This window comes from Vibrio sp. PID23_8 (genome assembly GCF_003584965.1).
Taxonomy (GTDB): Bacteria; Pseudomonadota; Gammaproteobacteria; order Enterobacterales; family Vibrionaceae; genus Vibrio.
On sequence record NZ_LIXE01000017.1, the window covers coordinates 1 to 49,633 of the forward strand.

Annotated in this window: 50 protein-coding genes, 1 pseudogene and 1 riboswitch; of the genes and pseudogenes, 33 read left to right on the forward strand and 18 right to left on the reverse strand. The window is 45.7% G+C overall.

Annotated elements, in window-relative coordinates:
• Positions 1-683 precede the first annotated feature (683 nt).
• From AK966_RS18035 to hemC, 4 genes are read right to left on the reverse strand one after another with little or no spacing between them, the layout of a single operon-like run.
• On the reverse strand, positions 684-1,865 hold the full coding sequence (locus AK966_RS18035; RefSeq protein WP_099081222.1) for a heme biosynthesis protein HemY: 1,182 nt from the start codon (positions 1,863-1,865) through the stop codon (positions 684-686).
• Positions 1,865-3,076, reverse strand: coding sequence for a uroporphyrinogen-III C-methyltransferase (locus AK966_RS18040; protein ID WP_119464651.1), 1,212 nt, complete (start codon positions 3,074-3,076; stop codon positions 1,865-1,867). The genes AK966_RS18035 and AK966_RS18040 overlap by 1 nt, the downstream gene beginning before the upstream one ends.
• A 17-nt stretch (positions 3,077-3,093) precedes the next feature.
• Positions 3,094-3,822 (reverse strand): uroporphyrinogen-III synthase, encoded by a 729-nt coding sequence (locus AK966_RS18045; protein WP_099081220.1) that lies wholly within the window; start codon positions 3,820-3,822, stop codon positions 3,094-3,096.
• A gap of 2 nt (positions 3,823-3,824) precedes the next feature.
• On the reverse strand, positions 3,825-4,763 hold the full coding sequence (hemC, locus tag AK966_RS18050; RefSeq protein WP_099081219.1) for a hydroxymethylbilane synthase: 939 nt from the start codon (positions 4,761-4,763) through the stop codon (positions 3,825-3,827).
• Positions 4,764-5,110: 347 nt separating this feature from the next.
• Between hemC and AK966_RS18055 the strand changes: the two genes are divergently transcribed.
• Positions 5,111-7,639 carry a class I adenylate cyclase gene (locus AK966_RS18055; RefSeq protein WP_119464652.1) on the forward strand — a complete coding sequence of 843 codons (2,529 nt, stop codon included), beginning with the start codon at positions 5,111-5,113 and terminating at the stop codon, positions 7,637-7,639.
• 61 nt (positions 7,640-7,700) lie between these two features.
• On the opposite strand, the gene cyaY is transcribed toward AK966_RS18055, so the two are convergent.
• On the reverse strand, positions 7,701-8,015 hold the full coding sequence (gene cyaY / locus AK966_RS18060; protein ID WP_099080927.1) for an iron donor protein CyaY: 315 nt from the start codon (positions 8,013-8,015) through the stop codon (positions 7,701-7,703).
• A 74-nt stretch (positions 8,016-8,089) separates the two neighbouring features.
• Here cyaY and lptM point away from each other — a divergent pair, with 74 nt between their 5' ends.
• From lptM to yigB, 6 genes are read left to right on the forward strand one after another with little or no spacing between them, the layout of a single operon-like run.
• Positions 8,090-8,206, forward strand: coding sequence for an LPS translocon maturation chaperone LptM (gene lptM, locus AK966_RS20465; protein ID WP_045416898.1), 117 nt, complete (start codon positions 8,090-8,092; stop codon positions 8,204-8,206).
• 29 nt (positions 8,207-8,235) lie between these two features.
• Entirely contained in the window at positions 8,236-9,489 is a 1,254-nt protein-coding gene (gene lysA / locus AK966_RS18070) for a diaminopimelate decarboxylase (RefSeq protein ID WP_099080928.1), read from the forward strand.
• Positions 9,490-9,499: 10 nt separating this feature from the next.
• A complete protein-coding gene (gene dapF / locus AK966_RS18075) occupies positions 9,500-10,330 on the forward strand; it encodes a diaminopimelate epimerase (protein ID WP_099080929.1) in 831 nt (276 codons plus the stop codon).
• Entirely contained in the window at positions 10,324-11,055 is a 732-nt protein-coding gene (locus AK966_RS18080) for a DUF484 family protein (protein ID WP_099080930.1), read from the forward strand. The genes dapF and AK966_RS18080 overlap by 7 nt, the downstream gene beginning before the upstream one ends.
• Positions 11,021-11,962 (forward strand): tyrosine recombinase XerC, encoded by a 942-nt coding sequence (xerC, locus tag AK966_RS18085; RefSeq protein ID WP_099080931.1) that lies wholly within the window; start codon positions 11,021-11,023, stop codon positions 11,960-11,962. The genes AK966_RS18080 and xerC overlap by 35 nt, the downstream gene beginning before the upstream one ends.
• On the forward strand, positions 11,962-12,681 hold the full coding sequence (yigB, locus tag AK966_RS18090; RefSeq protein ID WP_119464653.1) for a 5-amino-6-(5-phospho-D-ribitylamino)uracil phosphatase YigB: 720 nt from the start codon (positions 11,962-11,964) through the stop codon (positions 12,679-12,681). The genes xerC and yigB overlap by 1 nt, the downstream gene beginning before the upstream one ends.
• A gap of 71 nt (positions 12,682-12,752) precedes the next feature.
• On the opposite strand, the gene AK966_RS18095 is transcribed toward yigB, so the two are convergent.
• Complete coding sequence (locus AK966_RS18095) at positions 12,753-13,349, reverse strand: tRNA-uridine aminocarboxypropyltransferase (RefSeq protein ID WP_119464654.1); 597 nt, start codon at positions 13,347-13,349, stop codon at positions 12,753-12,755.
• Positions 13,349-14,899 carry a COG3650 family protein gene (locus AK966_RS18100; RefSeq protein WP_119464655.1) on the reverse strand — a complete coding sequence of 517 codons (1,551 nt, stop codon included), beginning with the start codon at positions 14,897-14,899 and terminating at the stop codon, positions 13,349-13,351. Before AK966_RS18100 ends, AK966_RS18095 begins: the two co-directional genes overlap by 1 nt.
• 39 nt (positions 14,900-14,938) lie before the next feature.
• Between AK966_RS18100 and AK966_RS18105 the strand changes: the two genes are divergently transcribed.
• Positions 14,939-15,409: an EVE domain-containing protein gene (locus AK966_RS18105; protein ID WP_119464656.1), complete on the forward strand. Its 471-nt coding sequence runs from the start codon at positions 14,939-14,941 to the stop codon at positions 15,407-15,409.
• A 68-nt stretch (positions 15,410-15,477) separates the two neighbouring features.
• Here AK966_RS18105 and AK966_RS18110 read toward each other — a convergent pair whose 3' ends face one another.
• Positions 15,478-16,302, reverse strand: coding sequence for a Cof-type HAD-IIB family hydrolase (locus AK966_RS18110; RefSeq protein WP_119464657.1), 825 nt, complete (start codon positions 16,300-16,302; stop codon positions 15,478-15,480).
• Between the two features lie 161 nt (positions 16,303-16,463).
• A complete protein-coding gene (locus tag AK966_RS18115) occupies positions 16,464-17,462 on the reverse strand; it encodes an alpha/beta fold hydrolase (protein ID WP_119464658.1) in 999 nt (332 codons plus the stop codon).
• A 65-nt stretch (positions 17,463-17,527) separates the two neighbouring features.
• Here AK966_RS18115 and rhtB point away from each other — a divergent pair, with 65 nt between their 5' ends.
• From rhtB to arsJ, 6 genes and pseudogenes are all read left to right on the forward strand, one after another.
• The gene (gene rhtB, locus AK966_RS18120) at positions 17,528-18,142 is read left to right on the forward strand and encodes a homoserine/homoserine lactone efflux protein (RefSeq protein ID WP_099080938.1); all 615 of its coding nucleotides are present in this window, start codon (positions 17,528-17,530) and stop codon (positions 18,140-18,142) included.
• Positions 18,143-18,164: 22 nt separating this feature from the next.
• Positions 18,165-18,974, forward strand: a pseudogene (locus AK966_RS18125) (EAL and HDOD domain-containing protein).
• A gap of 103 nt (positions 18,975-19,077) precedes the next feature.
• Positions 19,078-19,413, forward strand: a complete 336-nt coding sequence (locus AK966_RS18130) for a metalloregulator ArsR/SmtB family transcription factor (protein ID WP_099080939.1) — start codon at positions 19,078-19,080, stop codon at positions 19,411-19,413.
• Positions 19,414-19,456: 43 nt separating this feature from the next.
• Positions 19,457-20,458, forward strand: coding sequence for an ArsJ-associated glyceraldehyde-3-phosphate dehydrogenase (locus AK966_RS18135; RefSeq protein WP_099080940.1), 1,002 nt, complete (start codon positions 19,457-19,459; stop codon positions 20,456-20,458).
• An 11-nt stretch (positions 20,459-20,469) separates the two neighbouring features.
• A complete protein-coding gene (locus AK966_RS18140) occupies positions 20,470-20,964 on the forward strand; it encodes a cyclin-dependent kinase inhibitor 3 family protein (protein WP_099080941.1) in 495 nt (164 codons plus the stop codon).
• A gap of 257 nt (positions 20,965-21,221) precedes the next feature.
• The gene (arsJ, locus tag AK966_RS18145) at positions 21,222-22,439 is read left to right on the forward strand and encodes an organoarsenical effux MFS transporter ArsJ (RefSeq protein WP_119464659.1); all 1,218 of its coding nucleotides are present in this window, start codon (positions 21,222-21,224) and stop codon (positions 22,437-22,439) included.
• 89 nt (positions 22,440-22,528) lie between these two features.
• Here arsJ and AK966_RS18150 read toward each other — a convergent pair whose 3' ends face one another.
• Entirely contained in the window at positions 22,529-22,867 is a 339-nt protein-coding gene (locus AK966_RS18150; RefSeq protein ID WP_409120267.1) for a cystatin domain-containing protein, read from the reverse strand.
• A 288-nt stretch (positions 22,868-23,155) separates the two neighbouring features.
• On the opposite strand from AK966_RS18150, the gene AK966_RS18155 reads away from it, so the two are divergent.
• A complete protein-coding gene (locus tag AK966_RS18155) occupies positions 23,156-24,169 on the forward strand; it encodes an acyltransferase (protein WP_099080944.1) in 1,014 nt (337 codons plus the stop codon).
• 1 nt (position 24,170) lies between these two features.
• Here the strand turns inward: AK966_RS18155 and AK966_RS18160 are convergent, their stop codons facing one another.
• Positions 24,171-24,500, reverse strand: a complete 330-nt coding sequence (locus AK966_RS18160) for a DUF2500 domain-containing protein (RefSeq protein ID WP_099080945.1) — start codon at positions 24,498-24,500, stop codon at positions 24,171-24,173.
• Between the two features lie 239 nt (positions 24,501-24,739).
• On the opposite strand from AK966_RS18160, the gene AK966_RS18165 reads away from it, so the two are divergent.
• From AK966_RS18165 to AK966_RS18185, 4 genes are all read left to right on the forward strand, one after another.
• Complete coding sequence (locus AK966_RS18165; protein ID WP_099080946.1) at positions 24,740-25,105, forward strand: DUF4145 domain-containing protein; 366 nt, start codon at positions 24,740-24,742, stop codon at positions 25,103-25,105.
• A 981-nt stretch (positions 25,106-26,086) separates the two neighbouring features.
• A complete protein-coding gene (locus tag AK966_RS18175) occupies positions 26,087-26,707 on the forward strand; it encodes a lysoplasmalogenase (RefSeq protein WP_119464660.1) in 621 nt (206 codons plus the stop codon).
• Positions 26,708-26,792: 85 nt separating this feature from the next.
• Entirely contained in the window at positions 26,793-27,014 is a 222-nt protein-coding gene (locus AK966_RS18180; RefSeq protein ID WP_172438190.1) for a YecH family metal-binding protein, read from the forward strand.
• Positions 27,015-27,116: 102 nt separating this feature from the next.
• Positions 27,117-27,701, forward strand: coding sequence for a YhgN family NAAT transporter (locus AK966_RS18185; protein WP_005430358.1), 585 nt, complete (start codon positions 27,117-27,119; stop codon positions 27,699-27,701).
• A gap of 64 nt (positions 27,702-27,765) precedes the next feature.
• Here the strand turns inward: AK966_RS18185 and AK966_RS18190 are convergent, their stop codons facing one another.
• Together AK966_RS18190 and rsmD are read right to left on the reverse strand one after the other, a co-directional pair.
• On the reverse strand, positions 27,766-28,032 hold the full coding sequence (locus AK966_RS18190) for a DUF1145 domain-containing protein (protein WP_099080949.1): 267 nt from the start codon (positions 28,030-28,032) through the stop codon (positions 27,766-27,768).
• A gap of 25 nt (positions 28,033-28,057) precedes the next feature.
• Positions 28,058-28,657 (reverse strand): 16S rRNA (guanine(966)-N(2))-methyltransferase RsmD, encoded by a 600-nt coding sequence (rsmD, locus tag AK966_RS18195; protein WP_099080950.1) that lies wholly within the window; start codon positions 28,655-28,657, stop codon positions 28,058-28,060.
• Between the two features lie 223 nt (positions 28,658-28,880).
• Between rsmD and ftsY the strand changes: the two genes are divergently transcribed.
• The 6 genes from ftsY to glpG all read left to right on the forward strand — a co-directional run bounded on the left by ftsY (position 28,881) and on the right by glpG (position 34,347).
• On the forward strand, positions 28,881-30,083 hold the full coding sequence (ftsY, locus tag AK966_RS18200) for a signal recognition particle-docking protein FtsY (protein WP_099080951.1): 1,203 nt from the start codon (positions 28,881-28,883) through the stop codon (positions 30,081-30,083).
• Between the two features lie 23 nt (positions 30,084-30,106).
• A complete protein-coding gene (gene ftsE, locus AK966_RS18205) occupies positions 30,107-30,781 on the forward strand; it encodes a cell division ATP-binding protein FtsE (RefSeq protein WP_005535654.1) in 675 nt (224 codons plus the stop codon).
• On the forward strand, positions 30,771-31,739 hold the full coding sequence (gene ftsX, locus AK966_RS18210) for a permease-like cell division protein FtsX (protein WP_099080952.1): 969 nt from the start codon (positions 30,771-30,773) through the stop codon (positions 31,737-31,739). Before ftsE ends, ftsX begins: the two co-directional genes overlap by 11 nt.
• Before the next feature lie 176 nt (positions 31,740-31,915).
• The gene (rpoH, locus tag AK966_RS18215) at positions 31,916-32,773 is read left to right on the forward strand and encodes an RNA polymerase sigma factor RpoH (protein ID WP_099080953.1); all 858 of its coding nucleotides are present in this window, start codon (positions 31,916-31,918) and stop codon (positions 32,771-32,773) included.
• Positions 32,774-33,187: 414 nt separating this feature from the next.
• Complete coding sequence (glpE, locus tag AK966_RS18220) at positions 33,188-33,508, forward strand: thiosulfate sulfurtransferase GlpE (protein ID WP_099080954.1); 321 nt, start codon at positions 33,188-33,190, stop codon at positions 33,506-33,508.
• Positions 33,508-34,347, forward strand: a complete 840-nt coding sequence (gene glpG / locus AK966_RS18225) for a rhomboid family intramembrane serine protease GlpG (RefSeq protein WP_099080955.1) — start codon at positions 33,508-33,510, stop codon at positions 34,345-34,347. The genes glpE and glpG overlap by 1 nt, the downstream gene beginning before the upstream one ends.
• 65 nt (positions 34,348-34,412) lie before the next feature.
• Here the strand turns inward: glpG and AK966_RS18230 are convergent, their stop codons facing one another.
• Positions 34,413-34,823: a flagellar basal body-associated protein FliL gene (locus tag AK966_RS18230; protein ID WP_119464661.1), complete on the reverse strand. Its 411-nt coding sequence runs from the start codon at positions 34,821-34,823 to the stop codon at positions 34,413-34,415.
• A 152-nt stretch (positions 34,824-34,975) separates the two neighbouring features.
• On the opposite strand from AK966_RS18230, the gene AK966_RS18235 reads away from it, so the two are divergent.
• Together AK966_RS18235 and ubiA are read left to right on the forward strand one after the other, a co-directional pair.
• Positions 34,976-35,515, forward strand: a complete 540-nt coding sequence (locus tag AK966_RS18235; protein WP_172438191.1) for a chorismate lyase — start codon at positions 34,976-34,978, stop codon at positions 35,513-35,515.
• Complete coding sequence (gene ubiA / locus AK966_RS18240) at positions 35,516-36,370, forward strand: 4-hydroxybenzoate octaprenyltransferase (protein WP_099080958.1); 855 nt, start codon at positions 35,516-35,518, stop codon at positions 36,368-36,370.
• Between the two features lie 82 nt (positions 36,371-36,452).
• On the opposite strand, the gene plsB is transcribed toward ubiA, so the two are convergent.
• Positions 36,453-38,879, reverse strand: a complete 2,427-nt coding sequence (gene plsB, locus AK966_RS18245) for a glycerol-3-phosphate 1-O-acyltransferase PlsB (RefSeq protein ID WP_119464662.1) — start codon at positions 38,877-38,879, stop codon at positions 36,453-36,455.
• Between the two features lie 368 nt (positions 38,880-39,247).
• On the opposite strand from plsB, the gene lexA reads away from it, so the two are divergent.
• Positions 39,248-39,868, forward strand: a complete 621-nt coding sequence (lexA, locus tag AK966_RS18255) for a transcriptional repressor LexA (protein ID WP_099080960.1) — start codon at positions 39,248-39,250, stop codon at positions 39,866-39,868.
• A 198-nt stretch (positions 39,869-40,066) separates the two neighbouring features.
• Positions 40,067-41,410, forward strand: a complete 1,344-nt coding sequence (gene dinF, locus AK966_RS18260) for an MATE family efflux transporter DinF (protein WP_099080961.1) — start codon at positions 40,067-40,069, stop codon at positions 41,408-41,410.
• A 63-nt stretch (positions 41,411-41,473) separates the two neighbouring features.
• Here dinF and sthA read toward each other — a convergent pair whose 3' ends face one another.
• Positions 41,474-42,904 (reverse strand): Si-specific NAD(P)(+) transhydrogenase, encoded by a 1,431-nt coding sequence (gene sthA, locus AK966_RS18265; RefSeq protein WP_119464663.1) that lies wholly within the window; start codon positions 42,902-42,904, stop codon positions 41,474-41,476.
• Positions 42,905-43,181: 277 nt separating this feature from the next.
• Here sthA and fabR point away from each other — a divergent pair, with 277 nt between their 5' ends.
• Positions 43,182-43,823, forward strand: coding sequence for an HTH-type transcriptional repressor FabR (gene fabR, locus AK966_RS18270; protein ID WP_099080963.1), 642 nt, complete (start codon positions 43,182-43,184; stop codon positions 43,821-43,823).
• Positions 43,823-44,188: a YijD family membrane protein gene (locus AK966_RS18275; RefSeq protein WP_099080964.1), complete on the forward strand. Its 366-nt coding sequence runs from the start codon at positions 43,823-43,825 to the stop codon at positions 44,186-44,188. The genes fabR and AK966_RS18275 overlap by 1 nt, the downstream gene beginning before the upstream one ends.
• Positions 44,189-44,253: 65 nt before the next feature.
• Here the strand turns inward: AK966_RS18275 and trmA are convergent, their stop codons facing one another.
• Positions 44,254-45,363, reverse strand: a complete 1,110-nt coding sequence (gene trmA, locus AK966_RS18280) for a tRNA (uridine(54)-C5)-methyltransferase TrmA (RefSeq protein ID WP_119464664.1) — start codon at positions 45,361-45,363, stop codon at positions 44,254-44,256.
• A 183-nt stretch (positions 45,364-45,546) separates the two neighbouring features.
• Positions 45,547-45,749, forward strand: a riboswitch (cobalamin riboswitch).
• Positions 45,750-45,804: 55 nt separating this feature from the next.
• Here trmA and AK966_RS18285 point away from each other — a divergent pair.
• Positions 45,805-47,679: a TonB-dependent receptor domain-containing protein gene (locus AK966_RS18285; protein ID WP_119464665.1), complete on the forward strand. Its 1,875-nt coding sequence runs from the start codon at positions 45,805-45,807 to the stop codon at positions 47,677-47,679.
• Between the two features lie 182 nt (positions 47,680-47,861).
• The gene (murI, locus tag AK966_RS18290) at positions 47,862-48,677 is read left to right on the forward strand and encodes a glutamate racemase (protein WP_099080967.1); all 816 of its coding nucleotides are present in this window, start codon (positions 47,862-47,864) and stop codon (positions 48,675-48,677) included.
• Here murI and AK966_RS18295 read toward each other — a convergent pair.
• Positions 48,631-49,086, reverse strand: a complete 456-nt coding sequence (locus AK966_RS18295) for an RNA-binding protein (RefSeq protein ID WP_119464666.1) — start codon at positions 49,084-49,086, stop codon at positions 48,631-48,633. The genes murI and AK966_RS18295 overlap by 47 nt on opposite strands.
• Positions 49,087-49,633 lie beyond the last annotated feature (547 nt).

A 49,633-nucleotide genomic window follows, 5' to 3' on the forward strand; every position in this document is an offset into this window, starting at 1 on the left:
AAGCACCGGTCTTGAAAACCGGCGTACGTTAATAGCGTACCTAGGGTTCAAATCCCTATCTCTCCGCCACTACATAGAAAGCCCGTTGAGAAATCAACGGGCTTTTGTCGTTTCTGACGCTTATAAACTGGCTGTGGTTTTGCGTCCAAGTCCCTAATCGCCTATGCGACAGAAGCTTCCAGATTAGACCGTTATTGAAAGCCTTCGAATCCAATCATCTCAATTTTCATATAAGTTCATTCCAACTGTTCTTGCCTGCGGAAGTTCTCATTACTGTGCTGCTTGCTTTCAACTGTATTTAAATAGACACCATCGCTTCTTAGAGCTTATCACTGCTTAGTGAGGTAGGATGCTCGGTTGAGTTGATTAGATATCTGAATACTGATGTACTCATACTATTCTTTCTACCTAGCGCCAAGCTAGCTCTCTTCCACAGGCAGAGTTCTTCTCAACAAGATAGGTGTTGGAATACCGCCTTGAACAATGCGATTAAAGCGCTTTGTGCTGCTCTCGATTACTGGAAAGCTACTTCTATTGAGACAGCTTACTTCGTGATGTGTAGGTAATAGAGGAGTAACCGCTATTACCTATGCTTAGCAGAGCTACAAGTTGGAGGGATGTTGGGGAATTGCAGGATACAAAAAAGCCGACAGTTTTCTGTCGGCTTTAAACCTTTTAGTCGTTTAGTTGCTTTGAACTAGCGCTAGAGCTTTACGAGAGACTTCATGTGCTGCTTTGGTTAGGTTCTGCTTCTCTAGTGTATCTGCTAGGAAAGCGTAGTCAGAAACGTTTGAGCGAAGCTTTAGCGCGACTTCGAAGTGCTGTTGTGCCTCTGGCCACTTCTCTTGGCGGAAAAAGAGGTGGGCCAGTGCACTGTGTGCCGCTGCATTGTCCGACTCTTTTTTTAGTACACCTTCAAGGAAGACCATGACTGGGTGAGTATCTGGTAAGTTCAACGCTGGTAGTAGTTGATACAGTTCTGGTGTTGGATGTTTCTTCAGTGCTTCTTTGATAACGGTGAAAGCTTCAGTGTCGGCTTTACGAGAAATAAGCTCACGAGTAAAACAAGCGATAAGATGAACATCTTGTTTTACTTTGCGTGCCAGGCCGTTCCAGTGCGAAATAAGACCTTCGCTGCCTTGTTGCTGAGCCACTTCGTGTAGTAAGCCACATTGTGCTTTCTGAATCAGTTCTGCTTGTTCTTCTTCAGTGACCAACTTGGCTTTGGTTAGCTGAGGCATCAGATCGATCAGCGGTTGCCATAGCTTTAGTTGTATGTAAGTACTTTTTAGCAGGTTAAGTACAATGAAGTTATTTGCATACTGATCTTTTAGTGCTTGCAACGTATCGAAAGCAGATTCGAACTCGTTATCACGAATGAACTGTTTTGCACGAGTCAACTCTACTGCCAAATGTGCGTTCTCTTGCTGGCTTGCGAGTGCTAGGTACTGATCGCGCTTCACTTTATCACCTTGACCTTGCGCTGCTTCTGAAGCAACTAGATAGCACAGTAGAGGCATATCGTGGTGGTTTGCCCAGCGTGTCACTTTCTTCTCAGCGCCTTTCCAATCACCTTCAAGTAGTTTGATAATACCTTCATTGGTGTAGCGGCGAGAGCGACGCATTTTACGTACACTGAAGTAGTTCCACGTGTTAGAGCTGGCGTAGACAAGCTTTTTCACCAAGTATTCGAGGAAGAATAGTGCAGCAAGCGTAGCAATCACGAAAATAACCAGTGTAGTCACGCTCATTTCAATGGTTTTGTTCGCGATTGAAATTAGTACATAGCCTTGTTGACCAGAAAACTGGGTGCCGACAAATAGGCCAACACCGAGAATAACAAATAGGAAAATAAGACGAACCATTACTTATCCTCCTTACCTGTCATGGTAGTTACATCGCGACGAAGACGCTCACGAATCACATCAGAGAGCTGATTTTGGCTCTCTAGTTTCGCAGGGTATTCAACTTGAATGTCTATTTTGCTCAGTTGATTAAGTGTATTGATGAACTCTTTTACCGACTTATCATCTTGATTGAAGAACGCTTTTGTCCATTCTTCGGCTGTTTCTAATGATGTTATGTAGATCTCACCTTGCTCTTGGTAAACCGCTTTGATTGCCGTCTCAAGCTTCGCCTTGATGTTCTCTTTTAGGTAGAAGTGCTGTTGTGGAGAAAGTAATGGAATCACATTACCATCGCGAGTACGGAAGGTAATGAAGTTATCTGAGAAGTCTTTTAGTGACGTCATCAGGTTATTTTGCCAGTTGGCAATGTCATCTGATACTTGCTTCTTCTCTATTGCTGCCGCTTCCGGAAGCAATGCGTTGGCGAGAGGCAGTTTATCTACTTGCTGCTGAAGTGCGGTTAAGCGAAGGACCAAACCATCACGGTCAATTAGTGGCACTGTACGAAGTTTTGTTATGTCGTTTGCCATTGCTTTACGTAGACCGACTAAGCTTGGATCGTTTAGTGCTGCGATACGTTGGTCTGCGCTTTCCATCAGTTGGGTTGCGCTTTCTACGTCGTGTTCTAAGAATAACTTACGACCTGCCAGTTTTACTAGGTAGTCCGCTTCAGCCAGCAGCCAGTCGTTTGGACGACGACCTTCCACATCTGCTATTGCCAGTTGTAGGCTTTCAATGCTCTTTTGTTGTTGACCTAGAACCACTTCTACTTTGTGGGTAACCGTGGTCGCTTGCTCGATGGTCTCTTGCTTAACCTGGCTTAGCTCTTGTTTCATTGTTGTTTGAGCCTGTTTTAGTTGGCTTTGCAGTTGAGCGATCTGAGTTTGGTATTCGGATTGCTGCTCAAGCATTTTGTAGGTGAGACCACCACCAAAAATTAGCGATAAGATGATAGCAACGGTCCCCAGTTTTACGCCGCGTTTGCCTTGCTTATCTTCAAATTCAGCTTTGTTTGGCTCTGTTGGTTTGCTTGGTTGAGCAGGCGTCGATTCTGCCTTTTTCGGTTCAGATTTCTGTTTAGGTGTATCTTTTTCAGCTGGCGGTGCCGATGTGATTTCTGCGGAAAGGTTTTTATCGTTATTCTTTTGGTCGTTATTTTTACTTGTCATGCCTATATCCTGTGTAGCTAGGGCTGGAGAGCAGCCAGTAATTTTTGGTTGGATGCGCTTCCTGTGCACCTGACCCGAGTGAAGCCCCTTTGAATTGCGATATCAGCGATTCGCTGACTGGGGATATACAACTCTTGTTGATTAAGCCAAGCCAATTGTTCTGAGGTCAATTGACTGCATAAGTAATCCAGTTGTTCACCACTGGTGACGATGATCTGGTCAATTTGTTGTTTTTTCCATAGCGAGACACAGCTTACTGGATCGAATGGGATAAATTCTCTCTTATAGGTCTCACTATAGTGAACTTTTGCCCCGCGCTGTACCAATGCGTCTTTTATCAGCTCTCTTCCACCGTTTCCACGAAGAATCAATACTGTTTGTTTCTCTACATCGTGTAATGCTGGCAGTTGCAACAAGTGCTCACTATCGCTGACTTGTGGATAGTGTACTTTCTGTTGGGTATATTTGCTTAAATAGTGTGCGGTTTTTTGACCAACGGCAAGGTATATAGCCTGCTTTGGCCATGAATTATTGCTGTTTACTAAGATTTGCTCTGCACATTGCACCGCATGTTGGCTAACTGCGATGATGATTTTGGCCTGTTTGATGTGCTTGGAGAGGTATGGTTCGTTGAGATCGGCGATAATGTCGATCAATGGGTGATGAAGAGCCAAGATGCCGTGCCTTTCGAGCAGAGAGCAAAGCGCGCTGCCTTGCTCTCCCGGCCGAGTGACCAATACAGCCATGGCTATTCGTGGTCTGCGTACAGTTTAGTTAGAATGTCACGTGCGCCATTGTCTAACAGTTCGTTGGCAAGCTGAACCCCCAATGTTTCTGCATCTTTTCGGTGGCCACGTACTTCACCACGAACAATTAAGCTGCCATCGGGTTCACCTACAAGGGCGCGTAACCAAATGTGATCACCGTCTAGCAGTGAGTAACTGCCGATTGGCACCTGACAGCCACCTTCTAGCGTTAGGTTCATTGCGCGTTCACATCGTACACGGTCAGCGGTGTCTTGATGGTTTAATGGCTCAAGCAGTTTGAGTAAGCGCTCATCATCAACGCGGCACTCAATGCCTACCGCGCCTTGGCCTACAGCTGGCAGTGACTGTTCTGGCTCGATAAAGCTACGGATGCGCTCTTCAAGTTCCAGACGTTTTAGCCCCGCTGCTGCAAGAATAATTGCGTCGTACTCGCCTGCATCCAGTTTGCCTAGACGCGTACCGACGTTGCCGCGCAGCTCTTTGATCACAAGATCGGGGCGGTATTCTTTCAACTGACATTGACGGCGTAGACTACAAGTACCGACAACCGCACCTTGAGGTAATTCATCAATATTGCTGTAAGTGTTCGACACGAAAGCATCACGTGGGTCTTCGCGTTCGCAAATCGTCACTAAGCCAAGTCCTTCCGGGAAATCAACAGGCACATCTTTCATTGAGTGCACGGCAAGGTCAGCACGGCCTTCTAACATTGCGACTTCCAGTTCTTTTACGAAGAGACCTTTTCCGCCCACTTTGGCTAGTGGGGTATCCAAAATGATGTCGCCTTTGGTCACCATGGTCACTAGCTCAACTTCAAGGCCTGGATGAGCGGCCTGAAGGGCATCTTTTACGTAGTAAGCTTGCCATAGAGCAAGCGGGCTTTTTCGAGTGGCAATGCGAATTGGCGTAGATTGTGTCATGGTCTTCTCAATGCTGTTTTGGTATTTGTTTATCCTACCATTCTCGGCGTGAAAGTCTTAATGTTAGTTAGATATCTCATGGCGTCGTGGTTGGAATGACATGACGTTATGGAAATTGTGTGATTGGATTCTCATTTAGGCTAAGGACTAGTATTCGTTGAGGGGGAATACAAGCGACACTACTGCGCTATCAATTTTGCGAGCAGAGTAGGGTTTTCGGACCACAACTATTTGCGAGAGGGAATCTTTACCAATCCTGACGAAAGTGTTAAATTGATCACGCTTTTAGGTCATTTTGGCTTAAAACATCAGCAAATTTTCGTGATTGTTCAACCAAGGAATTTCCCTTGCAGGCTTACACCCAAAAACTTATTCAGCGATTAGATAACTTGAACCAGCAGCGTATTGAACGTGCGCTGGCGCTTATGGATTCGCAAAGCCAGCAAGTATTCCACTTGATTCCTGCCTTGTTGAACTATAACCATCCTGTTATTCCTGGTTACTATGATGTTGACGTACCTTATGGTGTGTATGGGTTTGAGCTCAATGAACTCCAACAGCAATTCCTTGATGATACTCAACTGACCATCGGCCAAGCGTTGGAAACCGCAGATACCCCAGCGATTCTTGGGCTATATACCATGGGCAGTACTTCATCAATTGGCCAAAGCACATCAAGTGATTTGGATATTTGGGTATGTGTTTCGCCAGAGATGGACAGCGGTGAACGGGAACAGCTAACCAACAAGTGCTTGTTGATCACCGATTGGGCGCAAAGCCAAGGTGTCGAAGCAAACTTCTTCCTGATGGATGAAGAGCGTTTTCGTAGTAATCAATCTGAAGAGATGACTGGTGATAACTGTGGATCTTCTCAGCACTTACTATTGCTAGATGAGTTCTATCGTTCAGCCGTACGCCTCGCGGGACAGCGTTTGTTGTGGCAAATTGTGCCGCCTGAAATGGAAGAGTGTTACGACGAGTACGTTGCACAGCTTTGTAATGATGGCTATATCAACTGTGATGAGTGGATCAACTTTGGTCAGCTGAATCGTATTCCAGCCGAAGAATATTTTGGCTCGAATTTATGGCAGCTGTACAAAAGTATCGATTCACCCTACAAATCGGTGCTGAAGGCCATTTTGCTTGAAGCTTACTCGTGGGAATACCCGAATACGCAACTTCTAAGTATTGATACCAAGCGTCGTTTCTTTGCTCATGAGCCAGATTTGTACGGCATGGACGCGTATTACTTGATGCTTGAGAAGGTAACGCGTTATTTAGAGCGAGTTCAAGATGACTCTCGTCTGGACTTAGCTCGTCGCTGTTTTTACCTTAAAACTCATGAGAAGCTTTCCCGAGAACCTGATGTGGGCTCGGTAGCTTGGCGTCGTGAGGCATTAAGCGACATGATCACCAAGTGGAACTGGGATGAAGCGGTGATTGCTGAGTTGGATGATCGCCGTAACTGGAAGGTTGAACAGGTGAAGGTAGTGCACCATGCGCTGCTCGATGCCCTGATGCAGAGTTATCGCAATCTGATTCAGTTTGCACGCCGCAATAACATTACTTCCGCAATTAGTCCGCAGGATATTAGCATTCTGGCTCGCAAGTTGTATGCTGCATTTGAAGTGTTGCCGGGCAAAGTGACTCTGCTGAACCCACAAATTTCACCAGACTTGCACGAACCAGACTTGAGTTTCATTGAAGTGAAAGAAGGCGGGATGAATAAGTCGGGTTGGTATTTGTACAAGCAACCACTAATTGCGCATCGCATCCTTGGTCAGCCGAGTCTTGAGCATCACGAGTACCTCAGTAAGTTAGTTTCATGGGCATTCTTCAATGGTTTGATTACCGAATCGACCCGCCTACATGCGGTTGTACGTGAAGCTCAGATCGATATCGATAAGTTCTACCAAATGGTGAGTGACTTACGTAATACTTTCTCGCTGCGTAAACGTCGTCCGACGATGCAAGCATTGGCTAGCCCATGTGAAATTAGCCAGCTGGCGATGTTTATCAACTTTGAAAATGATCCAACCGCAGAGCTGTCTGGTCGCTCACTTAAGGTGGATGTGAAGAATACTGATATTTTCAGCTTTGGTCCTGAGCAAATTAACCTTGTCGGCAGTGTCGATTTGGTTTACCGAAACTCATGGCACGAAGTGCGTACATTGCACTTCAAGGGCGGTACCGCGATGTTGGATGCGCTTAAAACCATTTTAGGCAAGATGCATCAAGATGCGATTCCTCCAGAGTCGGTGGACGTATTCTGCTATGCGAAAAACATGCGCGGTGTGATGCGCAATATGGTTTACCAGTTGCTGGCTGAGTGCATTGACTTACGTTTGAAGCCGGTTGAGCAAGAGAAGCGCCGTCGTTTTAAAGCGATGCGCCTTGGCAATCAAACATACGGCTTATTCTTTGAGCGTCGTGGTGTATCGGTTCAAAAGTTAGAGAATTCCGTCGACTTTTACCGTAGTATTTCAACTAACAAACTGAAAGGTTCTCCGTTGTTGATGCTGGATCGTGAGCAAGAGTATCAATTACCAGAAGTCGTGGATGGATTTGCCAGTGAGGCTTTGGTGCAGTTTTTCTTTGAAGATACTGATGATGGCTTCAACATTTATGTTCTGGATGAGTCGAACCAAGTTGAAGTTTATCACCAGTTTAGCGGCTCAAAAGATGAGATGATTGCATCAGTGAACAGCTTCTATACTTCAGTGAAGGACGATAGTCGAGTGGCGTCGAAGTGTATAAACTTTAACTTGCCGCAGTACTACCAGATTATTCATCCTGAAGAGGGTAACGCCTATATCATTCCTTACCGCAATGATGGCAGTACCCCAACGCGACCTATGAAAGCGGTTAATGTATAGAGATGAAGACAAAAAAGAGCACAGAGGTGCTCTTTTTTAGTTTGGTGATGACCGATTTGACTTATACCCAGTCGATTTCTTCGTCAGCGTGCTTTTCACACTCCTGTTTCACCATTTCAAACAGCTCCATGCCTGTTTTGGAGCAGATCCATTTATCGTCAACCAACTTGAAATGGAAACCTCCAGACTTTGATGCTAACCAAATTTCATGCATTGGCTCTTGGCGGTTAATGATGATTTGGCTGCGGTCTTCAAATTCTAATGTCATTACGTTACCAGACACCTCGTAATCAATGTCTGCGCCTGAATCATCGATGGATTCTTCGATGATTTGCATCTGTGTGTCCACCAGTTGATGAAATTCAGTATCGTTCATCCGTCTATCCTATTGCTTTTCTTGAGTGTGGTGCGATTATAGGGGGCATTGATTCAATAATCACGATATGCAAAATGAAAAAACTACTTACGGTGTTGTTTGTGATGGTTGCAGCGACACTTGCTGGTTGCGGACAATCAGGTTCACTTTACATCCCAGATGATGCTCAGCAAAGCGAGCAGTCACAATAATCAGCCGAATTAAATAAGGGAAGCGAATTTTGGATTACTTCAACTATCAGGATGATGGCCAGCTTTGGGCTGAAGATGTTCCTCTTCAAGCTCTTGCTGAGCAACATGGCACTCCTCTTTATGTATACTCACGCGCGACGCTTGAGCGTCATTGGAAAGCATTTGATAGTGCAGTGGGTCAACACCCTCACCTTGTTTGTTACGCAGTAAAAGCAAACTCAAACTTAGGTGTACTGAATGCACTGGCTCGTTTGGGCTCAGGCTTTGATATCGTATCAGGTGGTGAACTAGAGCGTGTGATCACCGCTGGCGGTGATGCGAAGAAGGTGGTGTTCTCTGGTGTCGGTAAAACCTCAGTAGAAATGAAACGCGCACTAGAGTTGGGTATAAAGTGCTTCAATGTGGAATCAGAACCTGAGCTAGAGCGCTTGAATAAAGTTGCAGGCGAGCTAGGTGTGGTTGCACCGATTTCTCTACGAATTAACCCTGACGTAGACGCAAAAACACACCCTTACATTTCGACTGGTCTACGTGATAACAAATTTGGTATCGCGTTTGACCGTGCGCCAGCTGTATATCAATTTGCTCAGAGTCTGCCAAACTTAAACGTGCAAGGCATCGACTGCCATATTGGTTCTCAGCTGACTGAAATTGAACCTTTCATCGACGCCACTGACCGTCTATTAGCACTGATTGATGACTTGAAAGCGCAAGGCATCAACATTCGTCATCTAGACGTCGGTGGTGGTCTAGGCGTGGTATATCGTGATGAATTGCCACCACAGCCTTCTGATTATGCGAAAGCGCTGCTAGGTCGTCTTGAGAATCACCAAGATCTCGAACTGATTTTCGAACCAGGTCGTGCGATTGCAGCTAACGCAGGTATCTTGCTAACACGTGTGGAATTCCTAAAACACACCGAGCACAAGAACTTTGCCATCATCGATGCGGCAATGAACGATTTAATGCGTCCTGCGCTATACCAAGCATGGCAAGATATCGTCCCAGTTTCACCGCGTGAAGGTGAAGCACAGACCTACGACTTAGTCGGTCCTATCTGTGAAACGGGCGATTTCTTGGGCAAAGATCGAGCACTAGTTCTGCAAGAAGGTGATCTACTCGCGGTTCGCTCTGCAGGCGCCTATGGTTTTGTTATGTCTTCGAACTACAATACTCGTACCCGAGCGGCGGAAGTGATGGTGGATGGTAACCAAAGCCACCTTGTTCGCCAGCGTGAGGAGCTGACCAGTTTGTGGCAGCTGGAACAGATTCTACCGGAGTAACACACAACAAATGCATTTCCACTTTTCTAAAATGCACGGTTTGGGTAACGATTTTATGGTCGTCGACTGTATTACCCAGAACGTATTTTTCTCGCAAGATTTGATCCGTCGCTTGGCGGATCGTCATACGGGCGTTGGCTTTGACCAGTTGCTTGTCGTTGAAGCGCCCTATGATCCAGAAAGCGACTTCCATTACCGCATTTTTAATGCGGATGGCAGTGAGGTGGAGCAGTGTGGTAATGGCGCACGCTGTTTTGCTCGTTTTGTACGTTTAAAAGGTTTGACTAACAAGTACAGCATTAGCGTTAGCACCAAGAAAGGCAAGATGATTCTTGATGTAGAAGACGATGGTGAAGTGACTGTCAACATGGGCGTTCCGGAGTTCGAACCGAATAAGATTCCTTTCAAAGCGAAGCAGAAAGAGAAAACCTACATCATGCGTGTTGGTGAGAAAACTCTGTTCTGTGGGGCGGTTAGCATGGGGAATCCGCATGTCGTTACTGTTGTAGATGATGTGGATAGCGCAGAAGTAGAAAAGCTTGGGCCATTGCTTGAATCACACGAACGTTTCCCTGAGCGTGTGAACGCAGGCTTTATGCAAGTGGTGAATCGCAATCATATCCGTCTACGTGTTTATGAACGTGGTGCGGGCGAAACGCAAGCTTGTGGTAGCGGTGCTTGTGGTGCAGTAGCGGTCGGTATTCTGCAAGGTTTACTGGACGAAAATGTAAAAGTGTCACTTCCGGGCGGTGATTTGCGTATTTCTTGGCAAGGTCCAGGGCAACCGTTATTCATGACCGGTCCTGCAACTCACGTATTTGATGGTCAGTTGTCGTGCTAGTAGAACAAAAGAAAAAACCATTATCTGAAGTCGAAGCGGATGTATTGACGGCGGAAGTCGTTGCAGAGTATTTGAAGGATCATCCGGATTTCTTTGTGCAACGCCCAGCATTAGTCGACCGCCTATCTTTCCCTCATGCGGATTTAGGTACGGTCTCTTTGGTGCATATTCAAATGAACCGTCAGCGTCAACGTATAGAAGAGTTGGAAGAAGAGATCACCACATTGATGTCTTTGGCGGCGAACAACGATCGCACTTTTTACGAATTTATGGATCTGCAAGGGCAAATCCTAAAGTGCAGTGACTTTAAGCAAGTCATTCACGCCATTGAACACAAAGCCAAAGAGCTCGGTTTGAAGGCTTATGTTCGGCTGTTGAGCCAGTGTGATGCTGAAACTCAACTGAGTAAGGAAGACTATCAGCGCTTTGCAACCAATCACTTAAATGGAAAAGAGGCGTATTTAGGCCGTTTACGTAAAGTGGATCGTGAAGCTTTGTTTGGGGATATGGATGTTCCAGAAATGGGTTCCTATGTGGTATTGCCGCTGGTAAAAATACAGCCGCTTGGCGTGTTGGCGTTTTCTAGTGAAGAGGGCGGCCATTTCCAACCAGATATGGATACCTTGTTTTTGCGTCACCTATCATTAGTGGTGGCACATCTCGCTCAAACATTGGTATGGCAAAGTCATCATGACAACAACTCCCAGCATTCCTCTGCCAAATAGTCTTCAAAAGCCTCTTGAACGTTTCTACGAATTCTTGCGAAGCGAAAAGGGGCTGAGTCTGCATACCCAACGTAATTATAAGCAGCAGCTAGAAACCATGGCTCAGCACCTGACTGAAATGGGATTGAAAGAGTGGTCCCAGGTCGATGCGGGCTGGGTACGCCAGCTCGCTGGTAAAGGCATGCGAGAAGGCATGAAAGCCAGTAGTTTGGCGACACGTTTATCCTCTCTGCGCAGTTTTTTTGATTTTCTTATCTTACGTGGCGACCTGTCTGCGAACCCAGCCAAAGGCGTTTCTGCTCCGCGTAAAAAGCGTCCGCTACCGAAAAATCTCGATGTCGATGAAGTCAATCAGTTATTGGAAGTGAACGAAGAGGATCCACTGTCGATTCGCGATCGTGCGATGATGGAGCTGATGTATGGTGCCGGTTTACGCTTGGCTGAATTGGTCGGCGTCGATGTACGAGATGTGCAATTGCGTAGTGGTGAACTCCGAGTCATTGGTAAAGGCGACAAAGAGCGCAAAGTGCCGTTTTCAGGTATGGCAACGGAATGGGTTACCAAGTGGCTGAAAGTACGTGGTGATCTAGCCGCAGCAGGCGAACCCGCGTTATTTGTTTCAAAATTGGGGACGCGCATTTCTCATCGTAGTGTACAAAAGCGCATGGCAGAGTGGGGGAAAAAACAATCAGTGGCGAGTCATATTAGCCCGCATAAATTGCGTCACTCATTTGCGACGCATATGCTGGAATCAAGCAACAACTTACGTGCGGTGCAAGAATTGCTGGGGCATGAAAATATTTCGACCACTCAAATCTATACGCATTTGGATTTCCAGCATTTAGCACAAGCTTATGATCAGGCTCATCCTCGTGCACGTAAGAAGAGCGGAAACGAGGGACGCTGATGAAATTCTACCGCCGTATTGCGCCAGTAAAGGCGATGACCTTTGACCTTGACGACACTCTCTATGATAACTACCCAGTGATAGTGCGCATGGAGCAAGAGCTGTTGGCCTGGCTTAAGCAAACCCACCCTGCGGTGGCGCAGATGGATAAAGCCGATTGGTTGACGTTGAAAAAGCGTGTAGCACAGCAGCAGCCGGAACTTAAAAGTGATGTGACGCTTTGGCGTTTTGTTCAGCTTAAGCATGGCTTTTTGCAAGTAGGTTACCATGATGATGAGGCGCAAATGGCGGCCCAAGCCGGTGTCGATGTCGCGTTGGATTGGCGTAGCCAGTTTAAAGTACCTCAACAAAGCTTGGATGTACTGGCTGAGCTTAGTGATAAGGTACCGTTGGTCGCGATCACGAATGGTAATGTCGATTTGGATCGTGTGGGGCTTGCGCCGTTCTTCCAATCGGTATTGAAAGCCGGCCCTGATGGACAGGCTAAACCTGCGTCCGATCTCTTTACCAAAGCGCAGCAGTGTCTCGATTTGCCCGCAGAAAATATTTTGCATGTGGGCGACCACTTGTTGACAGATATCCAAGGAGCCAAACGTGCTGGATTCTCAGCTTGTTGGTTTAATGATAAAGCGCGCTCTGTCATGACGCACACCAATGGACGTGTGTTGCCGGATGTTGAAATTCATCAATTACTTTCGTTGCCTGAGTTACTGAACTAGTCATTGTTCCACGTGAAACGGTATCGAATAAAAAACGCAGCCAGTGCTGCGTTTTTTGTTTTCTCATCGTCTTAAGTTTTTAGAGTGTGACCACTTTTCTCAGCTTGGAAGACGGGCAGGTAGTGCTTGAAGAAGTCCAACATCTGTTGCTGGTTTTGCTTTTCTCCTAGTTGCCCCAGCAATTGAGCTGCGACTTCAAAAGTGCACAGGTTGCCTTCTTGTTGGTTGCGACGTAGTTGGTATTGGGAATCTGTTTGAGTGGCTAAGCTCATCATTGCCACATCTTCTAACCAACGACTTTTATTGAGCATCTTACGCGCTTCTTGCCATGTTGCATCCAGGATGATGTACAGCGGCTTTCTGTTTTGCTTATCACTTTGCTGTTTAACTTGCGCTAAGGTCAGGCTTTCCTCACTGGGAAAGAGCAGCACTGGCAATAGGCTTGGTTCTGCAAGCGTTTCCAGTAACTCTGCTGGTGGTGCTTTGCGATCCCAAACCGCTTGGGTCACATTCAATTGGCATTGTGCGATCAGCTTGCCTGTGTTGGTGTCCCGCGTTAGTTCATTTGGATGCATCAACAGCATTAATGCGTGTTCACTACGGAGTTTAGGCAGCAGTGAACAAATGCAGTTGAATTGAAAACCGCAATGTGGACAAGGCTGCACCATTATAAGCATACTCCTTCACGAACAGGGCTGATGCCATCCGAGAACAGACGCACACCGCTGACTTGCTCTTTGCTCGCTGTTGGCGCCAAGCTTGGGTTGATTGGGTAGCTTACGCCCGTGTATTGCATCACGTGTTGACCCGGCGTTGCACCACCACCGCTGACATTAAAAATCAGATCACGCCAACCGTGTGAGGTTTGTTGACCCAGCATGATTGGGCTTTGCACTAGCGTCATACGGCTGTTGAAACGCCACTCATTCTCGTGGTTTTCGAACACGAGCAGGGTGCAACCGCCAGAACCGCACCAATCTAGTTGGACTAGCAGCTCTTCATTACCATCGCCATTTAGATCGTAAGTCAGCCAGCGGTATTGGTTGTTGCTTGGGCTGGTTTGGTTAATGAAAAAGTAATGGCGTACGGTGGCATCCACTTTTGAGTTGAAGTCCGCACTGGAAGGGACATCAGCGGCACCAATCGGATCGTTGCTGCGATCCGTGGCTGGTTGTTCAGTGCCTGAGTTGTGTACTGTTGCTGGGTAAAGCACAAGTCCGCCATCGGCGATTGGGTAAACCAGATTACCCACTTTCTCTTTTACTGCTTTCAGTTGATTGCCTTCACGAGTAAACAGGCGCTCGGTCATTAAGCGCTGTTGCTGGTGGTGAGTCATCACGACTTGTACTTGTGATGGACTCAGTTGTTGCCAGTAACCGCGTTCCACTAAAGGTGGCTGTCCGTCAGAGTAACTGTATTTGGTTATCGCACTGTGGTCGCTGTTCAGTGTCATCTGCACTTCAAAGCCTTGTGATTGAGTTGACGTCGCCACGTAAGTGTTCACCCACTCCAAGGTCGAATCTACGTTGGCTGCCATACCACAACCTTGGTAGGTCTTATCGTCGTGTTCCAGCGTTGCTTGCCAGCCATAGAGTGAGTTACTCATGGTGTCAGAACACAAGTTCTCGGTCATACGTAGTTCGCCGTCATTGAGTTGGTAAGCTCGTTGGCGAGGTTGCAGCTTACTGCTGTTGATGTCTAACGTTTGGTTAGATTTTCCAAGTCGCTGGAATTTAAGCGCATTACCTTCAAAGGTTGCTGCCCATGATGGTTCATTGCCAAATACGCGAGTGGGTTTGCTGGTTTGCTTGCAGCGATGCGGATTTTCTGTCGTAAGGAAGTTCACCTGCTCAACCACAACGTTAGCATCGAAATCTGCAGAAAAACCGTCGGCGCCAGGTGGGTTGAGGTGACCAATGACTTCACCATACATGGTTTGATAAGGTTCACTGGTGATGGCCACAGCACGTTGTATTTGTTGTGGCGACAGTTGCAGCCAGTACTGTTTATCGCTACCGCAAGGGGTGATGTATTGGCTTTCGTGTCCAATTACCACTTCACCACGTAGCATAAAGGTTTGAGGTAAGATGGTTTCTGGCTTATCCAAGGACGCAGCTAGCGTGGTTGGCGTGCCTGCATCGGACTGTGGCGGTTGCACGCTACACGCTTGTAGGGCCAGCAGTGTGGCGAGTGCCACTGGGTTTTTCAAAGCCTTCATGTTATATCTTCCTCATTACAATCTGCATCGGATCGCATTATGGCATATTGGTTATTTAAAACAGAACCAGATACCTTTTCTATTGACACGCTTCGAACCCAAAAGGTTTCATGTTGGGAGGGCGTTCGTAATTATCAGGCGCGTAACATGATGCGTGACCAAGTTAAATTGGGCGACTTGGTGCTGATTTACCATTCCTCTTGTAAGAACGTAGGTGTGGCTGGCATTGCCAAAGTGACCCGTGAAGCGTATCCCGATCATTTCCAGTTTGACCTAGAAAGCGATTACTACGATCCGACATCCGACCCAGAAAATCCACGTTGGATGATGGTGGATATCGAGTTTGTACGTAAGACTGAGCGTTTGATCCCGCTGTCGGTAATGAAGGCGGTGCCAGAGCTAGAAAATATGCCACTAGTGAAACGCGGCAATCGCTTGTCGATCATGCCGGTGAGCGAAGAAGAATGGCAAGCAATCCTTGGCAAAGAGAAGTTGCCAAGTCAGCGATAAAAGAAAGGGCTGCATAGTGCAGCCCTTTGTGATTTTGCCAATAACCTGCTGTTGATAGCCAATACAGGTTATAGCAGATGATCTTGCAGGTAGTGTGCAACCGCATCGTCGGCGTTGCTGCCGATCACTTCATTGTTTGGTAGTGCTTTCATCACTTTCTCGTGAGAGGTGCCCATCACCAAACCTTTACCCGCCATTGATAGCATTTCTACGTCGTTCATGCCGTCACCAAATGCGATGGTGTTCTCTAGTGTTAAGCCAATTGATTCTGCCACGGCCTTTAGCGCATCACCTTTAGAAACGCCAGCGCTCATGACTTCCAGACACCAAGGTGTTGAGAATGCGATGTTCAACTTGTCGCCAAATTGCTCACGCAATTTGTTTTCAAATACCACTAGGTGCTCATGATCTTGGCCTGGGTGGGTAAAGAAAATCTTTGCAATACCATCAGTCGGCGCGTTGCTATCATCGTATAGCTTATAGGTAAAGTCTTCATGAAAATCGCGCAGTTGTTCATCATCTTTGTTCAATAACCAATCGTCGTTCTGGTACATGTGGATAAGTATGCCAGGATCTGACTTGATCGTGTCGATCACCGGTTGTACTAGGGTTTCTGGTACGTTTTGGCTGTACCTCAGTTGATCATTTTGGTCGTGTACACGAGCACCGTTTGACGTGATCATGTAAGCCGGAATACCTACAGTACGACGAATGCTGGCTACGTCTACGTGATGGCGCCCCGTAGCAAAGACAAAAGTGTAGCCCTTTTCGTGCAGTGCCTTTAGCGTCTCTTTCGAGTAAGCGCTTAGTTGGTGATTTGGTGCGAGTAAAGTGCCATCCAGATCTGAGGCAACGATTTTAGTGATCTCTTTGCAAGGTAGCGATGTGCTCATGAAGCCCTCGTAAACGGTGTGGATAGAGTGGAACAGGTTGATTGCACGCGAAGCACCGTCGATTGACTAGGTCGTACTGCATCGAGTGCGGGGAACAAAAGGCAGTTTACGCCAAAATTAGGCAGAAAAAGAGGGTAAATCGCTAAGCGAAAGTTTCCTCTTTAATCTGTGGTCTGTCTCTGTTCTTTCATAAAGTTAAACATGGCATCCAAAGCTTGATTACGATATTGGTCTTTTTCAAACAAGACTTCGTGTTCGGCACCAGCGATAGAAACCAAGCTTGCATGAGGGTTGGTTTTTCTTAACTTATTGATAAAGCGCTGCTGAGCCTGATTACTAACAATACGATCATTGCCTGATTGCATTAACAACACTGGAACTTTCACCTGACGCGTTAATAAAATGCACTGTTTAGTCGCCATTAAACTTTGCCACACCCAACGCGTACTAGGCCCCCCAACTTGCAGCTCTGGTTTATCACGGTATAAGCAACGAAACCAGTGGTAGCGATCGTAGCTTTGGCTGAGTGGGTTGTCTTCAAATGGCTTGGGATAGTACTCTTTGTGCCCTGGTGCATAGTGAGGTTTGGATGAGAATGCTGTGAGGATCTGGCTGACAGGGAGCGCAACCGGATTGAGATACCAGGGTAAATCAATGCCGAACATCGGTGAGCTTAAGATCAAACCATTGAAATGATGCTCTGGGTGAGTTTGCAGATAACGCGTTGCAATCGCTCCACCCATTGAATGTGCGATGATAAATCGCTGCTGATAGGAGCTTAAATCGAGTTGTTTGAGCACCAATGCCATATCATCAATATAGTCATCAAATTCATAGACGTGACCCATGTCTGAGTCTGGTATCAAGCGATCTGATAAACCTTGTCCACGGTGATCAAACGAATATATATCGTAACCTTGTCGGTATAGATCGTAGAACAGCTCTTGGTACTTCCAACAACACTCAATTCGGCCATTGACGATGAGCACCGCTTTTGTGTGTTCAGAGTGGGTGAGTTTGCACCAATAGATTTTCTTTTTTTCTGTACCTTTGATGAAGCCCTCTTGGCGAGTTTGCCAGAGTGCAGCGATCGGACCACCTATTGCTTGCTCAAATAAAGTCTCTTGAGTATAAGTCAAAGGTGAATGGTGAATAGCCATTAGTCGATTACCTGAAGATGCGTTATTGACGTGACGTATCATCGAAGAATTATAGAGGAAATGCAATGGATACCCACGTTTGGTTAGCCTATGTGGTAACTGCAATTGTTTTTAGTCTGGCTCCGGGATCTGGTACCGTCAACTCAATCAGCAATGGTTTGAGTTACGGCACCCGCAAGTCATTAGGGGCTATTGTTGGTTTGCAAATTGGTCTGGCTATTCATATTGCATTGGTTGGGGCTGGTATTGGAGCGTTAGTCGCGCAATCGGCAGCGGCTTTTAGCATGATCAAATGGGTCGGAGCGGCTTATTTGGTGTGGCTTGGCATTCAAAAGTGGCGTGATACGTCTGGCTTAGTGGCCAAGGAAAATCATAAAGTGATGTCAGGTTCTTCACTATTGTACAAAGCCATTCTTATTAACCTGACCAACCCAAAATCAATCGTATTTTTGGTGGCATTGTTTCCACAGTTTATCGACCCTGCAAAAGAACAGCTGACTCAGCTGCTGGTGCTAGGTATCACGACAGTTACGATTGATGCGTTTGTCATGCTAGGCTACACCACACTAGCGGCACAGATGGGACGGTTTATTCGCTCAGACAAGGTTATGGGTAAAATAAACAAAGTATTTGGCTCGATGTTTATGGGGTGTGGAGCATTGTTAGCCGCAGCTAAATAATAAAAGATAAAAACCACAAAATATGATTAATGCGTATGTCGCTCGCCAGCCCATTTTTAACCGAAAAAGACAGACGCTGGGGTATGAGTTGTTGTTCCGTGATGGTGAAAGTAATGCTTACCCTGCTCACATCGAATCAAACCGGGTAGCATGCCGTTGATTGTGGATAACTTTCTCTCAGTCGGTACCAACCCGCTGATCGCATCGTCACGATGCTTTATCCATTTTCCTCCACAAAGCTTGTTACATCGCTTACCAAGAAGTTTGCCTACCTGATTTAGATTTTGGTCGTATTGAAAGCATCATCACTCAAGATGTCGCGCTGTGTTACAAACTATTGCGCTTCGTGAACACCCAATCGATTAAACTGGAAGTACCCATTACTTCATTTCGTCAGGCATTAGTTTATCTTGGTCAAGATAAGTTAAAGCTATTTGTTTCTGTAATCGTTGCTTCATACATTTCTAGTCGCAAACCGCGTGAGTTATACATGTTGTGTTTGCAGCGGGCGCAATTTTGCCAATGGATCTCTCGCTACCAACCTTTTTCTCTGTATAGCGAGCAGGGTTTCATGGTTGGCTTACTGCCAATTCTCGATACCATGCTCGATCTATCAGTGGAATCGCTGGTGGAACAGCTCCTTTTGAGTCATTTAGTACAACAAGTGCTACTTCACCGACAAGGGGAAGATGGCGCCTTACTTGCTATGGGAGAGTGCTGCGAGCGTGCAGATTGGCTAGACGTACACGAACAACAGGGTTTGTCTTTTGATGATGTGACGTTGGAACTCGATGAGGCCGTTCGCTGGAGTCAGAGCTTCGTTGGCGCATAATTTGATCAAATATTAAACTTTTATTACAGTCGAGCACGATCGCTTGACGACACCTAAGTTTTAAATAATTATATATGCATATCCATATATAGGTATGTTCCCTATGCTTCCACATCAGTTCTTCAAACTTCTCTCCGACGAGACCCGTGTGCGTTGCTTAATGCTGGTGGTTCGTGAAGAAAGAGTCTGTGTTGGTGATTTAGCCTACGCGCTACAACAAAGCCAACCAAAAATATCGCGCCATCTCGCGCAACTCAGATCGAACGGTATCTTAGTTGATATACGGCAGGGGCAGTGGGTGTATTACGAATTGTCCGAATTGTTACCAGGATGGATGCAAAAATTAATTGATGATTTGGTGGACTCGAACTGTTTGAAGAAAGAGTACCAAGACGATATTTCACGATTGCACGATAAAGCTCGTGCGGCTTGCTGCTAGTAGTAAGCGTTAACAGTTTATAGGCTTGAAAAGGTAGAAGATTATGACGATTAAAGTAGGTATTAACGGTTTCGGTCGAATTGGTCGTTTGGCACTGCGTGCTGCGTTTGATTGGCCAGAGCTAGAGTTCGTACACATCAACGATGTAGCGGGCGATGCAGCGACTTTGGGCCACTTACTTGAGTTTGATTCAGTTCAAGGTCGTTGGAACCACGCAGTGCAAGTTGAAGGCACAGACATGGTGATCAACGGTAAACGCATCACGACTTCACAGGAGCGTGATATCGATGCGGTGAACTGGGGTCAATGTGATGTTGTGATTGAAGCAACGGGTGTTCATCGAAAAACGTCATTCCTAAACAAATACCTAGAGCAAGGCGTAAAACGCGTTGTAGTGAGTGCGCCAGTAAAAGAAGAAGGTGTAGCAAACATCGTGGTTGGTGTGAACGACCACATCTTCGATCCAGCGTTGCACCGCATCGTCACAGCGGCATCTTGTACCACTAACTGTATTGCACCAGTAGTGAAAGTGATTCACGAGAAACTGGGCATCGAGCAGTCATCATTTACAACGATTCACGATTTAACTAACACACAAACGATTCTGGATGCGCCGCACAAAGATCTACGTCGTGCGCGTGCATGTGGTATGAGCCTGATCCCAACCACTACGGGCAGTGCGACTGCAATTGTTGAAATCTTTCCAGATCTAAAAGACAAAATTAATGGTCACGCAGTTCGTGTTCCTTTAGCAAACGCATCGCTGACAGATATCATTTTTGATGTGAAACGTGATACCACGGCAGAAGAAGTGAACGCACTACTGAAAGAAGCATCGGAAGGTGAGCTAAAAGGCATCCTTGGCTTTGAAGCGCGTCCATTGGTCTCTATCGATTACAAAGGCGACCAACGTTCAACCATCGTTGACGCACAATCCACTATGGTTGTTGGCGCTCGCATGGTGAAGATTTACGCCTGGTACGACAATGAAATGGGCTACGCAACGCGCACTGCAGAATTGGTTCGTAACGTTGGTATGGCATAAGGAGTTTTAAAATGTCTCATCCTACATGGCAATTAGATTTAGAAGCGGGCGCTTTGGTTTTGACTCCGTGTCCGGGTACAAAAGGTGTTGAACTGCAAGATTCTCTAAAGCAGTTGAAAGACCAAGGTGTACAAGCGGTAGTGACAGCACTTGATAACTCAGAGTTGGCAGCGCAAGACGTTTCTGCTCTGGGCGAAATCACTCAACAGTTAGGCATGAAATGGTTTCAAATAGAGATTGAAGACGACTGCGCGCCAGACGAAGGGTTTGCTGCAAAATGGCAACAAGCAAGCCCTGAATTGCACGCAATTCTAGCGCAAGGTGGTAAGGTCGCAATGCACTGTTTAGGCGGCTCTGGTCGTACAGGTTTGTTTGCTGCGCATCTACTGCTAGAGAAAGGTTGGCCGCTAGAAGATATCGTGCGCGAAGTGCAAGCTTTGCGTCCTGGCGCGTTCACCAAACCAGTACAAGTTGAGTACATCGAGCGCGTCGCACAAAGCGCGTGATCAGCTTGTCGAGCTTTTGGAACATCATGTTCCAAAAGCTCTCCTTACGCCATGTAGCTTACTATTTTATGTGATACTTGGATGCCAGTTTGATATTTAACTATCTGTTTATTATTAAGTAATAGTTAATTTTATTGTCAGTTCTTGTTTCGCAGTTTGGCACCAGTATTGAGATGGCTCAATACTGGTGTTCAGGTCATAGAGTATTTGGAACATCATGATCTAAATGCTCTGATTGCAGTACATCTGAGGTCGTTATGATTTCAAAACTAAGTAAAAGTATCCGTCAGTACATGCTGGTGACGTTCAACTATTGGAACTTCACCGTGACGGACGGCGCACTACGTATGTTGGTGGTGCTTTACTTCCATGACTTAGGCTACTCAAGTTTAGCCATTGCTTCGCTGTTCCTTTTCTATGAATTTTTTGGCGTAGTGACCAACTTGGTTGGTGGTTGGCTAGGTGCTCGACTTGGTCTCAACAAAACCATGAACGTCGGGTTAGGGATGCAGATTTTTGCCTTGCTGATGTTGGCAGTGCCAAATGCGTGGTTGACCATCCCTTGGGTGATGGCAGCGCAGGCCATTTCAGGTATCGCCAAAGATTTGAATAAGATGAGTGCCAAGAGCGCGATTAAAACGTTGGTGCCAGACGAGCAGCAAGGGGCACTTTATAAATGGGTGGCGATCTTAACGGGTTCGAAAAACGCGTTAAAAGGCGCAGGCTTCTTTATTGGTGGTTTGCTGTTGTCCGCGTTTGGTTTCCAAACTTCGATGGTCATCATGGCAAGTGTGCTGGCGATTGTTTTCGTATCCAGTTTGATTTGGCTAGAGGCTGACATGGGTAAAGCGAAGAGCAAGCCTAAATTCCGTCAGATTTTCTCTAAGTCAGAATCGGTGAACATCCTGTCTGCGGCACGTATGTTCCTATTTGGTGCGCGTGATGTGTGGTTTGTCGTTGCACTTCCGATCTACCTAGGCAGTGTGTTTGGCTGGGATCACCTGATGGTGGGCGGTTTCCTAGCGGCTTGGGTGATTGCCTACGGATTCGTTCAAGGCTTTGCGCCTCGTATTACCGGTAAAGCACAAGGTAGAGTGCCAGACGGTAGTGCAGCATTGATTTGGGCAGGTATCCTTGCTGTCATCACTGGCGCGATTGCTTACGGCGTGCAAATTGGTTGGCAACCAGAACTGGTTATTGTTGTCGGCTTGATGAGCTTCGGTGCGGTATTTGCGGTGAATTCATCTTTGCATTCTTACCTTATCGTAAGCTACGCGAAAAGCGATGGTGTTTCACTGGATGTCGGCTTCTACTATATGGCGAATGCGATGGGACGTTTGATTGGTACGGTTCTATCCGGTTGGATTTACCAAGAAGCGGGTCTGGCGGCGTGTCTGTGGGTCTCTTTTGCCTTCTTAGCGCTGACGACGGTCATCTCTATCAAGTTACCAAAAGCCAAAGTGGCGGCGGTTTAAATCAGTTTACGACTCAGTATAAAAAATGGCTCCGCAATGGGAGCCATTTTGCTTTCTGTGCTTCAGTGTCGCAAATCAGCAAGCTTGGGTTATGGGCAAATGCGACCTTGTAGTGCTAGCCGCGTCATTTCCATATCACCTTTCAGTGGGCGGTAAACGATGGTGTTCCAAACTTCACCATTGTCCATTTCGAATTCAATCGCGTAGTTAAGGCCATTTACGACTTGAGTACGTACGCTCAAGAGCTCTTTTAGCTTAGCCGCGGTATTCAGCTGACCGAGTACAAAATCTAACGCTTGTTGAGCCTCAGGTGTCACTTCACCTTGTGACCAACCGCCAGCAAGGTTTTCTGCGCTGCAGATAGGGTTCGCTTCCGGTTGCGCTGGTGTTACGGCCTCTTCCTTTTGGTTGCATCCAGCTAAGGTCACAACACAAACCAGTAATGCTTAATAATGCTTTGTTCATAAAGACCTCTCTTATTAATCTGTCCAACATCCCAAAGTAATAAGCTGACTTATGCTGTTGCCCATTCGAGAAAGGTTGGGGCTACGGCTTCCGTTTGAACAATGGGTGTTGCAGCAAATCATTTTACAGATCAATGTTATTTAAGAGTTCGCTGTTGTGTTAAAAACAAGCAAAAACAGATTGTTAACTATTTAACTGGATGAAAATTACCCTATGCTATAAGCGTACAGTCATTCCAAGTAGAAAAAACCATGAGAGAAAGGGTTCTGTTTTTTGACTTATTGCGGTGTGTCGCGGCTATTGCAGTGATCGCCATTCACGTATTGGCCCCATACCGCACTGAGTTGGGCGGGATTCCTCTTGACCAATGGTTAACGGCCGTCGGTGTAAATAGTGTGAGTCGTTGGGCGGTACCAGTGTTCATTTTGATCACCGGAGCCTTGATGCTCAGTGATACGCGTCCTTTTGATGCCAAGTACTACGTCAAACGGCGTTTAGGTAAAGTGTTGGTGCCTTTTTTAGTTTGGTCGATGTTTTATGCGTATTTGTCAGGCTGGACAGCGCAAGGCTTTGACTTTGCCACGGTAAAAGAAGTCGTGAGCAACAGCTTGCACCATGCGACTTACTATCACCTTGGGTTCTTTTACTACTTTATTCCGCTCTATTTTGTAATTCCGTTATTTCAGTGGATGGTACGTCATATGGACGATAACGCTCTCTATGCTTATTTGGCGCTGTGGTTATTCACCAGCACCTTATTCTTGTTCAAGATTGATGGGCCTTGGAGTAATCAAATGTGGCTCTATATGGGCTACCTACCGTTAGGTTACGTGCTGTTTAAGAAGATCCCACTCAATCGTTCGGTCACAATGTTGTTTACTGGTCTCGGGCTGGTGGCATTGGCGTTGACGTTTACTATGGTGGTGATGAATAGTTTGGATGCCGGTAAATATACGGTGGGTCGTTGGTTGTCTTACAAAACGCTCAACGTAGTTTTAGCGGCTTCGATGATTTTTATGTTATGCCGTTATGTTGGGGAAGAGTTACCGCCGAAAATCCAGAAGGTAGTGAGTTTCATTAGTCAGTACAGTTTAGGCATTTATTTGTTGCACCCGATCTTCTTGTGGCCGATGAAGGCGTTTGGTTGGCACCAAGGGAATCCAATATGGGTGATCCCACTGTGGGTCATATTAAGTGGAGCAGGAGCCTTGGCAATGAGTTATCTGTTTTCGAGATCTGCCAAGACTCGATGGTTGCTGCCGTAGATTAACGTTTGAGGGCAAAGTGTAGAAATTTGTCGCCATGATAAGTCAGCGTCCCTTTGTCACCTGGATTAAGAGCGTGGTAGTAATGTACCCCGATTTGAAATTCGCGTTTCGGTCCCATGGAACCGCGCTGCACATAAATCCAATACTCTTGATCGTCTTGGCCGGGCTTCGCGTCCGGTATATCGATCGCTTGTTTGTCTAATATGGTGACTTGTGCACTTTGCTCAGGGGCATTTTCACCGAAATAATGCTTGCTATAAAAGCGAAAGAATACCCAAGCTCCTAGAGCGATCAGGGTGAGTAAAACTAAAATAAGTGAGATTGGCATGATAACCTCCAATGTTTCATTGGTCCCTATTTTACAGAACTTCCTGATTAAACGATGAGTTGAGATAATTTTTTGATGATTTAGTAAATGGGGAGGGCTTTATTCGGCGCACTTCACAGTTTATCTGCGTGTAAGGACACAAATTGAAAGGAAAATTGCATTTAGTATCTCGAAAAAACTCCAGATTTGTAGAAGAATGAAATGATGGATAAAGGAAGGATCAAGTAAGGAGGGGCACGATGTCAGATATTGAGAAAGTTGTCATGCGTACCCGAACGATCGAAAAGCTTCTGCGAACACAATACCATGCAGAGGGGAAGGGACTACACCAACTGATCACCAGTTGTGAAGAGCGTTTGCCACATGATGTCATCGCAAAATTACGTTTTATTGCAACAGTGCGTAATAAGATCGTACATGAAGAAAATTACAAACTGGACGATAGAAAAGGCTTTATGGCCGCCTGCGATGAATGTGAAAAAGAGTTGACGCCGAGAAGCTCTCGTTTTATCTGGCGAACGGCGATTTTGTTAATGACCTTGATTACGCTTGCCGCACTTGGTTTTTATTACTTGCATTGGGATATTCTGTCTAAGCATCTATAGTTGGCAAAAAATAAATAATAAAAAAAGGGACGCGTACGCGTCCCTTTTTTATTTAAATCAATTGGTTAGTACATCATTGGCAGTGTCATTAAACCCATAACTACTGCAATCATTACCAGCCCCTGTTTCTGAGAAGAAGAAATCATAACACTACCCCTTAAATCCTTGATGAACTCGATGTAATCAATATAGCACTGTTTTCAGGCTTTGATCAACCAGATTGCCAAAAGGTTTTCAAAAACAATACTTAATCATTCATTATCACCGCTATTTGATGATTAAAACAGTGTTTTTTGACTTGATTGCTAAGTGTTCTTATTGTGGTTTATTTCTCCTAATAAATTATAAATTATTGATTTTTATTAGTTAAAATTCGTTACATTAATGGGGTGATAGTGTTTTTTTTTTCTGGTGGTGGTTTGGTTATGTATTTTTTGTGTGTTTCTCAAAAGTTGGGAAAATGGTGGTGCTTTCTGGCAGGGGTGATTGAGTGTGTGGCTTGGTTGGCGTCATTTTCTTATCAGATGAGAAAGTTATCGTGCTAAAAACGCAGCACTACGGATCCTATTGTCTAAGGTCGAGTTTTATTGAACAAACGCAACTATTGTCATCAATATTAGATACTTAATATGTGTAACTTGAGTTTTTATTCTATATTGTAACGGGGCGTCTGGGGGTTTTTGCTGTATCAAGGTTGCAATATTTCTGCTTTTGAATCGCTAATTGGGTGGATTTCTATTTTGTGTCGATAATTCCATCATACTGTCTGTATTGCGAGCATATTGATGGTTTTCTTTTCAATTTTTTCTGTATGTTAATGCTAGTGGGGAGGCCTTCTATTGTGAGAGAAAGTATAAAGTGGTGGTCGGCGTAACGAATGTGTCGAATCGCTAGCGAGATCCAACTTTCATAGATTGCACCTTTACATAGCGATTGGTCTACCTAGACTAGCGGCGAGGTAACATAAAAGGTGTATACGGCATGTGGAGTTGGTTGGCAATTGGGCTATCGGGGCTATATTCCGTGTTGGGAGCGAAGCAAGTTAATCCAACACAATCCCTGATATTTAAAATTTTTACTCTGCTTTTGTTGTTTATTTTGGCAATTACTCAGGGCGACTCAGCAGCTCATACCTATTGGATTGCTGGCGGATTGATCGTTTTCATACTTGCAGACACGCTTCATTCATTCAAATCTCGCAAGCCGCTTTACTTTGCTAGCTACTTGTTGGCCCAGCTCTGTTATAGCAAAGCTTTTTGGGTGCAAATTAACGGCGAAGTTGTTTGGTGGCTTTTAGCGTTATTGTTGGCCGCAAGCATCGTTGCCTTTTTCTTGCTACTTCCTCAATTAGACTCTTTGGTATTTCCGGTCGTTGTTATGGGCATCATGCTTGTTTTCCTTGCGTGGTCAGCCGGTGACGTCTGGCTACATATTCCAAGTTATGCCAATGCGCTTGGTTTCACTGGGACGCTCGTTATGACGGGTTCCGCGCTTGTTTATGCTATTCATGGGTATCGTAAGCCAATGAGACATGCTTACTTGTGGGTGAGTGGGAGTTACTTTTTAGCGCATGCACTTATTGTGTCTTCCATCATTTATTAGGTTTAACAGATCCTAACCTAAGTCAAAGCAACGTTAGCTGATTTGAGTACACTGACCACACTGAATTTGAACACTGGAGTTGATGATGACTGAAATTCATGCCCATGACCTACTAAACTTACTTCGCGAAACGCCAATGAATCGTGATGAGCTAGCGGCTCACTTTGGCGCAGAAGTGCGTTTTCATACCTGTAAGTTGAATGATCTAGACTTAGATGCATTGCTAGAATTTTTGCTAAAACGCGAAAAAGTACTTGAACTGGAAGGTAAGTTTGTGGTGAACATGGCGCGTATCTGCAACCACTAAGCTCCGACCTAGTATGACCGAAGTGAGGGCGAATGTTTTTAATTGGCCCTCAAACATAGTCTCGCCTATACTGGCCGCCATCTTATTAGTCGAGGCCAGAACATGGACATTCTTTCAGCAGCGACCATGCTGTTTCTTATTATGGATCCTCTTGGCAATTTGCCGATAGTGTTGTCCATTCTCAAACATTTAGATGCGAAGCGTCGCCGAAAAGTACTGATTCGTGAACTCGTGTTTGCCTTGATGATTCTGATGCTGTTCTTGTTCGCAGGACAGAGCATCATGAGTTTCCTTCATGTTCAGCCTGAGACCTTGAGTATTTCTGGCGGCATCATTCTGTTTATCATCGCCATTAAGATGATTTTCCCAAGTGCTGGTAGCATTACCGGGCTGGCCGCAGGTGAAGAGCCGTTTATTGTGCCGATGGCCATCCCCATGATTGCTGGGCCTTCGGTTATCGCTGCACTGCTTTTACTTTCTTCTCAGCATCCAGACAAGATTATGGAGTTGTCTGCCGCTGTATTGATTGCTTGGGGCGCCACTTTCTTCATCTTGATGTTCTACAGCTTCTTCCACCGGATTTTGGGAGAGCGTGGTCTCAAAGCGATTGAGCGTTTGATGGGGTTGCTGTTGGTTATGATTTCTACCCAGATGTTTCTTGATGGCGTGAAGAGTTACATGGGTTAAACTTTTGCTCATCGGATGAATATAAAAAGCCGCTCTTGTGAGCGGCTTTCGTTTATCTGTCTTATTACATCATGTGCTTACGACGAATATCGAGCAGAGCAAAAATACCAAAAATTAAAATCGAGTACTTTTCCCATGCGCTCATCTTAATTTTGTCACCAAACGCACCGATGAAGATCGCCATCTGCAAACCATGCATCATGAACAGGAATGCGGCCATGATGTACAGCGCGATAGCTGCTTTTCCTGGGAATGGCATAAAAATGTTGAGAATTAGTATAAACCAGACAAAGGCGATCGCCGCTTTTGCCAGTATCAATAGCGCTTTCATTTAACTATCCTTTTAAATCGAAACTTTAAGCTGGTGAGCGTGCGTATAAGCGATAACTCACTTGACCTGCGGTTTTTTCTCGGTGCAGGAGCCAGCTATCCGGAACCCCAGCCATGTTCAGCTCTTTTTCAGTTTCAATATAAATCATCGCATCTTCAGTCAGCCAGCCGTTTTGCTCTAGCAAGGTCACGGTTTCATCCAATAACCCTTTGCGAAACGGTGGATCGATGAATACTACGTGATGTGGCGTGCCCGGTTGCTTTAAAAAGCTCAGCGTATCGGTATTTACCACATGGATATTGCTAGCATTAAGTGAGGCTACGTTTTTCTGTAGCTGCAGAAATGCTTGAGGGTTTAGCTCAATCATGGTCACTTGTTCCGCTTGGCGAGAAGCGGATTCAAAGCCTAAGCCGCCGGAACCTGCGAATAAGTCGAGGCACTTTGCTTGTGGTACATCTTGAGCTAACCAGTTAAACAGCGTTTCTTTTACGCGATCCGTGGTTGGACGCAGACCTTCTGCATCATGCACAGGTAGCTTTCTACCTCTCCATAAACCACTAATAATGCGAACAAAGCCCGTTGTTGGCTTTTTTTGTGAGGAGTTTTGCTGGCGACGTCTTACCATAGATTTTTTGACCGCTAATAAAGTGATACTATAGCCAATCGCCCAAGCTTTAAGCTTGGGTGCAGCCCAGAATATTCAAGATGACAGAGTGTAACACTAATAAGATTAGAATTACCTAATTGGAAAGTTAGCACAACTCTGTCATCAGGCTTTTCTGAATCAGTCATTCTGTTTTCAGGAAAGCGTACTTAATAGATAAAGAGACAATCTAGGATAGCCCCAGATGACGGAAAAAAAGAAGCGCGGATTACTTTCGTGGCTAGGTTTTGGTGATGAAGAGCAAAGCCAAAAGCCAACGCCGGAAGAGTCAGTAAAAGAAGAAGCAGCGGAAGCGCCTGCGACCGAGCAGAAACCAACGGAAGAAGTTGCCGAGCCGGTGGAAGAAAAAACAAGTGTGGAAGAAGAGTCAGTGAAAGCTGAGGCTGTTTCAGCAGAAGCAGAAGCAGAAGCAGAAGAGCCGCAAGCCCCCGTCGCTCCTCGTGTTCAAGAGCAGGAAAAACCGACCGAGAGCTTCTTTGCACGTCTTAAGCGCAGTCTAAGTCGAACCAAAGCCAACATTGGCGCAGGTTTCTTTGGTTTATTCAGCGGTAAAAAAATTGACGATGACCTCTTCGAAGAGCTAGAAGAGCAGCTATTGATTGCTGATGTGGGCATGAACACCACAACAAAAATCATCAACAACCTGACAGAGAAAGCCTCTCGCGGCGATCTTAAAGATGGCGAAGCCCTTTATGGTCTGCTGAAAGAAGAGATGGCTGAAATCCTTGTTAAGGTTGAACAGCCTCTTGAAATCGACAGTGGCAAAACACCTTACGTTATTTTGATGGTTGGTGTGAACGGTGTGGGGAAAACCACCACGATCGGTAAACTGGCGAAACAATTCCAAAATGAAGGTAAAAAAGTCATGCTTGCCGCAGGTGATACCTTCCGTGCTGCAGCCGTTGAACAGCTACAAGTATGGGGTGAGCGTAATAATGTACCTGTGATTGCTCAGCATACTGGCGCTGACAGTGCTTCGGTCATTTATGATGCGATTGAAGCAGCAAAAGCGCGTGGTGTGGATGTGGTGATTGCGGATACCGCAGGTCGTCTACAAAACAAAGCAAACCTGATGGAAGAGCTACGCAAGATCGTCCGCGTGATGAAGAAAATTGACGATTCGGCACCGCATGAGATCATGCTAACGCTAGACGCAGGTACGGGTCAAAACGCCATTAGCCAAGCAAAACTTTTCAGTGATGTTGCGCCTCTAACCGGGATTACCTTGACTAAGCTGGATGGGACAGCAAAAGGTGGTGTGATCTTTGCGATTGCCGATCAGTTCGAAATCCCAATTCGCTACATTGGTGTTGGTGAAGGTATCGAAGACTTGCGTCCTTTTGAAACTCAAGAGTTCATTGACGCTCTGTTTAGCCGTGAAGAGTAATTAGAGTTAGAGGAAATCAAACGGTGATCAAATTTCAGCAAGTGAGCAAAGCTTACCGAGGTGGTCGACAAGCCCTGCAGAAAGTCGATTTTCACTTGAGGCGCGGAGAGATGGCGTTTTTAGGCGGACATTCTGGTGCAGGTAAAAGCACCTTGTTGAAATTGATATGTGCGATAGAGCGTCCAACCGATGGAAAAATCCATTTCAATGGTCATGACATCACACGTATCTCAAACAAAGACATTCCGTTTTTGCGCCGTAATATCGGAATTGTATTCCAAGATCACCGTCTTTTGATGGATCGCAGCGTGTTCGACAACGTGGCGCTGCCGATGCGCATTGAATCCATTTCCGAAAATGAAATCAAACGCCGCGTTTCTGCAGCGTTGGATAAAACGGGCTTGCTCGATAAAGCCCGTTGTTTGCCTAGCCAGTTATCTGGTGGTGAACAGCAACGGGTGGGTATCGCACGTGCCGTGGTAAACCGGCCAACCTTGCTAGTGGCCGATGAGCCAACTGGTAACCTTGACCCTGAGCTGTCTAACCGCGTGTTACGACTGTTTGAAGAATTTAACCGGGCAGGCGTAACGATTCTCCTTGCGACGCACGATATCGGGTTAGTAAATACTCGCCCACAATATCGCCATTTTGAATTGAACCAAGGCTTCCTAAGTGAGGTAGAAGACTATGGTAGGTAACAAGCGCACCCAGAAGAAAGGGAAAGGTCGCAGTGCCAAGCGTGCCAATACCGATGGTTTTTTTTCTGTCCATGCAAAACAAGCAAAATCTTCTTTCGGCGCGTTATGGCGTCGTCCTTTAGGTAACATTCTTACTCTAGCCGTGATTTCGATGGCGTTGTCGATGCCCGCTTGTTTGTATTTGCTGGGGAAAAACCTCGCTGGAGCAGCTGAGGACGTCGCATCACCATCGCAAGTGAGTGCTTACTTAGTGGAAGGCATGCCTGATGCACGCGTGATGGTGTTAAAAGATCAAATCGAGACTTGGCCTTTAGTAAAAGAGGTGGAATATATTTCGCCGCAACAAGGTCTATCGGATTTAAGCCAATACGCCGGCTTTGACCAAGCGTTGAGCCTACTAAGTGGTTATGCATTACCTGGCGTGTTGGTGATTACACCCGATTCAGAAGTGAAGAGTGATATTCAGTCGATTGCCAAGCAAGTTCGTGAGCAACAAGACGTGACCGACGTGAGGCTCGATGAAGACTGGCTAGCACGCCTTGATGCCATCAAAACTCTTGCTAGTATTATTGTTATCACCCTGACAATACTGATGTTGGGTGCGGTATTTTTAATCGTCGGTAATACATTGCGCTTTAATGTGCTGGCGAACAAAGAAGAGATTCAAACCATGAAGCTGATTGGGGCGACCGACAGCTTTATTCTTCGTCCTTATTTATACACGGGCATGTGGTTCGGTGTGTTGGGTGCAAGCATAGCATGGTTAGTGACGGCTTTGATCACCGTTGTTATGAATAATGCTGTGGAAAAGTTGGCGTCACTTTATGACAGCCAATTCCGTTTGATTGGATTGAGTTGGGATGAATCTCTGTTGTTGATCATCACTGGTAGTTTACTGGGTTGTATCGCCGCACGAGTATCCGCGCAGCGTCACCTGAACGAAATTGAACCTGTTTAGGTGATAAAGGTCTTATACTTGGAATTTATTAGCACAAGCTAATATCTCTCCTCTTGTTTAGACCATTTGTTTATGGATAATTACTCGCCCTTCTTGAAACTTGTTCATTTTAAGTTCAAGATGGCGAAGCTAAATTGTAATGTAATGCTCCAGATCAGAGATTGATGAGGAATTGAATGACAAAAGAAGCGTATCCGATGGCTCTAGTCACGCAAGATAGTCTTGATAGCTATATTCGTTCTGTAAACAGCTACCCAATGCTGACACCAGAAGAAGAGCGTGGGCTGGCAGAAAGATTACATTACAATGGTGAGATAGATGCGGCGAAAGGCCTGATCCTGTCACACCTACGATTCGTTGTTCATGTTGCTCGTGGCTACTCGGGTTATGGCTTGCCGATGGCAGACCTAGTACAAGAGGGCAACATCGGTCTGATGAAAGCGGTTAAGCGTTTCAACCCAGAAGTGGGTGTGCGTTTGGTTTCTTTCGCTGTTCACTGGATCAAAGCTGAGATTCATGAGTACGTATTGCGTAACTGGCGTATCGTGAAGATCGCGACAACCAAAGCGCAACGTAAATTGTTCTTCAATCTGCGTAAATCCAAAAAGCGTCTTGGTTGGTTCAACAACGGTGAAGTAGAAACCGTTGCTCGTGAGCTGGGTGTGGATCCTTCAGAGGTGCGAGAAATGGAATCTCGTCTAGCGGCCGTCGACTCAACGTTTGACATGCCAATGGATGATGATGACAGCGCAAACTCGTACACTGCCCCAATGGTCTACCTAGAAGACAAGTCATCTGATGTGGCTGACAATATTGAAGCGGCAAACTGGGAAACGCACACTAACAACCGTTTAGGTCATGCACTTGCAAGTTTAGATGAGCGCAGCCAGCGCATTGTTCGTTCTCGTTGGTTAGACGATGAGAAGGCAACGTTGCAAGACCTTGCCGATGAGTTTGGCGTTTCTGCCGAGCGTATTCGCCAGTTAGAAAAGAACGCAATGAAGAAACTGAAACTGGCGGTTGGGGAATTCTAACTTCAATTTCTCATCTAAGATAAGATTTTCATAGAAAGCCGAGATCATGTGATCTCGGCTTTTTTATTTTCGATCGAATATCGGTAGCGTTTGCGATCCCACTTATCTGTGCTACCTGTGCATAACTCTGTGAGGTAATTATTCATCAACTGTTCGAAAGCCGGACAAAATAAGGCTTTCAAGTCTAATGCTAGTTGGGGATAGTTATAAATATACACACAACTAAATCAAGATCATTACTATATATTGTGGATCAAAAGATCTAAATATACCTTATCAACGTAATTCACAGCTTTATCCACAAGTGGTGGTATTGTGAGCAAGATTTAATATCCAGATTATCCTTGTGTCTAAGTTTGGCTCTGGATAGGTTACAATAGCATCCGCAATTATGAACAAAAGAAAGAGAAAGAAATGGACCAGTTTCAGCATATTGATGTACAAGGCGCACTGACTCTACTTAAGCAAGGTGACGTAAGGCTTGTTGATATCCGTGACCCTCAAGCGTTTGCCGTTGCTCACGCTGAGTCGGCATTTCACTTAACCAATGACTCTATCGTTTCGTTTATGAATGACGTTGAGTTTGAACAGCCTATCTTAGTGATGTGCTATCACGGGATCAGTAGTCAAGGTGCTGCACAATATTTAGTTAACCAAGGCTTCGAACAGGTGTACAGTGTGGATGGTGGCTTTGAAGCCTGGCAACGAGCACAACTACCGATAGTGAGAAGTTAATGAAGAGATTGGTAACGTTAAATAACCCACGCATGGCGCAAGCTTTCATTGATTACATGGCATCACGCAAGATTGAAATCCAAATGATGCCAGAAGGCGAAGGGCAATTTGCACTCTGGCTTGCGGATAGTCAGCACGAAATAGAAGTGGAAGCCGAATTACAGCACTTTCTTGCGAATCCCTCCGGATCGAAATACAGTGCAGCTTCGTGGGACGTTGCCGATACTCGTAAGAGCCAGTTTCATTACGCGAGCCCGAGCATCATGAGCATGGTTAAAGCTAAAGCGGGCCCTGTGACACTCTCGGTGATGTTCACGTGCGCAGTGATTTACCTTCTGCAGATATTAGGCTTTGGTAGAGGTGTCTTCGACTTATTGCATTTTCCCGCATTTGAAGGGCAGCAATGGCAACTTTGGCGCTGGATAAGCCATGCATTATTGCATTTTTCAGTCACCCATATTGCATTTAACTTACTGTGGTGGTGGCAACTAGGTGGTGATATCGAGCGTCGCTTAGGCTCAGGAAAGCTGCTGCAAATCTTCTTGATCTCAGCGGCACTGTCCGGTGCGGGGCAGTTCTACGTTGAGGGAGCGAACTTCGGTGGCTTGTCTGGCGTGGTTTATGCGTTGCTTGGTTACTTATGGATTCTTGGCTACCGTCTGCCGCATCTTGGTCTAACCCTGCCAAAACCGATTATTGGCTTTATGCTGGTATGGTTAGTGCTGGGCTTTGTTCAGCCGTTTATGGCGATTGCCAATACGGCGCATTTGGTGGGTTTGCTCTCGGGTATGGCGATTGCCATGTTTGATTCTGTGAAGCAAAAATACCAGCAAGTGTAACTTTGCTTGTCTCTCGAAATAAAAGACCGCCAATCGGCGGTCTTTTTGCATATAGAGTTTATCGATTACTGATAGAGGTATTTGGTAAACAACAGATCAGCAATGATGGTTTTACCTGTTTCAGGCAGTAGTGTTTCGTTCAGTGTCGCGACTAAGGTTTTGCGTAGATCTTCTCGACCGGATAGGGATTTGATGGTGTCTTCAGTTTGCTTACCCAGCAGCTCGATTGCGGCATCACGAATCAATGGTTGGTGGTGTTCAATGACCGCCAAATCTTGCTGGCTCATGACCATAATGTCGATGCGCACTTGTACATAACCGAGTTTTTTCCCTTTCGTATAGAAGTTGGTGGTGAGATCGGGCTCAAGGGTAAAGTAGGCTAATTGTGGTCCTGCTTCTTTTGTTTCTGCCCAAGAGGGTGTGGAAACAAGTAGACTTAATGCGAAAATAATTTGGGCTACATAACGTTTGTACATATTTCTAACTTTTCTTTCTCTGGATCGCGATATTCGAATCGCTTAAGTCTTGATACAATGACCGCCTATAACAAATAACGGAACTTACAGTTTCAATAAGACAGTAAGTTGTTGCTTTATTGTACGCATAAAGCCACTAATTGAATACTAGTATGAATCAGCCGACATCGCTCTATCTTGCTTCTTTATTGGAAGTAGAGTGGCAAAACCCCGAAAATTTTGAATTTCCAAATGAATTCGCCAAGCATTGGCTTGAAGAACAAGGGTCTTTGTCACGCCGTTTAAGTCAGTATTGCCAGCACCTAAGCGTGGAATTACTGCATAATCAAATCGTCGCTGCTAAGACGTTAAAACGCAACGAGAGCCAACTCTTGTCTGAGCAAGATTGCCTTCTGCGTGAGGTGATTTTGCGTGGCGACAATAGTGAGTGGGTCATTGGACGCACCCTTATTCCACGTTCTACCTTGATCGATCAGCAATACGATTTAGCCCAGCAAGGGGATATTCCGCTAGGTTTGACCGTGTTTAGTGCTGACAATGTTGAACGTGATGCCCTACAAATGGGGTGGGTGAGTTTGCCTCAAGGCCGCTTATTAGCTCGTCGTTCAAGACTGTGGATGAATCACAAACCTATGTTGGTCGCTGAGTTATTCTTACCTAGTTCACCAGTTTACGCTAAGGAGAAGGTGTAAATGACCGCAGAGAAAGCCAAAGCATATTGGCAACTGATGCGAATGGATCGCCCAATTGGTTCACTCTTGTTATTGTGGCCGACGGTTTGGGCCCTTGTGATTGCCGCCCAAGGCATGCCAAGTTGGAATGTACTCATCGTGTTTGTGTTAGGCGTGTTCCTAATGCGTAGCGCTGGTTGTGTGATTAACGATTTTGCTGATCGTAAAGTTGATGGCCATGTGAAGCGTACCAAACAGCGCCCACTGCCATCGGGCAAAGTGACCTCGAAAGAGGCGATTGGTCTATTTTTGGTTCTGGGTATCAGCTCATTCTTATTAGTGCTAACCATGAACCCGCTGACGGTTCAGCTTTCTTTCGCAGGCATTGTATTAGCCTTCATTTATCCATTTATGAAGCGCTATACTCACCTGCCGCAACTCTTTTTGGGCTTGGCATTTAGCTGGGCGATTCCAATGGCATGGGCTGCACAAACCGGTGAGTTGCCATGGATTGTGTGGTTCGTGTTCGTGATTAACGCATTATGGACGATTGCTTACGACACTCAATACGCGATGGTCGACCGTGATGATGATTTAAAGATTGGTATTAAATCGACTGCTATCTTGTTCGGTCGTCATGACAAGTTGGTGATTGGCGTTCTGCAGTTGATGACCTTGGCGATGTTGGTTCTGCTTGGTCAACACTACGAACTGGGGCAGAGCTACTACTGGACGATTTTACTTGCCGCTTCTCTGTTTGTGTATCAGCAGCACTTAATTCGCCACCGTGAACGCGATTTGTGTTTTAAAGCCTTCCTCAATAACAATTATGTGGGAATGGTGATTGCGATGGGGTTACTTGTCGCGTTCTGGTAAGTATTCATTACCAAGCCACTATCGTTCGAAGACAAAAAGGCATCCAATCGGATGCCTTTTTAATTTGTACTGAGCTCAGTTTTTATGCCTGAAGTTGGTGGATACTCTCTTCGATAGTGAGCTTCACTTCAGGATAGAGCAGAGCAAACAGAAGCTTGGCGAATTGTTGCGTTTTATCTAAATCGCAATTGCCGTCACTGTCTAAGTATTGCTGTTCTTTCAACGTATTGAACATTGCAGTGAACACACCTTTGTCGAAGAACTCTGGCGCGTTGATACCGTGCAGACGGCCCAAGCGTTGAGCAATGTCTTGGCTCTGCTGTTCTAGATCTGATTTACCTAGCTCTTGGTCGGCAACCAATAAATTCATCGCGATGGAGTAGCGCTGCAATGTTTCAGTGATCGTGCGGCCAAGCAGAACCAAAGGTTGGTTGTTTGATTGGTTGATCTCCAACTTACCGCCGTCTAGGCTGATCATTTTCTGCTCTGCAAACTCGTTCAAGATCTTCACGACGAGATCATTCAGTTTCTCTTCTTTGTAGCTTAGAAACAGCTCTTTCTTAAGGAATGGATAAATTTGTGCAACGTTCTCTTGAATCTTCTCTACTGACAGGTTGCGCTGACGAATGATCATCTGTGCAATCAATGACGGTAGCGCAAACAAGTGAATGATGTTGTTGCGGTAGTAAGTCATCAGAATCGACTGGCTACGATCCAGCGAAATGATGTCACCCATGGTGTCCGTTTCAATCACAAACTTATCCAGAGAGATGGCGTGATCAACCAACTCTTCAGCACTTTCTGTTGGAACGGTTGAAGTGCTTGAATATGGGGTGTTCTTAAGTAGCTTTAAGTAGCACTCAATCTGATTGATCAGCGAGTCACGAGACAAGGCGCGTTGACGAGAGGCCAGTAGCGCTGTTGCACACAGTGTGAGTGCGTTGGTCGCTGCCGCATCGTTAATGTGCGTCATCATCTTGTTTGCTAGATCATTCACCACAGGGTTCATCCATTGTGGCTTGCTGCCGCCCATGCGGTCGATGTCTTTCGTCCACTCAGGAGCGTGCTCATTCAGGTATTGGTTTAGCTGAATTGGCTTACCAAAGTTCACATAGCCAAGCCCAAAGTTGCGCAGCTTACGCAGAGTACGCAACACAAGGCCGGCGTTTTCTTTCTCTTTGCGTGAACCGCGAAGTTCTTTGGCGTAAGTGCCCACTTCCATGACGTGCTCGTAACCGATGTAAACAGGTACTAGCGTGACTGGACGGTTTAGACCGCGCAGCATCGCTTGAATCGTCATGGCCAACATACCGGTTTTTGCTTGCAGTAGACGCCCTGTGCGTGAACGACCGCCTTCGCTGAAGTACTCAACCGAGTAACCTTTCGCGAACAGTTCGGATAGGTACTCACGGAAAATCGTTGAGTACAGCTTGTTGCCTTTAAAGCTACGACGAATAAAGAACGCCCCGCCGCGACGGAAGATTGGGCCTGCTGGGAAGAAATTCAGGTTAATACCTGCAGCAATGTGCGGAGGCACCATACCTTCATGGTACAGAACGTAAGAAAGCAGTAGGTAGTCCATATGACTGCGGTGACATGGCACGTACACAATCTCATGACCATCTTGCGCTAGGCGACGAACGGTCGACGCGTTATTGATGTGCAGACCTTGGTACAGTTTTGTCCATAGCCAACCAAGAATGCGATCGCCGTTTTTCACCAAACCATAAGAGAAGTCAGCGGCAATTTCATCCATGATGTCATGGGCTTCTTTGCGTGCTTTTTCAATCGAGATGTTTTTGCTCTGCGCTTCATCTTCAATCGCTTTCTCTATCGCTGGCGATTGCATTAGACGAGCAAACAGCACTTCGCGTTGAGGCAAGTTTGGACCTGACGCAGCCAGTTTTTGACGAGAGAAGTGGATACGAGCGACACGCGCCAGCTTATGCGCGATGGCACTGTCCGTACCGTGGGAGTCGGCCATGTAACGCAGAGACACCACCGGGCTGAAGCGAACTAAACAGTCGCGACCTGCGGCCATGACTGCTTTTGCTTTTTGCGGGCCATTCATTGGCTGAAGGTATGGCTTGTGGTTCTCTTCTTTACCTGGTTTACGACCCCACAGCACTGTTACTGGGAGCATCTGAACATCAAGTTCGCTGTCGAGCTTGTGCAATTCCAGTAGGTCAGTAAAGAGAGAGACCGATTCGCTAGGTGCATCATTGTCATTGCTCATCATGGTTGGAGGAGACGCAATGAACACGAAACGGTTCAGTGTCTTGCCGTTGACTTCCAATGGGCTGAGCGGGTCAGGTAGACCAAGGCTCAGAGTTTGCTTTTGTAGTGTCAGCAAATCCACGTTCGAACGGAACGGTAAGGCATACACAATCGGTTTGGTTAGGTCGATGTTGAGATCGTCAATCGGATTCGATGGAATTGTGGTGCCCTTTACCATTACCGATAAAGGTAGTTTTAGTAATGAACGTGAAAATGATTGTCCAGAAGACATAAAGTTCACAGCCTCAATAGGTATTCAAACAAGCCCAACCTTATTTCTGTGTCCGCTTTCCCCACATTAATAAGGAAGGAAATAGATACGGCTATAGAAATAAGCCTAGGCGATAAAATTTAAGCGGTGTAAGGATATCAGAAACTGATCAAACCTTTTAATTTTATTGAGTGCAAATTGGTCGATTGCCGAGGTGATGGCTTTCTTTCGTGGAATAGGGAGCGGTGTGTTTAAAACGCCAGCTAAGTTAAGGTTGGTGAGGGCGCTCAGGAAGCGAATCAAATAAATTAAAAAACAACCAATTGGGTTTTCATTTGTTCATTTACTGGATATACTCACAGTTAACTGTATAAAAAGACAGGTGACATATGAAGCCGTTAACGCCGCGCCAACAACAAGTCTTCGATTTGATTAAAAGCAAAATCGAAGATACTGGAATGCCACCAACTCGTGCAGAGATTGCGCGTGAGCTTGGCTTCCGCTCTGCGAATGCCGCAGAAGAACACCTAAAAGCCCTTGCTCGTAAACAAGCGATTGAAATTATACCAGGGGCATCTCGTGGGATACGAATCCTACTGGAAGATGCAGCGAACGACGATCAAGGTTTGCCTTTGATTGGTCAAGTTGCTGCCGGTGAGCCGATTCTGGCTCAAGAGCATGTGGAATCGCACTATCAAGTGGATCCGGCCATGTTCAAACCGAAAGCGGATTTCCTACTTCGCGTAAACGGCGAAAGTATGAAAGACATTGGCATCATGGATGGCGACTTACTGGCTGTGCACAAAACCCAAGATGTGCGTGATGGTCAGGTGGTCGTTGCTCGTGTTGATGATGATGTGACGGTGAAGCGTCTGGAGCGCAAAGGCTCAACGGTATTGCTGCATGCAGAAAACGAAGAGTTTGCGCCTATTCAAGTTGATTTGACGTCTCAGCATCTGGCGATCGAAGGTCTGGCGGTTGGCATTATTCGCAACACGGACTGGATGTAATACTTTCCCTCAAAGCCCAGCACTCTCGCTGGGCTTTATGTATGTTCGTTCTCAACATTAACCAATAAGGGTAACAGATGGGTTATTCCGATTGGTATATCAAGCGGTTATTGGCGAGTTATTAAACTCTCATGTACACTCTTGCGCCTACATTGCCTGGCTTCTTTGTTCGAGTTCAGGCCCACTAAAGAGGCGCCTGTGACAAACTCAATCTTTTCTCCTTTATCAAATCCTCGAGTTCATCGTCAGGTGTTAATGCTCGCAATCCCGATGGTGCTATCGAATATTACTGTCCCACTATTGGGCTTGGTTGACGCCGCTGTGATCGGCCACCTTGAGCACGCTTGGTATCTGGGGGGTGTCGCGTTGGGTAGCACGATGATCAGCGTGACGTTCTGGCTACTTGGCTTTTTACGTATGTCGACCACTGGATTGGCAGCACAGTCTTATGGCGGCGAAGATCGCAAACAGTTGGCGTTGGTGTTCATGCAAGGTTCAGTCATGGCATTGCTGTTCGCGTTGGTCTTTCTTATTGCTCATCATCCGATTGCAGATCTGATCTTTGGTTGGAGTGATGCCAGTGCGGAAGTGAAGCGCTACGGCATACAATATTTCTCTATCCGTGTGTGGAGTGCGCCAGCGGCATTGATGAACTTTGTGTTATTGGGTTGGTTGCTTGGAACGCAAAACGCCAAAGCACCAATGTGGATGGTGATCATCACTAACGCAACTAACATCGCGCTCGATTTGTTGTTTGTGATTGGTTTGGGTTGGAAAGTAGAAGGCGTGGCGCTTGCGTCTGTCATTGCAGACTACTCAGGCATGGCATTTGGCTTACTGTGCGTGTGGAAAACATGGCAAGCGCGCCAGTTGCCGTCTCCAAAGAGTTTGCTTACCGATACTCAACATGGGCTAGGGCGCTTTGTAAAACTCAATCGCGATATCTTCTTACGCTCATTATGCTTGCAAGCAGCATTTAGCTTTATGACTTTCCAAGGAGCGAGCTTTGGTGATGATGTGGTGGCAGCTAATGCGGTATTGATGAGTTTCTTGATGCTGATTTCCTACGGCATGGATGGTTTTGCTTACGCTATGGAAGCCATGGTGGGGAAAGCGATTGGCGCGAAAGACCGAGCACAACTCAGTGCGTCGTTAATTGGTACCTTTTTCTGGAGTCTGATCATCTGTTTGGGTCTGACTGCGGTATTTGCTTTGGTGGGATCGCATTTGATCGCCATGATCACATCAATTGAAGTCGTACAGCAACAAGCGTCCGTTTATTTACCGTGGCTGGTAGTAATGCCATTAACATCGATGTGGTGCTTTCTATTCGATGGTATTTTTGTTGGTGCGACCAAAGGTAAGGACATGCGTAACAGTATGTTTGTCGCGACGTGCTGCTTCTTCGCGATTTTCTTTTTGTTCTCTGGCTGGCAAAACCATGCATTGTGGTTTGCGATGACTAGCTTTATGGCGATGCGGGGGATTGGACTTGGGGTCATCTTCTTCTATCAGTGGCGAAAGGGAAGCTTCCTCGCTTAATTACAAAAAACAGCAGGTCGAAACCTGCTGTTTTAGTTTTTGGATCATGGCAACCCAATTGAATTAGAATAATCGGTTCAATCCGTTCAGTGCGGCTACGCGATACGCTTCTGCCATCGTCGGGTAGTTGAAAGTGGTATTGACGAAGTATTCAATCGTATTGGCTTCGCCTTTTTGCTCCATGATGGCCTGACCGATGTGGATGATTTCCGCAGCGCGCTCACCAAAGCAGTGAATACCAAGAATCTCTTTGGTTTCGCGATGGAAGAGGATCTTCAAGCTGCCGATGTCTTTACCTGCAATCTGTGCACGAGCTAGATGCTTGAATAAAGAGCGTCCCACTTCGTAAGGCACTTTCGCCGCAGTCAGTTCTTGCTCGGTTTTACCTACTGAGCTGATTTCTGGAATGGTGTAGATACCCGTCGGGATATCATCAATCAGATTGCCGTCGGCTTGTCCTTTGGTGATGGCTTGTGCCACGAAACGACCTTGGTCATACGCAGCACTGGCTAGACTAGGATAGCCAATCACATCACCTACGGCGTAGATGTGCTCGATATCGGTACGGTAGTTATCATCGACTTTAAGCTGACCGCGAGAGTCGGCTTCAAGCCCAACGACCGCAAGGTTCAGTTTGTCCGTGTTGCCCGTACGACCATTGGCATACAGTAGGCAATCTGCCTTCATTTTTTTACCGGACTGTAGATGGACGATAACCCCATCCTCGGTGCCTTCTATTTTCTCAAAGGTTTCATCATTGCGAATCACAACGCCACTGTTCCAGAAGTGGTAAGAAAGCGCATCGGAGACTTCGTTATCAAGGAAGGAGAGCAGGCGATCACGAGTGTTAATCAGGTCGGTCTTTACGCCAAGTCCACGGAAGATTGATGCGTACTCACAACCAATTACCCCTGCGCCGTAAATGATGATGTGGCGAGGATCGTGCTTCAAACTCAGGATAGAATCGCTGTCGTAAATACGCTCATGTAAGAAGTCGACGTTGTTCGGTTGGTAAGGGCGAGAACCTGTCGCGATAACAAATTTATCAGCAGAGAAGATTTCTTCCGTACCATCGCTTTGCATCAATGCAATCGAATTATTATCGATAAAGCGTGCTGTACCAAACAATAACGTGCACGAGTTACGATCATAAAAGCCCTGGCGAAGTCGAGTTTGCTTGTCGATGACCGATTTTGCATGGCCTAAAATGTCAGAAAATGTGGCATGAATACTTGTGTTATTACGACAAAATAATGGGTTGTTGTTGAACTCAATAATACGACTAACGGCATGGCGCAATGCTTTCGAAGGTATGGTTCCCCAGTGCGTGCATCCGCCACCCACGCTACTTTCTTTTTCTACAATGGCGACATTCAGTCCTGCTTTGGTTAAACCCATTGCCGCCCCTTCTCCCCCGGGACCACTACCAATTACGATCACGTCATAGTGATTAGCATGCGCCATGATGGTTTCCTTGTTATATTTGCGTAACATTGCTGTTGCGGGATGTTAACTTATTTACACAGTAGGTGGTATGTAATGGCTGCTAGAGAGTGGAAGTGATCACGCAGAAATGAATAAAATAACTATTTGCTATGCGGTATGTCTACAAATTGAGTAGGGAAGATTGCATTCGGATATAAGCCAGTAGTAACGTGTTCGAGGCTCGCTTTGGTCAATTTGAACCGAGATAACGTCGCTTTATACGTAGGGGGGATATGCGTTATATTGACACTCTCGTACCCGAATGAAAAGAAGAGCCAGTTTAAGAATGAAATCAATGGGAATCCGTGCACAACAAAAAGAAAAAACACGTCGCTCGCTGATCGATGCGGCATTTAATCAATTAAGTGCGGATCGTAGTTTTTCCAATCTCAGCTTGCGAGAAGTCGCTCGAGAAGCGGGGATTGCACCCACTTCTTTTTATCGGCACTTCAAAGATATGGATGAGCTAGGCTTAACCATGGTTGATGAAGGTGGTTTGCTATTACGCCAACTGATGCGACAGGCACGCCAGCGTATTGTCAAAGAAGGCAGTGTAATTCGAACTTCGGTTGAAACCTTCATGGAATTCATTGCAAGTAGTCCTAACGTTTTCCGCTTATTGCTGCGTGAGCGCTCTGGCACTTCTTCTGAATTTCGTACTGCCGTCGCTCGAGAAATTCAGCATTTTGCGGCAGAATTAACAGAGTATTTAATGAGCACTGGAATGACTAGGGAAGAGGCGTTTACTCAAGCAGAGGCATCGGTGACCTTGGTATTTAGCTCTGGTGCAGAAGCTTTAGATTTAGATCGACGTGAACGCGATGAACTCGCCGAGCGATTGATCATGCAATTGCGAATGATAGCCAAAGGGGCCTATTGGTATCGCAAAGAACGTGAACGTAACCGATTAAAAGGCGGGATAGAATAATGTCGAATGGAAATAAATCTGAAAAGAAAACGCTGATTTTGGCGCTGGTTGCAGGTATATGTGGTGATGCTTTGTTGTCATGGTTGACCATGAGTGAAGTGTCGTTCTCCATCTTTCCTTTGATTGCTCTTGTGTTGGCGGTACAAGCGCTGTACCAAGAATATCTTAACAATCCGGTATCAGAAGATATCCCGCTCGTGGGGCTAGCATGTTTCTTTGTGGGAGCTTTTGGTCACTCTGCGTTTATCAAAGCGCAATACCCAGAAGCAGGCTCGAACTTCTTTGCTATCCTGGTTTCTCTGATCTTATTGGCTTGGATCGGTAAGAAACTGGGCTTTATGAACAAGAAAAACGCGGTAGAATAAGCAAATCGAATCCAATAAAAAAGCGAGCTACTGAGCTCGCTTTTTTTATGCCTGATGCTGGTGGATTACGCTTTACGCTCAAGCAGAACACCTGCTTCCATGTGGTGCGTGTAAGGGAATTGATCAAACAAAGCAAAACGCGTTACGTTATGTGTTTCACATAGAATGTCCAGGTTCTCTTTTAGTGTCTCAGGGTTGCAAGAGATGTACATAATGCGTCCGTAACCTTGCACCATTTTACACGTGTCTACATCCATACCTGAGCGTGGCGGGTCGACAAAAATCGTATTGCAGTTGTAGCTCTTCAGGTCCACACCCGCATCTTGTAGGCGGCGGAATTCACGCTTACCTTCGATGGCTTGCGTAAACTCTTCTGCTGATAGTCTTAAGATTTGTACGTTATCAATCTTGTTCGCTGCGATGTTGTATTGCGCAGAAACCACCGATGGTTTCGCTAGCTCAGTGGCTAAAACGCGGTCGAAGTTCTGTGCCAGTGCTAAAGAGAAGTTACCGTTACCACAATAAAGCTCTAGTAGATCACCGGTGCTCTCTTGAGTACAGTCAACCGCCCATTCCAGCATTTTTTCTGCTACTTTTCCGTTTGGCTGCGTGAAGCTGTTTTCAACTTGCTGGTAGATGTAACTTTTTCCGTTTACATCGAGCTTCTCAATGACGTAATCGCGGTCAAGAACGACTTTCATTTTTCGCGCACGACCGATGATGTTCAGGTTAAAGCCTTCATCATTTAGACGTTGCTTCAGTGCTTTTGCGTTTTCAATCCATTCATCATCAAGTTGACGGTGGTAAAGCAAAGAAACCAAAACCTCGCCACTCAACGTCGATAGGAAATCCACTTGGAACAATTTGCGGCGTAGTGATTCGTTGTCTTTCATTGCTTCAACCAATAGTGGCATCAAATCATTGATCAGACGACTTGCCGCAGGGAATTGGTCAACGCGGTATTTTTCACGAGTTTCTTGGTCAAACATGATGTAGTAAAGATCTTCACCCTCATGCCAAACGCGGAACTCAGCACGCATACGGTAGTGCTGCTCTGGGGATTCAAACACTTCAAGTTCTGGCACGTTGTATGGCGCGAACATATTTGTCAAACGTTCGACTTTTTCAGCCAGTTGTTCTTGGTAGCGTTGTGGGTTTACATCAAGAGTAGCCATGATCTTACCTTTTATGGTGCATTCAATTTTAGAGCGCAGATTTTATTCAATCTCAACAGTATGTCCAGTTTTGTACCTCAATTGATTTAAAGATAGTGTGCTTTGCGTCGGTAGATCGAGAAATGAACGAGAGTATAAGTAATTTGATGGGGATTCTTGGCTAGACAAATAATCAATAGCTTAATAGTATTTGCCCAAGCTGGTGTTATCTAGCAATCTAGATGGCTGAAATGGGAATCTGGTGAAAATCCAGAACTGACGCGCAGCGGTAAAAGAGAACGAACGCTCATCAAGACACTGCATTAGTTTGTGTGGGAAGTCGAGTAAGTAGGTGGCGTAAGCCTTGCTCTTAAGTCCGAATACCTGCCAGCACCCGAGCCACAGCATTGGACTACTTAAACAGTAGGGCTCGGTAGGAATTACGCGATTTAGGATAACATAATGAGAAAAACCCTTCTTGCGATCACGTGTGTATCGCTGTTTTCACCTACCTCTTATTTACATGCTCAAGTAACAACGGCCGATGAAACCGTTGTGGTGACGGCAAACCGATTCACACAAATTGATGGTGCGGTACTGGCACAAACGGTGACCGTTACCAAAGAAGACATTGAGCGTCTGCAAGCGCAAAGCTTGGTGGATGTATTCCGGACTTTACCTAGTGTTGAAGTCGCGCAGTATGGTGGTCGTGGACAAAGTGCTTCACTTTATGTTCGGGGCGGCAGTTTATCCCAGGTCCTTGTGCTAGTCGATGGTGTGCGTATGCCAAGAGCAATAATGGGTGGTGTGGACTTTAACCAGTTTCCAATTAACGCCATTGAACGCATCGACTATATCCGTGGTGCTCGCGCTTCTATCTACGGTTCAGAAGCGATTTCTGGCGTTATCAACATTATTACTCGTGCAAATATTGATAGTGATGCGAGTAAAGTATCCGCTGGCTACGGTTCTGATAACCATACCCAAGGCACCTTTGTTGTCTCTAAACCGATCGGCGAAGATAAGCACATAAAGGGGGTGTTAGGTTATGAGAAAACGGATGGTTTTAATGTTAAGCCATTGCCGAGCGTTAATGACGGTGATGAGCACGGCTTTGAGTCTTTTAACTTTAAATTGGGCTATCAGCAGCACTTCTTTGAGAATGTGACAGGTTACGTTGGTGTGACGGCATATAACAATGAATATGACTACGACAATAGTAACTATGGAAACCCAGATTGGGACACTGTCGATAAGCACGAAAAGAAAACGGGTGATGTGGAATACGTTGGTGCAGACTTGTCATTGGAATACTCAAAAGAGCTGTATTCTTCAGAGCTGAAAATCGCTTACGGTCAGCAAGACAACTATGACTACAAAGCGAACCAGTCTAAATCAAAAGGTGATCATGTTGCCATTGAGCAATTCAATGCTTTTTGGCTTAACTCGTACAGTGTGAATGATGAGCTAAGCGTTGGTGGTAGCTTGGACTATCGCACTGAGAAGCTCGCAAAAGGCTACATTGCACCAAGTGATTGGGGACCAGCACAAGACTACGCACCAGACAAGAACCCAAGAACCAACTTTGGTGTTAGCGCTATTGCTCAGTATGTATTTGACGTATGGACGCTAGAAGCAAGTGTACGTAATGACGAAAACAATCAGTTTGGTAACAACACCACATGGCAAACGGCTGCTAGTTGGAAAGTTTACGAAGGTTACGAGCTGACCTTGAGTCACGGCACCGCTTTTCGCGCCCCAAGCTTTGTTGACTTGTACTACCCAGGTTCTGAAATGCCAAACTTAAAACCAGAAGAGTCAGAAAATACGGAGATCTCTCTATCTGGCGCGGCATCCATTGTTGATTGGACGGTAACGGGTTACTACAACCAAATTGAGAATATGCTGATTTGGGAAGGTGCGGGCATGCAAAATGTCGGCGAAGCAGAAATCAAAGGTGTTGAGCTAGAAGTGAAGTTCGACACGGATGTTGTTTCTCACGAGTTCTATCTCGATTACAAAGATCCTATCGATAAATCCGGAGCAGAAGACACTCAATTAGCTTACCGTTCAAAACGCGGTGCTAAGTGGAATGCTTACGCAACATTTGACCAATGGACGCTGGGTTCGCAGTATCTGTACCAAGGTGAGCGCTTCTATAATGGCAATAGACTCCCTAGTTATAGTCTATGGATCTTCACTGCTTCTTACGCTGTAAACCAAAGTTGGGATATTAATGCGAAACTGAGCAATGCATTCGATAAGGATTACGAGATGTATTCGGGCTACGCGACTCCGGGGCGTCAGTACTTTGTCTCAGCAGACTATCGCTTTTAATAGCGCTTGAGGAGTTAAGGCCGCCGTATAGGCGGTCTTGTTTATTTCAAAGACATATTGCATTAACTAAGCTTGGAGTGGGACTGAGGCGTAATGCCGCTATCAAAGATACCCAGTTAAAGCATTGCCAAACCAAATCTAACCAGTATGATCGCCGGGTCTCTAATTTGCAGGTAAGACTCGTGCGAGCATCAAGTAAGAAAAAAGTCCTAGTGTTTGATTCCGGTGTCGGAGGGCTATCTGTCTTTCAAGAAATCCACCGACTTCTGCCACACATGGATTACTTGTATTTGTTCGACAATGAAGCTTACCCATACGGTGAGCTTGATCAGGATGTCTTGATATCACGTGTTAATCAACTGGTGTCAGCATTAGTTGAAGATCATCAGGTAGATATTGTGGTCATCGCGTGCAATACCGCGAGTACTATTGTGCTTCCCTCGTTACGTGAAAGCTTATCCATACCTGTCGTCGGTGTCGTGCCAGCGATCAAGCCTGCTTCCTTACTTGCATCTCAAGGGGTTGGGCTTATTGCAACACCGGCAACCGTCACCCGCCAGTACACACATGAATTGATTCGTGATTTTGCACAAGGTAAACCGGTAGAACTCCTTGGCTCTACGCGTTTGGTTGATATGGCAGAAGAAAAGCTGCGTGGTCAGTCGATCTCGATGAATGAATTAAAGACGATCCTTTCGCCCTTGCGAGATAAAGTTGATGTCGCCGTGCTAGGTTGTACACACTTCCCATTGATGAAAGAAGAAATTCATCAAGCGTTAGATGGTGAAGTGACTCTGATTGACTCTGGTGAAGCGATTGCTCGTCGAGTGAAAGCGTTATTATTCAATCAGGAAATAGAAGAAAGTAAAGAAGAGGGGGCTAAGAAGATTTATGCCAGTGCACCTCCTTGGGAAGAAGATGCACTGAACGTTTGTTTGGCGAAACTAGGATTTAATCCTGTTCAGGTTTATCGCCATCCTGGTGTTTTGGATCGTTAGCAATTCGAACTTTCAATGTTCGTTCCATATATTCTTTTTCATTTAGTTTAGCGATGGCTGGTTCAGCATCCTCTGCTGCTATTACGACAAAACCAAACCCTCTTCTTTTGCCTGTGCGCTTATCTTTCATTAAGCGCACAGCGTAGACTTGACCATATTGCGCAAATAAATCACGCACGTGACTCTCATTTGCTTTATAAGGCAGGTTACCGACATACAGCGTTTTAGTAGAAGGATCGGTATTCGAAGGTTGAATAACAGGTGTCTTGCTAGAAAGTGAAAATAGAAAAGCAGTAGCGGCGACACCAATAACGAAGCTGAAGGCTGGCGAAATAGCCAATTGAGAGAAGACAACTCCCCCAACGACCGCTAACCCGGCACATAAGATCAGATTTTTTTTAGAAGTCATTTTAATTACTACATATAGATAAGAATTAAGTAAGTTGCCTATTAACAAAATAGACACATGGATCTTACGTATATGGTTGGTTTTTTTCCAACCAATTGCTGTGACATGTCTCAAATGTGACGAAGAAATATGCAGATACAACGTGTTTGATGGATAAGTGAGCGGTTGAATTGTTTTTTTTCGAAAAAAGGTTGTGTTCATTTCTCAGTTCCCTATACTGCGCATCCACCGACACGGAGTGAGACGAAAGTAACACGACGAGTTGGAAAGGGAGAAAAGAAGTTTGAAAAAACGCTTGACTCTCAAAACGGGAAGCGTAAAGTACGCACCCCTAACCACGAAGCGCAGAAGCGCCAAGTTGATTAGAAAAGCTCTTTAACAATATAGACCTATCAATCTGTGTGGGCACTCGTTGATGATAATCCAATTAGATACCTTGGTATCAAATTAGGTTTCAATGAACTGAGTGACCAATCAAGTCGCAAGACTTGGCACAGTCAATTCATTATCGTTCTGTTGGAACGATAATAGCTTTAAAATTACTTCT

Excerpts from the sequence above, each read along its gene's own strand:
- glpE (WP_099080954.1), top strand. The coding sequence starts at position 33,188 with ATGGACCAGTTTCAGCATATTGATGTACAAGGCGCACTGACTCTACTT.
- AK966_RS18140 (WP_099080941.1), top strand. The coding sequence starts at position 20,470 with ATGTCTCATCCTACATGGCAATTAGATTTAGAAGCGGGCGCTTTGGTT.
- glpG (WP_099080955.1), top strand. The coding sequence starts at position 33,508 with ATGAAGAGATTGGTAACGTTAAATAACCCACGCATGGCGCAAGCTTTC.
- arsJ (WP_119464659.1), top strand. The coding sequence starts at position 21,222 with ATGATTTCAAAACTAAGTAAAAGTATCCGTCAGTACATGCTGGTGACG.
- AK966_RS18275 (WP_099080964.1), top strand. The coding sequence starts at position 43,823 with ATGTCGAATGGAAATAAATCTGAAAAGAAAACGCTGATTTTGGCGCTG.
- AK966_RS18035 (WP_099081222.1), bottom strand. The coding sequence starts at position 1,865 with ATGGTTCGTCTTATTTTCCTATTTGTTATTCTCGGTGTTGGCCTATTT.
- hemC (WP_099081219.1), bottom strand. The coding sequence starts at position 4,763 with ATGACACAATCTACGCCAATTCGCATTGCCACTCGAAAAAGCCCGCTT.
- ftsY (WP_099080951.1), top strand. The coding sequence starts at position 28,881 with ATGACGGAAAAAAAGAAGCGCGGATTACTTTCGTGGCTAGGTTTTGGT.
- AK966_RS18235 (WP_172438191.1), top strand. The coding sequence starts at position 34,976 with ATGAATCAGCCGACATCGCTCTATCTTGCTTCTTTATTGGAAGTAGAG.
- AK966_RS18110 (WP_119464657.1), bottom strand. The coding sequence starts at position 16,302 with ATGAGCACATCGCTACCTTGCAAAGAGATCACTAAAATCGTTGCCTCA.
- AK966_RS18185 (WP_005430358.1), top strand. The coding sequence starts at position 27,117 with ATGGACATTCTTTCAGCAGCGACCATGCTGTTTCTTATTATGGATCCT.
- AK966_RS18130 (WP_099080939.1), top strand. The coding sequence starts at position 19,078 with ATGCTTCCACATCAGTTCTTCAAACTTCTCTCCGACGAGACCCGTGTG.
- AK966_RS18285 (WP_119464665.1), top strand. The coding sequence starts at position 45,805 with ATGAGAAAAACCCTTCTTGCGATCACGTGTGTATCGCTGTTTTCACCT.
- trmA (WP_119464664.1), bottom strand. The coding sequence starts at position 45,363 with ATGGCTACTCTTGATGTAAACCCACAACGCTACCAAGAACAACTGGCT.
- AK966_RS18135 (WP_099080940.1), top strand. The coding sequence starts at position 19,457 with ATGACGATTAAAGTAGGTATTAACGGTTTCGGTCGAATTGGTCGTTTG.
- yigB (WP_119464653.1), top strand. The coding sequence starts at position 11,962 with ATGAAATTCTACCGCCGTATTGCGCCAGTAAAGGCGATGACCTTTGAC.
- AK966_RS18160 (WP_099080945.1), bottom strand. The coding sequence starts at position 24,500 with ATGCCAATCTCACTTATTTTAGTTTTACTCACCCTGATCGCTCTAGGA.
- rhtB (WP_099080938.1), top strand. The coding sequence starts at position 17,528 with ATGGATACCCACGTTTGGTTAGCCTATGTGGTAACTGCAATTGTTTTT.
- xerC (WP_099080931.1), top strand. The coding sequence starts at position 11,021 with ATGACAACAACTCCCAGCATTCCTCTGCCAAATAGTCTTCAAAAGCCT.
- AK966_RS18155 (WP_099080944.1), top strand. The coding sequence starts at position 23,156 with ATGAGAGAAAGGGTTCTGTTTTTTGACTTATTGCGGTGTGTCGCGGCT.
- AK966_RS18100 (WP_119464655.1), bottom strand. The coding sequence starts at position 14,899 with ATGAAGGCTTTGAAAAACCCAGTGGCACTCGCCACACTGCTGGCCCTA.
- rsmD (WP_099080950.1), bottom strand. The coding sequence starts at position 28,657 with ATGGTAAGACGTCGCCAGCAAAACTCCTCACAAAAAAAGCCAACAACG.
- AK966_RS18095 (WP_119464654.1), bottom strand. The coding sequence starts at position 13,349 with ATGGTGCAGCCTTGTCCACATTGCGGTTTTCAATTCAACTGCATTTGT.
- ftsX (WP_099080952.1), top strand. The coding sequence starts at position 30,771 with ATGGTAGGTAACAAGCGCACCCAGAAGAAAGGGAAAGGTCGCAGTGCC.
- AK966_RS18040 (WP_119464651.1), bottom strand. The coding sequence starts at position 3,076 with ATGACAAGTAAAAATAACGACCAAAAGAATAACGATAAAAACCTTTCC.
- AK966_RS18045 (WP_099081220.1), bottom strand. The coding sequence starts at position 3,822 with ATGGCTGTATTGGTCACTCGGCCGGGAGAGCAAGGCAGCGCGCTTTGC.
- AK966_RS18180 (WP_172438190.1), top strand. The coding sequence starts at position 26,793 with ATGACTGAAATTCATGCCCATGACCTACTAAACTTACTTCGCGAAACG.
- AK966_RS18175 (WP_119464660.1), top strand. The coding sequence starts at position 26,087 with ATGTGGAGTTGGTTGGCAATTGGGCTATCGGGGCTATATTCCGTGTTG.
- fabR (WP_099080963.1), top strand. The coding sequence starts at position 43,182 with ATGAAATCAATGGGAATCCGTGCACAACAAAAAGAAAAAACACGTCGC.
- AK966_RS18190 (WP_099080949.1), bottom strand. The coding sequence starts at position 28,032 with ATGAAAGCGCTATTGATACTGGCAAAAGCGGCGATCGCCTTTGTCTGG.
- AK966_RS18105 (WP_119464656.1), top strand. The coding sequence starts at position 14,939 with ATGGCATATTGGTTATTTAAAACAGAACCAGATACCTTTTCTATTGAC.
- plsB (WP_119464662.1), bottom strand. The coding sequence starts at position 38,879 with ATGTCTTCTGGACAATCATTTTCACGTTCATTACTAAAACTACCTTTA.
- sthA (WP_119464663.1), bottom strand. The coding sequence starts at position 42,904 with ATGTTACGCAAATATAACAAGGAAACCATCATGGCGCATGCTAATCAC.
- dapF (WP_099080929.1), top strand. The coding sequence starts at position 9,500 with ATGCATTTCCACTTTTCTAAAATGCACGGTTTGGGTAACGATTTTATG.
- AK966_RS18295 (WP_119464666.1), bottom strand. The coding sequence starts at position 49,086 with ATGACTTCTAAAAAAAATCTGATCTTATGTGCCGGGTTAGCGGTCGTT.
- rpoH (WP_099080953.1), top strand. The coding sequence starts at position 31,916 with ATGACAAAAGAAGCGTATCCGATGGCTCTAGTCACGCAAGATAGTCTT.
- cyaY (WP_099080927.1), bottom strand. The coding sequence starts at position 8,015 with ATGAACGATACTGAATTTCATCAACTGGTGGACACACAGATGCAAATC.
- ubiA (WP_099080958.1), top strand. The coding sequence starts at position 35,516 with ATGACCGCAGAGAAAGCCAAAGCATATTGGCAACTGATGCGAATGGAT.
- lptM (WP_045416898.1), top strand. The coding sequence starts at position 8,090 with ATGAAAAAACTACTTACGGTGTTGTTTGTGATGGTTGCAGCGACACTT.
- AK966_RS18115 (WP_119464658.1), bottom strand. The coding sequence starts at position 17,462 with ATGGCTATTCACCATTCACCTTTGACTTATACTCAAGAGACTTTATTT.
- lexA (WP_099080960.1), top strand. The coding sequence starts at position 39,248 with ATGAAGCCGTTAACGCCGCGCCAACAACAAGTCTTCGATTTGATTAAA.
- AK966_RS18230 (WP_119464661.1), bottom strand. The coding sequence starts at position 34,823 with ATGTACAAACGTTATGTAGCCCAAATTATTTTCGCATTAAGTCTACTT.
- AK966_RS18165 (WP_099080946.1), top strand. The coding sequence starts at position 24,740 with ATGTCAGATATTGAGAAAGTTGTCATGCGTACCCGAACGATCGAAAAG.